Source organism: Pseudomonadota bacterium (assembly GCA_022361155.1).
In the GTDB taxonomy this organism is placed as follows: Bacteria; Myxococcota_A; Polyangia; order Polyangiales; family JAKSBK01; genus JAKSBK01.
The window spans coordinates 1-57,671 of record JAKSBK010000527.1; the positions used below are offsets into that span (position 1 = coordinate 1).

At 65.4% G+C, this 57,671-nt stretch carries 42 protein-coding genes; 23 read left to right on the forward strand and 19 right to left on the reverse strand.

Annotated elements, in window-relative coordinates; genetic code table 11:
* Positions 1 to 46: 46 nt before the first annotated feature.
* On the reverse strand, positions 47 to 1,153 hold the full coding sequence (locus MJD61_19510; GenBank protein ID MCG8557450.1) for a tRNA pseudouridine(13) synthase TruD: 1,107 nt from the start codon (positions 1,151 to 1,153) through the stop codon (positions 47 to 49).
* Between the two features lie 48 nt (positions 1,154 to 1,201).
* Here MJD61_19510 and MJD61_19515 point away from each other — a divergent pair, with 48 nt between their 5' ends.
* Positions 1,202 to 2,311 carry a beta-lactamase family protein gene (locus MJD61_19515; protein ID MCG8557451.1) on the forward strand — a complete coding sequence of 370 codons (1,110 nt, stop codon included), beginning with the start codon at positions 1,202 to 1,204 and terminating at the stop codon, positions 2,309 to 2,311.
* Positions 2,312 to 2,324: 13 nt separating this feature from the next.
* Here the strand turns inward: MJD61_19515 and MJD61_19520 are convergent, their stop codons facing one another.
* On the reverse strand, positions 2,325 to 4,478 hold the full coding sequence (locus MJD61_19520) for an ATP-dependent RecD-like DNA helicase (GenBank protein ID MCG8557452.1): 2,154 nt from the start codon (positions 4,476 to 4,478) through the stop codon (positions 2,325 to 2,327).
* Positions 4,479 to 4,782: 304 nt separating this feature from the next.
* Here MJD61_19520 and MJD61_19525 point away from each other — a divergent pair, with 304 nt between their 5' ends.
* From MJD61_19525 to MJD61_19540, 4 genes are all read left to right on the forward strand, one after another.
* Positions 4,783 to 5,379 (forward strand): HNH endonuclease, encoded by a 597-nt coding sequence (locus tag MJD61_19525; protein MCG8557453.1) that lies wholly within the window; start codon positions 4,783 to 4,785, stop codon positions 5,377 to 5,379.
* Positions 5,380 to 5,470: 91 nt separating this feature from the next.
* Positions 5,471 to 7,036, forward strand: coding sequence for a helix-turn-helix domain-containing protein (locus MJD61_19530; protein MCG8557454.1), 1,566 nt, complete (start codon positions 5,471 to 5,473; stop codon positions 7,034 to 7,036).
* A 16-nt stretch (positions 7,037 to 7,052) separates the two neighbouring features.
* Entirely contained in the window at positions 7,053 to 7,658 is a 606-nt protein-coding gene (locus MJD61_19535) for a Maf family protein (GenBank protein MCG8557455.1), read from the forward strand.
* Complete coding sequence (locus MJD61_19540; protein MCG8557456.1) at positions 7,655 to 8,347, forward strand: YggS family pyridoxal phosphate-dependent enzyme; 693 nt, start codon at positions 7,655 to 7,657, stop codon at positions 8,345 to 8,347. The genes MJD61_19535 and MJD61_19540 overlap by 4 nt, the downstream gene beginning before the upstream one ends.
* On the opposite strand, the gene proC is transcribed toward MJD61_19540, so the two are convergent.
* A complete protein-coding gene (gene proC / locus MJD61_19545) occupies positions 8,344 to 9,204 on the reverse strand; it encodes a pyrroline-5-carboxylate reductase (protein MCG8557457.1) in 861 nt (286 codons plus the stop codon). The two genes, MJD61_19540 and proC, sit on opposite strands and share 4 nt — an antisense overlap.
* A 155-nt stretch (positions 9,205 to 9,359) precedes the next feature.
* On the opposite strand from proC, the gene MJD61_19550 reads away from it, so the two are divergent.
* From MJD61_19550 to MJD61_19560, 3 genes are all read left to right on the forward strand, one after another.
* On the forward strand, positions 9,360 to 10,820 hold the full coding sequence (locus tag MJD61_19550; protein MCG8557458.1) for a hypothetical protein: 1,461 nt from the start codon (positions 9,360 to 9,362) through the stop codon (positions 10,818 to 10,820).
* A 290-nt stretch (positions 10,821 to 11,110) separates the two neighbouring features.
* Complete coding sequence (locus tag MJD61_19555) at positions 11,111 to 12,367, forward strand: aminopeptidase P N-terminal domain-containing protein (GenBank protein MCG8557459.1); 1,257 nt, start codon at positions 11,111 to 11,113, stop codon at positions 12,365 to 12,367.
* A gap of 20 nt (positions 12,368 to 12,387) precedes the next feature.
* Positions 12,388 to 13,278 (forward strand): ROK family protein, encoded by an 891-nt coding sequence (locus tag MJD61_19560; protein MCG8557460.1) that lies wholly within the window; start codon positions 12,388 to 12,390, stop codon positions 13,276 to 13,278.
* A 19-nt stretch (positions 13,279 to 13,297) separates the two neighbouring features.
* Here the strand turns inward: MJD61_19560 and MJD61_19565 are convergent, their stop codons facing one another.
* Genes MJD61_19565 through MJD61_19585 form a run of 5 tightly spaced genes read right to left on the reverse strand, consistent with a single transcriptional unit; the run spans position 13,298 to position 17,838 of the window.
* Entirely contained in the window at positions 13,298 to 14,221 is a 924-nt protein-coding gene (locus tag MJD61_19565) for a nitrilase (protein MCG8557461.1), read from the reverse strand.
* 26 nt (positions 14,222 to 14,247) lie between these two features.
* Complete coding sequence (locus MJD61_19570) at positions 14,248 to 14,724, reverse strand: nucleoside deaminase (protein ID MCG8557462.1); 477 nt, start codon at positions 14,722 to 14,724, stop codon at positions 14,248 to 14,250.
* A gap of 55 nt (positions 14,725 to 14,779) precedes the next feature.
* Positions 14,780 to 16,126: a formimidoylglutamate deiminase gene (locus tag MJD61_19575; GenBank protein MCG8557463.1), complete on the reverse strand. Its 1,347-nt coding sequence runs from the start codon at positions 16,124 to 16,126 to the stop codon at positions 14,780 to 14,782.
* Positions 16,123 to 16,695 (reverse strand): peptide deformylase, encoded by a 573-nt coding sequence (gene def / locus MJD61_19580; protein ID MCG8557464.1) that lies wholly within the window; start codon positions 16,693 to 16,695, stop codon positions 16,123 to 16,125. Before def ends, MJD61_19575 begins: the two co-directional genes overlap by 4 nt.
* A 42-nt stretch (positions 16,696 to 16,737) precedes the next feature.
* Complete coding sequence (locus MJD61_19585; GenBank protein MCG8557465.1) at positions 16,738 to 17,838, reverse strand: FAD:protein FMN transferase; 1,101 nt, start codon at positions 17,836 to 17,838, stop codon at positions 16,738 to 16,740.
* A 361-nt stretch (positions 17,839 to 18,199) separates the two neighbouring features.
* Between MJD61_19585 and MJD61_19590 the strand changes: the two genes are divergently transcribed.
* The 3 genes from MJD61_19590 to MJD61_19600 all read left to right on the forward strand — a co-directional run bounded on the left by MJD61_19590 (position 18,200) and on the right by MJD61_19600 (position 23,161).
* Complete coding sequence (locus MJD61_19590) at positions 18,200 to 18,931, forward strand: DUF4159 domain-containing protein (GenBank protein ID MCG8557466.1); 732 nt, start codon at positions 18,200 to 18,202, stop codon at positions 18,929 to 18,931.
* A 38-nt stretch (positions 18,932 to 18,969) separates the two neighbouring features.
* Positions 18,970 to 21,201 carry a glutamine amidotransferase gene (locus MJD61_19595; GenBank protein MCG8557467.1) on the forward strand — a complete coding sequence of 744 codons (2,232 nt, stop codon included), beginning with the start codon at positions 18,970 to 18,972 and terminating at the stop codon, positions 21,199 to 21,201.
* Between the two features lie 220 nt (positions 21,202 to 21,421).
* Positions 21,422 to 23,161: an arylsulfatase gene (locus MJD61_19600; protein ID MCG8557468.1), complete on the forward strand. Its 1,740-nt coding sequence runs from the start codon at positions 21,422 to 21,424 to the stop codon at positions 23,159 to 23,161.
* A 184-nt stretch (positions 23,162 to 23,345) separates the two neighbouring features.
* Here MJD61_19600 and MJD61_19605 read toward each other — a convergent pair whose 3' ends face one another.
* Positions 23,346 to 24,374 carry a hypothetical protein gene (locus tag MJD61_19605; GenBank protein MCG8557469.1) on the reverse strand — a complete coding sequence of 343 codons (1,029 nt, stop codon included), beginning with the start codon at positions 24,372 to 24,374 and terminating at the stop codon, positions 23,346 to 23,348.
* Positions 24,375 to 25,484: 1,110 nt separating this feature from the next.
* Between MJD61_19605 and MJD61_19610 the strand changes: the two genes are divergently transcribed.
* Positions 25,485 to 27,074, forward strand: a complete 1,590-nt coding sequence (locus MJD61_19610) for a hypothetical protein (GenBank protein MCG8557470.1) — start codon at positions 25,485 to 25,487, stop codon at positions 27,072 to 27,074.
* A 189-nt stretch (positions 27,075 to 27,263) separates the two neighbouring features.
* On the opposite strand, the gene MJD61_19615 is transcribed toward MJD61_19610, so the two are convergent.
* The 6 genes from MJD61_19615 to pilB form a co-directional block, all read right to left on the reverse strand.
* Entirely contained in the window at positions 27,264 to 27,791 is a 528-nt protein-coding gene (locus MJD61_19615; protein ID MCG8557471.1) for a hypothetical protein, read from the reverse strand.
* Positions 27,792 to 27,793: 2 nt separating this feature from the next.
* Positions 27,794 to 28,954, reverse strand: a complete 1,161-nt coding sequence (carA, locus tag MJD61_19620; protein MCG8557472.1) for a glutamine-hydrolyzing carbamoyl-phosphate synthase small subunit — start codon at positions 28,952 to 28,954, stop codon at positions 27,794 to 27,796.
* 68 nt (positions 28,955 to 29,022) lie between these two features.
* A complete protein-coding gene (locus MJD61_19625; GenBank protein MCG8557473.1) occupies positions 29,023 to 30,318 on the reverse strand; it encodes a dihydroorotase in 1,296 nt (431 codons plus the stop codon).
* Positions 30,319 to 30,435: 117 nt separating this feature from the next.
* Positions 30,436 to 30,711, reverse strand: coding sequence for a hypothetical protein (locus MJD61_19630; protein MCG8557474.1), 276 nt, complete (start codon positions 30,709 to 30,711; stop codon positions 30,436 to 30,438).
* Positions 30,712 to 30,842: 131 nt separating this feature from the next.
* A complete protein-coding gene (gene metH, locus MJD61_19635; GenBank protein MCG8557475.1) occupies positions 30,843 to 34,475 on the reverse strand; it encodes a methionine synthase in 3,633 nt (1,210 codons plus the stop codon).
* Positions 34,476 to 34,776: 301 nt separating this feature from the next.
* Entirely contained in the window at positions 34,777 to 36,489 is a 1,713-nt protein-coding gene (gene pilB, locus MJD61_19640) for a type IV-A pilus assembly ATPase PilB (GenBank protein ID MCG8557476.1), read from the reverse strand.
* 203 nt (positions 36,490 to 36,692) lie between these two features.
* On the opposite strand from pilB, the gene MJD61_19645 reads away from it, so the two are divergent.
* The gene (locus tag MJD61_19645; GenBank protein ID MCG8557477.1) at positions 36,693 to 37,682 is read left to right on the forward strand and encodes a hypothetical protein; all 990 of its coding nucleotides are present in this window, start codon (positions 36,693 to 36,695) and stop codon (positions 37,680 to 37,682) included.
* Between the two features lie 117 nt (positions 37,683 to 37,799).
* On the opposite strand, the gene MJD61_19650 is transcribed toward MJD61_19645, so the two are convergent.
* Positions 37,800 to 39,227, reverse strand: coding sequence for a sigma-54 dependent transcriptional regulator (locus tag MJD61_19650; GenBank protein MCG8557478.1), 1,428 nt, complete (start codon positions 39,225 to 39,227; stop codon positions 37,800 to 37,802).
* A gap of 267 nt (positions 39,228 to 39,494) precedes the next feature.
* On the opposite strand from MJD61_19650, the gene MJD61_19655 reads away from it, so the two are divergent.
* The 9 genes from MJD61_19655 (at position 39,495) to MJD61_19695 (ending at position 52,480) form a co-directional block, all read left to right on the forward strand.
* Positions 39,495 to 40,289 carry a hypothetical protein gene (locus tag MJD61_19655; protein MCG8557479.1) on the forward strand — a complete coding sequence of 265 codons (795 nt, stop codon included), beginning with the start codon at positions 39,495 to 39,497 and terminating at the stop codon, positions 40,287 to 40,289.
* On the forward strand, positions 40,286 to 42,766 hold the full coding sequence (locus MJD61_19660; protein ID MCG8557480.1) for a tetratricopeptide repeat protein: 2,481 nt from the start codon (positions 40,286 to 40,288) through the stop codon (positions 42,764 to 42,766). The genes MJD61_19655 and MJD61_19660 overlap by 4 nt, the downstream gene beginning before the upstream one ends.
* Positions 42,766 to 46,728: a tetratricopeptide repeat protein gene (locus MJD61_19665; protein ID MCG8557481.1), complete on the forward strand. Its 3,963-nt coding sequence runs from the start codon at positions 42,766 to 42,768 to the stop codon at positions 46,726 to 46,728. Before MJD61_19660 ends, MJD61_19665 begins: the two co-directional genes overlap by 1 nt.
* Positions 46,725 to 48,290, forward strand: coding sequence for a tetratricopeptide repeat protein (locus tag MJD61_19670; GenBank protein ID MCG8557482.1), 1,566 nt, complete (start codon positions 46,725 to 46,727; stop codon positions 48,288 to 48,290). The genes MJD61_19665 and MJD61_19670 overlap by 4 nt, the downstream gene beginning before the upstream one ends.
* Positions 48,287 to 48,553: a hypothetical protein gene (locus MJD61_19675; GenBank protein MCG8557483.1), complete on the forward strand. Its 267-nt coding sequence runs from the start codon at positions 48,287 to 48,289 to the stop codon at positions 48,551 to 48,553. Before MJD61_19670 ends, MJD61_19675 begins: the two co-directional genes overlap by 4 nt.
* Positions 48,550 to 49,137 carry a MotA/TolQ/ExbB proton channel family protein gene (locus tag MJD61_19680; protein ID MCG8557484.1) on the forward strand — a complete coding sequence of 196 codons (588 nt, stop codon included), beginning with the start codon at positions 48,550 to 48,552 and terminating at the stop codon, positions 49,135 to 49,137. Before MJD61_19675 ends, MJD61_19680 begins: the two co-directional genes overlap by 4 nt.
* A 184-nt stretch (positions 49,138 to 49,321) precedes the next feature.
* On the forward strand, positions 49,322 to 50,767 hold the full coding sequence (locus MJD61_19685) for a TonB family protein (protein ID MCG8557485.1): 1,446 nt from the start codon (positions 49,322 to 49,324) through the stop codon (positions 50,765 to 50,767).
* 273 nt (positions 50,768 to 51,040) lie between these two features.
* Positions 51,041 to 51,622 (forward strand): hypothetical protein, encoded by a 582-nt coding sequence (locus tag MJD61_19690; protein ID MCG8557486.1) that lies wholly within the window; start codon positions 51,041 to 51,043, stop codon positions 51,620 to 51,622.
* A 213-nt stretch (positions 51,623 to 51,835) separates the two neighbouring features.
* Positions 51,836 to 52,480, forward strand: coding sequence for a polysaccharide export protein (locus tag MJD61_19695; GenBank protein MCG8557487.1), 645 nt, complete (start codon positions 51,836 to 51,838; stop codon positions 52,478 to 52,480).
* Positions 52,481 to 52,491: 11 nt separating this feature from the next.
* Here the strand turns inward: MJD61_19695 and xth are convergent, their stop codons facing one another.
* The 3 genes from xth to MJD61_19710 form a co-directional block, all read right to left on the reverse strand.
* Entirely contained in the window at positions 52,492 to 53,262 is a 771-nt protein-coding gene (gene xth / locus MJD61_19700; GenBank protein ID MCG8557488.1) for an exodeoxyribonuclease III, read from the reverse strand.
* A 6-nt stretch (positions 53,263 to 53,268) separates the two neighbouring features.
* A complete protein-coding gene (locus tag MJD61_19705; GenBank protein MCG8557489.1) occupies positions 53,269 to 54,546 on the reverse strand; it encodes an adenylosuccinate synthase in 1,278 nt (425 codons plus the stop codon).
* Between the two features lie 72 nt (positions 54,547 to 54,618).
* Positions 54,619 to 56,508, reverse strand: coding sequence for a protein kinase (locus tag MJD61_19710; protein MCG8557490.1), 1,890 nt, complete (start codon positions 56,506 to 56,508; stop codon positions 54,619 to 54,621).
* A gap of 319 nt (positions 56,509 to 56,827) precedes the next feature.
* On the opposite strand from MJD61_19710, the gene MJD61_19715 reads away from it, so the two are divergent.
* Positions 56,828 to 57,484, forward strand: a complete 657-nt coding sequence (locus MJD61_19715) for an O-methyltransferase (protein MCG8557491.1) — start codon at positions 56,828 to 56,830, stop codon at positions 57,482 to 57,484.
* The last annotated feature ends 187 nt before the right edge of the window (positions 57,485 to 57,671 follow it).

Here is a 57,671-nt window from a genome sequence, read left to right on the forward strand (position 1 = left end):
CCACCATTATTCGCTGGCACCGCATATTCGCCGGCACCGCATGTCATTACGGGAGGGCCGGGCAGCCGGCAAGGCCAAACTCGCCAGGGCTCCGGACGCCGCGCCCTTGCTCCTCGCATGGCTTGAGCAGCTCACGCAACAACACACTGGCATAGGAACCTGCCGGCAGCTGGAATGTGAGCAGCCCGTCACGTCCATCGTGTTTCCACACGCAGTCGCCGACTCGGACCCGCATCCGGCGACGGCTTCCGGTTCCCCAGCGGCGCAGGGCCAGGAGCCGCTCTGGGTCCAGTCCCCAGCCTGCCAGAATCGACTCTTCCGACGCGCGTGCTTCCGCCTTCGCGGCCAGCATCTTGCATCCGTGGATGGGGCCGGTGGGACTGATTTCCCACGTTCGCATTCGCTCGCCGGCCTCTGCGAGGTCCTGCGCCACGAACAGCCCTCCACTGTCCTCCTTTCGCATCAGGTCACCTTGAACGGGGTCCGTGAAGCAACCCCGGTCGATGCGCTGAGCAAGCCAATCGTTGAACATCGCGGCCTGCAGCACGGACATGAGTAGCTTGCGCTCGAAGGGACGACGAGGCGCCCGGCCCCGGTGCACCAGCCACCTGAATGCCCTATCGACGTTCTTGCCGTCCCTGCCAAAGCGCTGTTCCCCGAAGTAGTTGGGCAAACCGCATACTGACAATTTGGCGAGTATGACCTCGGCCAAGATGCTGTCCTGCGAGGGTACCCGGCGGAGCCTGAGGCTGAAGCGGTTGCCCCGAAGCTGTCCAGTCCTGAGCTTGTGGGGATGGGCTCTGGCCTCGAGGATTTGGATGCTGTCCAGCCGAACCGCGAGCGCTGCTTTGCGTTCCGCACGATGAAAGCTCGCCCACTGCGTGGTGACCCCGTCCAGGTCCTTGAGGCCCGCCCACGACGCGCTGGCAGGGTCGCAGTCCATGGCGTGGGCGAGCTTGCGAACGGCCGACGGTGTGCTGAGACCGCGCTTCGTGAAGCGCACGAATAGGTGTTCTCCATGCCCGGACGGGAGGTAGGCAGGGATCTCATCGACTCGGAAGTCGTCCGGATGTTGACGCGCAAGTCCCCGAATCCGCAGGTCCAACGGCGTGGTGTAGGGTAGGGCTTCACGCGGGGGCATCGCTCGCAGCATGACGTTTATCGTGGACCCAAGGCCATAGCTTGGGTAAGGACAGGCGTGGTGTCCAAGCGTAGCGAACGGGTCGGCTCCGAGGTCGCCCGCCTGATGGAGGCTGGCGTTTCTGGACAGGTATTCCCGGGAGGGGTGGCCTGCATCAGCTGGCGCGAAGAAGTCGGGGGGCCAGCCTACGCGGACGTCGCGGCGGGTCGCCTGCAGCAAGGTGACAGGCCCGTGCAGGTGAGCACGACCTACGATCTCGCGTCCGTAACGAAGCCCTTCGTGGCGGTGTCGGCGCTGCGAATGGTCGCCCAAGGACGTCTTTCGCTTGCTGTCAGGACCGACAGTGTGGTGCCGGACACTCGCGGAGGCATTGGTGGCGCTGCGAGTCTGGAGGCACTGCTGACCCATCGATCTGGTCTAGCAGGGTGGGGCGGCCTGTACCTGGACGTTCCCCACGATCCTGGAACGCCGGCGGCACGACGTTGGATTCTGAGCGAGGCGTCGCGCCGTTCCGCGGGAGAAGGCGAAAAGCCGCCCGTGTACAGCGACCTGGGCTACATCATCGCCGGCGAGGTGGTGGCTCGCAGTGCCGGAGAGCGCCTCGAGCGGGTAGTTTCCAAAGAAGTGCTGGAGCCGCTCGGGCTCGAGCAGGACGTGTTTTATCCACCTGCGTTGGCGCCCGACAGGCGGGTGCAGCTGCTCAGGGAAGCACCACCCACGGAATGGTGCGACTGGCGTCAGCGCATTATTCGCGGCGAGGCTCATGACGAAAACTGCGCCGCCTTCGGCGGAGTCGCCGGCAACGCAGGGCTTTTTGGCACGGCGCGAGGGGTCGCGATCTTCGGCAGGGCTGTATTGGATGCCCACCGCGGTGTCTCCGGATTCCTTCCCCAGCAACTGCTACGCCAGGCTCTGGCGCCTAGGCCGGGATCAACCCTAAGGCTCGGCTGGGATGGTAAGGCGGCGGAGGGCAGTGCCAGTGGACGTCGGATGAGCGATCAGAGCTTTGGCCACCTGGGCTTCACCGGCACCTCGTTGTGGTGCGATCCCGACAAGGACCTGGTGGTCGTGCTGCTCACGAACCGTGTGCACCCGAGCCGCGCTAACGAACGCATCAAGGGGTTCCGCCCGGGCTTCCACGACGGCGTGGTCGCCGCGCTCGGGCGCTAGGGGTCCAGCGTACTCAGTCGAGGGCAGCCGACAATCGCTGCAGGAGCCGCGAGTTGCTCTGGTAGACGACGTCGTTGCCGATCGCCCGAGCCAGGGCGCGTTCGTCGCCGATCAACACGACGAGCCGGCGGGCACGGGTGATGGCCGTGTAGAGCAGCGCTCGCGAGAGCAACACGAAGTGAGTCGCGTGCAAGACGACGATGACCGCTGGGAATTCACTGCCCTGCACCTTGTGGATCGTGCTCGCGTACGCCAAGGTGAGCGAGTCGAGTGCCTCTCGGTCAAAGGCCACCCGGCGCCCAGCCATATCCACGAACGTCACCCCGCTCTTGACCTCGACGACCTTTCCGAGGTCGCCATTGAATACCTCCCGTTCGTAGTCGTTGCGCAGCTGCATTACCTTGTCGCCAGCTCTGAAAGCCGCCTGCGCCCCACCGCTAGACGCCGTATCGGAAGCTGTCGGGTTGAGCGTCCGCTGCAGGACCGCGTTGAGGCGCTCGGTGCCAACCGGACCCTTGCGCATGGGTGCCAGCACCTGTACGTCCCGCACGGGGTCCAGCTGGTAAGCGTCTTGTGCACGACGCAGGGAGGCGAGCAGCCGTCGCTGCACGTGCTCGGGATCGTGTGCCGGCACCCAAAAGAGGTCGCCGCTGGTGCGGGCACCGACGGGTGTGAAGCGAGGCGTCCGGCCCGCCAGCATGGCGTGAGCCCCGATCACGATCGCACTCTCGCGCGCTTGACGAAACACCTCGGTCAAGCGCACGACCCTGCATACCTCGCTTGCGATCAGATCCCGCAACACCTGTCCTGCGCCAACCGGTGGCAGCTGGTCTACGTCACCTACCAGTACCAGGCAGCAGCGGCGTGGCAGCGCTGCCAGTAGCTGCTGACAGAGAAGCAAGTCCAGCATGGATGCTTCGTCCACCAGCAGCAGGTCGGCCTCGACAGGTGCATGCTTGTTGCGCTGGAAGGTACCGTTGGCCGGATTGAATTCGAGCAGCCTGTGCACCGTCATGGCCTCGGTGCCGGTCGTCTCGCTGAGGCGTTTCGCAGCCCGGCCGGTTGGTGCGCACAACCGGACCCTGCGCTCGAGTGAAGCGTGCACACGCACAATGGCCCTGACCGTGGTCGTCTTGCCCGTGCCCGGACCGCCCGTGAGCACGAGCAGCTGATGGCCGAGCGTGGCGTCGACCGCCTCGCGCTGAGCGGCGGCCAGGTCCTGGTCGTCGAGACGCAGGGACTTCTCCGCGTCCCCCATGCGCGGCCGCCGGCTGGCAAGCTGCCTCAGCTTTCTCGCCACCTGCACTTCGGCACGATGAAGCGGCGTCGCATAAACGGCTTCGCCTTCGAGCATTACCATCTCACGTGAGGCGAGCGTTTGCAGTGCGTTGCGGATCGCCTGTGCCGTGACCTGAAGCTCGCGGCCGTCCGCTTCGAGCTGCGCCGCATTCGAAAACACGTGACCCTGGTCGATGGCACGCCCCACGAGGTGCAGCACCGCCGCTTCCGCGCGCCGCGGGTCATCGAGCGTGTAGCCCGCGGCCAGGCCGAGCTGGTCGGCAGTCTTGAAACCGATTCCGGGAACCTGCTCGGCCGCAAGGTAGGGATCGTCGCGCAACACGCGCACGGTGTCCCTGCCGTAGCGGCGATGCACCCGGTTCGCGAGGCCCGGCCCGAGTCCCAGACCATGCAAGAAGGAAAAGACCTCGGCTTCTCGCTGCCGGCTTCGCACTGCTTTCGCGATGGCCGCTGCCCGGCGCTGTCCAATGCCCGGGACTTCGCAAAGCCGCTCGGAGTGTTGGGCGATGACGTCGAAGGTTTGGTCGCCGAAGTGCTCGACCAGTCGCTGGGCGAGGGCCGGCCCGATGTTGGGCACCAGACCGGAACCCAGATAACGCGCTACGCCCTTCTTATTGCTGGGCTGTACGGGGGTAAAGGACGCCGCGACGAATCGCCGGCCGTACGTGGCGTGCTGCTGCCAGCGACCCCGCAGCCGAAGCGTCTCTCCGGGCGTGATCTGCCCCAAGCTGCCCACGACGACGGCCTCGGCTCCATCGGGCTCCCTGCGCACCCGGGTCACACTGTAGGTGCCGTCTGGCCGCTGGTAGAGTACGGATTCGACCGTGGCCGTGATGATGTCATCCTCGCTGCGCGCATGCAGGGTCATGGATCCGGTGGGTCGGCGGAATAATCCCCACCGCATCGTAGCCGAACCCGCATGAGGCGCCCGCATACGGACGTTATCGGCCGCCTTGCCTGCGTCGGTGACCAACTTGGAGCCGCTCCATCGATCCATAACCGCATGCACGAGGCCACGGGCAGTTAGGGCACCGGGGCAAGTAGCTCACCCTGGATGGAGCCGGTTTGGAGGCTTTTGGGGGCCATTGAGCTATAGTTTTGTGGTTGGGATTTCGAGGATACTCCCTCGTCCTGACCGCTCTTATGTGTGGTTCTTGCCTACAAGAGGTCACATGAGCTGCCAGCTTGGGGCGCCTGTGCTGGTGCTCAACCGCAACTACCAGCCCGTGCGAATCACAACTGCCCGCCGCGCTTTCACGATGCTGTTTGGCGGTACGGCTTGGGCTCTCGACGCCCAGTACGAGCCCTACGATTTCGATGCCTGGTCGGCCCGACCTCCGCGGGGTGACTCTGCCGTGGTCGGGACCTCATCGGGTCCGCTGTGCGTGCCGCGGCTGTTGCTGCTGCTTCGCTACAGCCGCCTGCCGGTGGGGCGAGTTCGGCTCTCCCGCCGCAACGTGTTCTTGCGCGACGACCACACCTGCCAATACTGCGGACGCCGACTTGTCGCCGCGAGCCTGAACCTCGACCACGTGACGCCCCGTTCGCGAGGTGGTCTATCGAGTTGGGAGAACCTGGTCACTTCGTGTAGACCCTGCAATCTGCGCAAGGGTTGCGCGTTACCCGAGGAAGCGGGCATGCGCCTGCGGGACAAACCCACGCGACCTCGCTGGACCGCAGCCGTACAGGTTGCGGCCTTGGCGCGCGGTTTCGTCGAATGGGAGCCGTTCCTGCAGGCGCTCCCCGCCAGATCGGCCCGCGGCGACTGATTTGCCACCGGCAGAGCTGCTTGGTAGGTAGCTTTGCCAGGTAGCACGGTGGAGCTTCGACGCGAGCCGGACACAACCGGTGAGGCAGCGGGTGGCTGAAGTCCCAGTCGGCTCAGCGGCCGGTCAACGCCCGCGCCTGTTCTGCGTCAGCGGAGCCAAGGGTGGCGTGGGCGTGACGTTCGTGAGCGCGAATCTCGCGCTGTACCTGGCCAGCCTGGGCAGGCGAGTCGTTCTGGTGGATGCGGATCCAGGCGGGGCGAATCTCCACACGTGGCTCGGAGCAGCGCCTCCGACACCACTGCAGATCGTCAAACGCTCTGGCCGAGCCGAGTCGCCGCTCGAGTGGCTGCCCATGGCGTTGTGCCCCACACCGCATGCGGGTCTCAGGCTGCTGCACCTGGGCTTCGACGAACCCGGGGCAAGCGCGGCTCGCCTCATGCGGCGTGCCGGCGCCCTGCAGCACCTGAGGGAGGTCGATGGGGAGTGTGTGGTCCTGGATCTGGGAGCGAACCGCAACGACTTCACCCTCGACGCGTACCTCGGGGCGGACGTCGGACTCTTTGTGACGGTGCCCGAGCCGACCGCAATCGAGAACACCCACCGGTTCGTGCGTGGCCTTTTCGCCCGCGACCTCGCACGCGCGGTCGGCACGGACGAGGAACGCAAGGAGCTCGCGCGCAGGCTGCGCGCTTTCGAGGAAGCGCCTCCGCCCTTGGATCTCGTGGAACAGCTCGAGGCCGAGCGTCACCCGCTTGCGCGCCAATGCCGCGCGGCTTTGGATGGCTTTCGCCCGCGCCTTCTCATCAATCAGGCACGACTGCGAGCGGACCTCGAACTGGGTCGGTCGCTCACGAGCGCGGTCCGGCGCCGCTATGGAGTACGCATCGACTGCCTCGGCCACGTGGACCACGACGACACGGTATGGACCTGCCTTCGCAAGCGTCGTCCGGTGTTGGTCGAGACCCCGGGAGCCAAGTCCAGCAGACGGCTTGAAAAGGTCGCCCGGCGCCTGTTGGCCATCGATGTCGGCAAGACGAAAGGCTCCCCCGCAAGCACCGGCTCCCCCGCAAGCAGTGTGCCATGGGGGAGCCATCACGACGTGTTGGAGGTCGAGCGAGGCGCGACCGACGAGGAGCTGCGACGGGCCTACAAGCGCAGCCGGGAAGTGTACTCCGATGACGCGCTTTGCTGCTACGGGCTGTTCCAACCGGCCGAGTTGAGATCCATGCGCACGCGCCTGGACGAGGCGTTCGACGTCTTGCTCGACAGCGCTCGTCGCCGCCCCTACGAGCTTTCTGTCTTTCCTCCCGAGGCCGAGCCCACGCCGAGGGCGCGACCGAGCCGCGCGCTTCCGGAGTCGTCGACTCCAGCGCCCGAAATCACCCCTGATACCCATTTCACGGGTCCACTACTTCGGGCGGTACGCGAGTCCAAGCAAATCGAGCTCAGCGATATCGGTAAGGTAACGAAAATAAGCGTGACGCATTTGCAGTCCGTGGAGGACGACGCGTTTGGGCTGCTGCCGGCCCCGGTGTACGTGCATGGCTACGTATCGGAGATGGCCAAGTGCTTGGGGTTGGATCCGCTCCAAGTTAGCCGCACCTACCTGCGTCGCTACCGCCAGTACCTGCACCAGCGAGACGCCGACCAAAGGTAGCGGAGAGGACGTCGCCTTGAGCCAACAGGCCCAACCCCTGATCCTGGCGTCCGGCTCGCCCCGCCGGCGGGCCATCCTGAAGCAGCTCGGCCTGCACTTCGAGGTTAGCCCGGCCCAAGTTTCGGAGAAGCGCCTGCAGTCGGAGACTCCCACGGCCACGGTCCTACGCCTGGCTCGGCTCAAGGCCGAACAGGTGGCAGCCTGCCACGCGCGCTCCAAGCCCGCACCTTTTGTATTGGGAGCCGATACGTTGGTCGTGCTCGGGCGAACCGTGCTGACGAAGCCACAGGACGACGGCGATGCAAACCGCATGCTGGAGCTGCTGAGCGGATCCACGCACGAGGTAGTCACCGGGCTGGCTCTTTCGAGGGCAGGCTCGGGGAGCATCGAACAGCGTGCCCTGGTGAGTCGAGTACGCTTCCGAGAGCTCAGTCCGGACTGTTTGCGCAGCTATGTCGCGTCCGGCGAGGGTCGCGACAAGGCCGGCGCCTACGGCATTCAGGGGCTCGGAGCGGGCTTCGTGCTCGAGCTTCATGGGTCGTACACCAACGTGGTGGGGCTGCCGGCGGCGCAGACCCTCGAGATGCTCGAGCGTCATGGGGTCGTGGCGGCGTGGCCATGACCACTTCGCCCGCGCAAGCCACCGGCACGCCGGCCCGTCTCGAGGCCGTGCGTGAACGCGTGCGCGCAGCTTGCGAACGGGCCGGTCGCGATCCGGAGTCGGTACGCATCGTCGCCGTGGGCAAGCGCCACCCCGCTTCTGCCATGCGCCCGGCGTACGCCGCGGGCCAGACCCTTTTTGGTGAGAACTACGTGCAGGAACTGGCCGACAAGCGTGCCGCGCTGGCTGACCTGCCAGCGTTGCGCTGGCGGCTCGTGGGCCGGCTCCAGCGCAACAAGGCGGCGCAGGTGGTTCGGCTGGGCTGTGCGGTCGATACGGTGGATTCGGTGCGCCTGGCAGAAGCGTTACAGCGTCGGGCGGACGGGGAGGGCTCTCGGATCGAGGTCTTGGTTCAGGTCAACGTGGCTGAGGAACCTCAGAAGGCAGGCTGCGCCCCCAAGGACCTGGGCGGGCTCGTCGCTACGTTGCGACGGCTCGACGCACTCGATCTGCGGGGTTTGATGGCGCTGCCCTTGCAGGCTGCACAACCCGAGGACTCGCGCCGCTGGTTTCGTATCTTGAGGCAGCTCGCGGCGGAACATGGTCTACACGAGCTTTCCATGGGCATGAGCGCGGACCTGGAAGTAGCCATCGAGGAAGGTGCCACGATGGTGCGCGTGGGCACCGCCATCTTCGGCGCCAGACGCTAACCCTTTCCTAGCGAGATCGTCGCCCGCCTGCCAAGCTCGTTGGCGCGTTGGCTCGCGCACTGCACGGCCTCGATAAAGGCGGAGCGGACCGCGCCGCGCTCCAGCATGCGCAGGCCTGCCATGGTGGTACCCGCCGGGCTGGCGACCATGTCGCGCAGCGCAGCCGGGTGCTCATCGCTTTGGTCGAGCAGTCTCGCCGTGCCAAGCACCGTCTGCACACTGAGGGTGCGAGCCACCGAGGGCGGCAGCCCGGCCTGTACACCGGCGTTCATGAGCGCCTCCAGCACCAGCAGGATGTAGGCCGGTCCCGAGCCGCTCAGGCCGGTCACCGCATCCATGAGCGCTTCCTCCACTCGCACGGTAACGCCGACGCTCTGAAAAATCTGCTCGGCTTGTCTCAGATCCGCGTCGGTGCTGGACGTGCCCAGCGCCAGGGCCGTTGCACCGGAGCCAACCAGCGCTGGGGTGTTGGGCATCGCGCGCAGAACGCGCGTGCCGTGAGGCAGCTTCGCCTCCACCAGTGCCGTGCTGATCCCAGCGGCCAGTGAGATCACCAGGGTGTCGGGAGCAAGCGCGCTCGCGACTGCGGGCAAGACGCTCGGCAAAACTTGAGGCTTTACGCTGAGGACGACGATAGCCGCTCGCGACGCACCCTGCTCGTTGTCCTTGCTCGTGCGAATGCCGTGGTACTGACCAAGCTCCTGGAGGCGATCGGCTCGGAGGTCCGTCGCCATGATATCGTTGGCCTCGTAGGTGCCGGCAGAAAGGAGCCCTCGGATGAGTGCGCCCGCCAAGCTGCCGGCACCGATGAAGCTGATATTGCCTTCGATACGCATGCGTTCGAGCGTAGCTCGCATCCGCCACCAACTTCGAGCCGAATCGTCCCGGGCCGGACCCGCGACGGAGCTCCGGGCCGGGTCTCTTCGGGCGTCGGGCGGCCTCTGTGCTACAGACAGCGTGCGCATTGGGGCTCGCGGGTGCCGCGACCACCTCTCCCATAGAGCCATCTGGATTGCACGACGCGCTCATCGAACTGCGGAAGGAGCTCCTGCGGCTGACCGGGGCGCGGGCGCAGGCACGCCTGTGGCGCTGGCGTGGCCAACCGGATGCCGCGTGTCAGGAGCTCGGAGAGCGACTTCTAGCGTGGCTGGCCTCCGATGCGACATGGCAGAGCATCCGCGGCGCGGAAGCGCTGGCCGGCCGAGATAGCGCCGACGCACTACGGCTGCACTTGGCCTCCTCCCGTGCAAAGCTGCCTCTTGCTGGTGCGGCTGCGGCGCTGGCGTCATGGCAGTCGGGAGCGGTTGCGCCGGAGGGGAGCGTGGTTCCCGCCACTCGCGCCATCGATCGCCTCGCCACATGCGAGTCTGCAAGGCAACGCGCGGCATTTGCAGCGGCGTTGGAACCGAGCCTGGCGGGTGTCGCAGACCGCTGGCTTGACGCGTGCATCAGCTCGGAGCTGGCGTGGAGCCAGCGCCTGCCGGGCGGACACTCCCGAAAGCTGCGTGAGCTCGCCGAGCGCGTGCTCGAGAACACGCGACCGGAGCACGAGGAGCACCTGGCACGCCTGAAACATGCGGCGGCGCAACGCGGGGAGCTCGCGGAAGCAGGGGACCCAGCGGCACCGACGGCCTGGCAGGACCTGGTGTTCATGCTGCGCGCGCCTCACCTCGACGAGATCGTGCCGAACAAGCAGCGCTGGCGCCGGGTCGCACAGCCCTTGCTCGGTTTGGGTTTCGGATCGGAAGTGGACGCCCACCTGCGCGCCGAGCCGTCGCACGGGGGCCTCTGTCCGGTGGTCGCCCTGGCCGGCCAGGACGCTCCGCGCGAGGTTCGCGTCGCCCCGGGGGCCGTGGAGTGCGGGGCGCTCAGCGAGATGCTCGCGTGCGAAGGGCTCGCCCGGGCCCTGGGGCTGGCCCTGGTGAGTGTAGCCTTGCCGCCCGAGCTGAGGTGTCCCGCGCAGGGCTCGGTGGCGCGAGCGTTCGGCTCGCTGCTCGGCCAGCTCCACGCGGATGCGGGCTATCAGGCGAGGCGTGTCGGGCTGCACCGGCGGGCAGCAGACGAGCTCAGCCTGCACACCGGGGTGCTGTGTCTTGCGCGTATTCGGATGGCAGCGGCTAGGGTCCTGGCAACAGCCGGGCCCGAACGCTCGCAGAGCGCGCGCCTCGAGCGAGGCACGGGCCTCGTGTCCACGGCGATGGGCTCGCGCCTGCCGCCTTCGGTGGTCGCCATGCTGCTAGGCACCCAGCAGCGTGCCGCTTTGGAGCTGCGCGTCCAGCTTGCCGGGCTGGCTCTTCACACCGGGCTTCGTGAGCGGCTGGACGAAGACTGGTACCGCAATCCGCGCGCGCAAGAACCGCTGCGGGCGGCCTGTCAGCGGGGCGCGACGCTGTGCGCGGAGCGCTGGTGCAGCGAGTGGAACGTGACGCTTGAGGCGGGAATCGGCCGCGTGCGCGAGCTGCTGAAAGGCTAGTACCCTTTGCCGCATCTTCGATCCGGGTTTCTCCGCCGACCCCAGGAGGGGGTGAGGGTCGGCTCCGAAACCCGGCCTCCACCGCGCCTGCTCGGGCACCTTGTTGTTGATCCCGCGCTGCGCGCGGTCGTGCCCGCGGCCTACCCGGACGAAAGCCGGATCGGATTCCCGGCCGCGAGCACTGGGCCCGCTTGACTGCGGGCAGCACCCGCCTACAGACTGCGCTGGCAGTGAATGGGCCGGACTACGAAGCACGTCGGGCGGCTTTTCTTGCAGCCATGGGGCCTGGCGTGGCCATCCTTCCTGCTGCACCCGTCGCTATCCGTAATCACGACGTGGAGCACAGCTACCGCCAGGACAGCGATCTCTATTACCTGACGGGTCTGGAGGAGCCGGACAGCCTGCTGATCTTGACCAACACCCACGCGGAGCACCGCTGCGTGCTGTTCGTTCGGCCCAGAGACCCCGAGCGAGAGACCTGGGATGGACCACGCGTGGGTGTGGAGGGCGCAAAACAGCTGCTTGGAGCCGATGAGGCCTATCCCATCGACGCGCTCTCTCAGCGACTGCCGGAGTACCTGGCCGGCAACACGCGGGCTCATTACCGGTTCGGCCCGCGTGCTGACCTGGACCGTTTGATCATCGACACGGCAAGCGCATTGCGCAGGCGGGTCCGTACCGGTGTTGTCGCGCCGCGCCAGTTCCTGGACCCGGGGCTGATCCTGCACGAAACCCGGCTGCGCAAGAGCGAGCAGGAACTGCGGAGCATTCGCAAGGCCGTAAGCATCACGCGCGAAGCTCATGGGTGCGCCATGGCGGTCGCCCTGCCGGGTCGCTACGAGTACGAAGTGGAGGCCGAGCTGCTGCGCGTGTTTCGCGGCAACGGCAGCGAACGCCCAGCCTACGATCCCATCGTCGGCTCGGGTCCCAACGCCACCATACTGCACTATCGCAAGAACAACCGGCGACTCGAAGACGGCGACCTCTTGTTGATCGACGCGGGCGCCGAGTACGAGTACTACGCGAGCGACATCACGCGCACGTTTCCCGTGTCTGGACGCTTCTCCGACGCCCAGCGCAGGCTCTACGAGGTCGTGCTCGAGGCGCAGCAGGCCGCGATCGACGCGGTTGCTCCAGGCCGTACGCTGCAGCAGGTTCATGAAGCTGGCCTGCGCGTCATGGTGCAGGGGCTGCTGGGCCTCGGACTCTTGCACGGATCCGCCGATCAGGTGATCGAAGAGGAGCGCTACAAGCCCTTGTTCATGCACCGAACTTCGCATTGGTTGGGCATGGACGTGCACGATGTGGGCGACTACTTCATCGACGGCGAGCATCGTGAGCTCGAGCCTGGTTTCGTCCTGACCGTGGAGCCCGGCGTTTACGTGGCTGAGGCTGCCGAGGTTGATCCACAGTGGCGTGGGACCGGGATCCGCATCGAGGACGATGTCCTGGTCACCACCGAAGGAAATACGAACCTCAGCGCGGAGATCCCCAAGCATCCGGACGAGCTCGAACGCTTGCTCGCTAAACGGGCGCCGGTGAGGTAGCGTTTCCCTTGGTTCCGGTGATGCACATCGGAATCGATCTCGGCGGCACAAAGACCGAGATCGCGGCCTTCGATCCCAAGGGAGGCGAGCGCCTTCGGCGGCGAGCGCCAACCCCCGCCAGCGACTACAGCGCGATCGTGGATCTCGTTGCTCGGCTGGTCGACGAGGCGGAACGCGAGCTCGGGGAGGTGGCGAGCGTCGGCGTCGCCACTCCCGGTACCGTTTCACCGGCCACCGGGGTGATGAAGAACGCCAACACCCAGTGCCTGAACGGCAAGCCGCTCAAGCAAGACCTGGAGCGCGTGCTGTCGCGCCCGATCAGATTGGCCAACGATGCCAATTGCTTTGCGCTCTCCGAAGCGGTCGACGGTGCCGGTGCGGGCGCACGCGTGGTTTTCGGCGTAATTCTCGGGACGGGCGTAGGGGGCGGCATCGTGGTGAACGGCAAGCTTGTAGTCGGGATCAACGCCATCTGTGGCGAGTGGGGGCATAACGCGCTGCCGTGGCCACGCGCCGGCGAATCTGCAGGCGAGGCCTGCTACTGCGGCTTGTCGGGCTGCATCGAGACCTTCCTCTCCGGCCCCGGAATGAGCCGGGACCATTACTCGAAAACGCAGCAGCAGCGCTCCGCCGCAGAGATCGCCGAGCTCGCGAGACGCGGGGACGCGCACGCCAAGGCCACGCTCGGCCGCTACGAAGACCGGCTGGCGCGCGCTCTTGCGCTCGTGGTCAACATCCTGGACCCGGACGCCATCGTGCTGGGCGGTGGCCTGTCGAACATCCAGCGCCTCTATCGCGAGGTACCGCTGCTATTGCCTCGCCATGTGTTTTCGGATCGCGTGCATACCCCCTTGCTGCCAGCCGTGCACGGCGACTCGGGCGGCGTCCGCGGCGCCGCGTGGTTGTGGTAGAGATGCTCGCTTGCAATGCTCACTTGCGCAGGACGGGCGGCGCCGGCCTCTCGTTTACGTGCAGCTGGAACACATCCGGCCGGGCGTAGTGCCCCACCACATCGAAGTCGTATTTTGCGCGTGTGATCTCCTCGAGGTCGATCGTGGCCGTGACAATGCCCTTCTTGTCGTAGAGGGGTCCGGCGAGAACCTGTCCGAGCGGGCCGATAATCGCGCTTCCACCTCGCATCAGTACCGTGTGCGGGTCGCTGCCCTGAACGGCCGGGTAGTCGTCGGGGCAGTCTCCGCGCGTGAGGTGCTGGCAACACGAGAACACAAAACAGCGACCCTCCAGGGCGATGTGGATCATGGACGAATGCCAGCTGCTGCGGTCGTCGGCGGTCGGCGCGCAGTAGAGCTCGATGCCCTTGCCGTACATGGCCATTCGCATGAGCGGCATGTAGTTTTCCCAACAAATGACTGCGCCGAGCCGGCCCAGCGGCGTGTCGTGCACCGGCAGGGTGGAACCGTCGCCGAAACCCCAGATGATGCGCTCCATGGCGGTCGGCATCAGCTTGCGGTGCTTGCCAAGGTAGCTCCCGTCGGGGCCACAGAATACGACGGTGCAGTAAAGCGTGCCGCGCTCGCGTTCGATCACACCCACGACCAGGTGGACTGCATGATCAGCGGCGATGGCCCCAAGCCGGTCGATGTCCGGCCCGGGAATGTCGACGGCGCTCGCGTGGTAGCGCTGGAAGCAGCGCCGGCCCTCGGTGGTTCGTCCGCCTACCCGGGCACCGAAATCGAGTCCCTTCGGGTACGAGGAAACGAACGCCTCGGGGAAGATCACCAGGCTCGCCCCAAGGCGAGCGGCGCCGGCGGTGAGCTCGGCGACCTTGTCCAGTGTCCGCTCCCGGTCGAAAACGACCGGGCTGTCTTGAATCAGGGCGGCGGTGAAGGTCACGGTCGGGCTCCTGGCTGGCCGTTGTACTAGTATGGTTGCTTATCGTCCTTGGCCCGCCAGGCCTCAAACGGTTCGAGACTGCCGGCCACGCTCAATTGCACCAGCTTGAGGCGTCGCTCTTCGGGTTGCCTGTCGAGCTCCTGGTAGATCAGACCGTCGTCGAAGCCTGCATCTGCGGCATCCAGTCGCGAGCTCGCGTAGTACACCCGGTCGACGCGGGCCCAGTACATGGCGCTCAGGCACATGGGACACGGCTCGCAGCTAGCGTAGACGCTGCATCCGTCCAGCCGGAAGCTGCCGAGCAGGGCGCAGGCCTCGCGCAGCGCCATGATCTCTGCGTGAGCGGTGGGGTCGCTACGCTGCGTGACCTGATTGTGCGCCGAGGCCAACAAGCGATCGCCACGCACCACCAACGCGCCAAAGGGCCCGCCTCCATGCTCAACCGCTCCGCAGGCTAGCACGACCGCTTGTTTCAGCCGTTCATGATGCTGTGACGCGTCCATGAGGCTACGAGTATCGGGGATCCACCGGCCCTCGGCAAAACCGATCGGACCGAGCTCACTCTCGGTACAGCTCCGGTATCGCTGCCCCTAGCTCGCTTGCTGCGTCGATCCGGCAGTGAAGCGAGTCTCTGACCACGAGCTTGCCAGCCACGACGACGTGGGTAACGTCGGCAGCCCTCGCTGCGAATACGGTGCTCGCCAACGCGTTGTCCGGCGTGATTCCAGCAAGACGGGTCGACTCCAATGAAATGGTCACGAAATCGGCCAGTCCGCCCGCTGCCAACTGGCCACCTTCGGGCCAGCCAAGGCAAGCGTAGCCAGCTCGGGTCGCCGCGGCCAGCAAGGCGGACGGCGTGTGGTGTCCGCGCGTCAGGCTGGCCAGTCGCTGGTCGAGCTCGACAGCCCTGGCTTCTTCGAACGGATCCACGACCGCATGCGAATCGGTTCCGAGCGCAAGCCTTGCGCCCGCCGTGGTGAGCGCTGCCGAGGGGCCGACCCCATCGGCCAGATCGCGCTCCGTGGTAGGGCAAAAGCAGCAGGTGGCCCCGGCCGCGCCCAGCGCCTGGATATCGGCGGCATCCAGGTGGGTGGCGTGGACCGCCGTGAACCGCTCGCCCACCACATCGAGGTCAGCGAGCACGCGTACCGGAGTGCGTCCGTGCCGGGCTACGCACTGCTGGTTCTCGGCCGGTTGCTCCGAGACGTGCGCATGCAGGGGCGCGTCCCGCTGCCGGCACCAGGCCCGAATCTCCTGGATAGCGTGGGGGTCGACGGCACGCAGCGAGTGAATCGCAGCCGCTGTTCGGGCCTCTGGAGCGTTCTTGAGCGCGCTGGCGCGTTCAACCCAGGCAGGCGCGTCGCGATCGGCGAAGCGTCGCTGCACACCTTCGACGGGCCGGTATCCGGAGGGGTCGAGGCCACCGTGCAGATAGCAGGTGTCCAGCAGCGTCAACCGGACCCCAGCCTCTCTCGCCCCGGCCAGCACGGCTTCGCCCATGACATTCGGCTGCGCATACGGGGCCCCGCTCGGCTGATGGTGCAGATAGTGAAACTCGCCGACCAGTGTGAAGCCCGCGAGCGCCATCTCGGCAAACGTGGCCCTGGCGAGCTTGTGGTAGCTCTCCGGATCCAGCCGAGCCGCAACCCGGTACATCTGCTTGCGCCAGGTCCAAAACGAGCCCGTTCCCGCGTGGGTGCGGCCGCGCAGCGCACGCTGAAAGACATGGCTGTGGCTGTTGGCGAGCCCCGGCAGCGTCAGGCCGGGCAGGCGAAGCGCCTGTACAGGCGGCTCAGGTATGCCAGCGCTGACGGCCTCGATGCGTTCGCCCGCCAGCGAAAGCAGCACGCCGGATTCGACCTTGTCGGAGCCCAACCACGCCAGCTCACACCAGAAGTCGCTCACGAACCGATCCGCGAGACGAAGCGTTCGATCCGCGAGACGAATTCCGCGCGCTGATGACGCTCGTACTGCTCCCACGTAGCCAGGGTAGTGGGGTCGCGCACGCGGTCGACGAACAGCACGCCGTCCAGGTGATCGCACTCGTGCTGAAAGGTCGTGGCCGTCAAGCCGCGTTTGATCTCGTCGTGTTGCCGGCCGTGCCGATCCTGGTAGCGCACCCGGATATGGACGTGGCGGGTGAGAAAGCCGCGCAGCGGAACGGACAGGCAGCCTTCGTTGACCTCCACGACCTCGTCGTCCAAGGGCTCGATCGAAGGGTTCACGATCACCGTAAGGGGAATGGGAGGTTTGTACGGGTAGCGCGGGTTCTTCGTCACCTCGATCACCGCGATTCGTACAGGAACGTGCACCTGATTGGCTGCGATGCCAGCGCCGCTGGCCGCGTGCATGGTGTCGATCATGTCGTCGATCAGGCGCTGGGTCTCGGCTCGGGCCAGCTCCGGCTGGCTGAGCTCGCGAGCCCTCCGGCGCAACACCGGAGCTCCGATCATCGCGATGTCTCGCACTGCCATCCACCTAGCGTAGCCCGGACCCCGCCGCTGGCCAGCGAGTGCCTAGCGAACCATCGGCAGCTTGCCATCCTCGAGCGTGACCTTGAGCACCAACCTCGAAGCTGAGTTCGCGCTTTCCCACAGACGCATTTCACGGTCCAGCACTACCGCATCGAAACCCACCGGTGCCGAAGAACGTCTCTCGAACGCCCGCTCGGGGCCAAGCACGAAGACCGCGGTCGAGAGCGCGTCCGCGTAGAGACCCGAAGCCGCCACGACCGTGACCGAGCTCGTGTGAGGCACCGGCAAACCGTCGCGAGGATCGATGATGTGATGCCAGCGCTCGCCGTCGACAACAAATGCGTGTTCGTAATCGCCCGAAGTGGACAGCGAGCCGGCCGACAGCTCCAAGAAACCAATGTAGTCGGTCGCTCGCGGATGTTGGATCCCCACGCGCCAAGGTCGCTCGTCACGTCTGCCGCGCACCTGTACTTGACCGCCGCCAAAGAGCATGTAGTTGTCGATGCCCGCTGCCGTCAGGATTCGGCCGGCTCGATCCAACGCATAGCCCTTGGCAATGCCGCCCGTTCCGATCTTCATCCCCCTTCGTCTCAGAAACACGGTGCCCTTGCCCTTGTCGAGAACGATGTCTCTGTAGTTCACTAGCGGCAAGCGGCCACGTATCTCGGACGCTCGCGGGATACGACGTGCGCCGGGCTGAAACAGATACAGCCCGCGCAAGGCGGCCCACGATAGGTCGAATGCGCCTTCGCTCCAGGCTGACACACGCACCCCGGCTTCCACTACCGCGAACGTATCGCTGCCTACCTCGACCGGATGGCGGCCGGCAGCGCGATTGATGCGCGAGATCTCACTATCCTCCAACCATTCCGAAAGCAGGGTCTCGAGACGCGCAATCTCTTGCAGCCCGGCCAGGAGCGCTGGCTGAGCCTTCGCCTCGCTGACATGGGCTGCGCTCAGTGTGAATACGGTTCCCATCAGCTTGCGACTGCGGCTGACCAGCGGCGTCTTGTCGGTCGCCGCGCGGACCGCCCTCGCGGCCCGCTTCGTTTCCGGGCCGCCAGCAGACTCCTTGGAGCCTGCCTCCGTGCACGCGAACACAAGCAGCAGTGCTGCGGCTGCTGCAACCGTCGGGAGGTTCACGAGTCTGTCCAGACCTTTCAGCGCGAGATCAAAGGCTCGACTATAGTCTTCCGGAGCCGCGGAGCCACGCAAGACGGCCCTTAGGGCCCGCGAAAGAACAACTTACGCGGTTGGGTGAGGACCGGGCGCCGCTGGCAAGGCGCAACGACCAGGCATATTGGGAATATTTCGAGGAGGAGCAACACAGCCAGCGGTGGTCGGGAGCCGGCGAAACGCATGAGTTGTTCTTTCGCGGGCCCTTAGCCTTTGGACTGGACCGCGCGGGATCTGCAGGCTACCCACAGAGCCCATGCGCGCCGGCCCGCCTCGTCATCCTCATCGGTCACCGTCGTGCGCCGGCGCAGGCGCGGCGCTGGTACTTGTGGCGTGGATCGCGCTTGCCCGGAGTGCGGGCGCCGCAGAGTGGGGCCAGCGTTTCGATTTCAGGCAGCTACAATACACGATCCGCGGGTCCGTGCCCCCTTCAACGGCCGCAAAACGTATCGCCTGGGAGCTTCGCAAGCGCACCAGCATCGAAGTGCTCCTGGAACCCACCAGGGTCCGGCTCCGCGACGCGGAGCTCTTCAACAGCCCGTTCCTGTACTGGAGAGGCGGGGAGGCCTTCCCTCCTCTCGATCAAGCCGAGGTCGGCGCCTTGCGTCGTTTCGTAGACTTCGGGGGGTTCGTGCTGATAGACGACTCCTCGCGCCCAGCTGGCAAGGCGGACGGAGGATTCGACGCTTCCATACGCCGGGATCTAGCGCGTGCCTTCGGCCCTGCACAGCTGCAGCGCCTGCCCTCCACGCACACTGTCTATCGATCGTTCTATCTACTGCGCCGCCCGGTGGGCCGCATCGAGGGGCCGGCTTACCTGGAAGCCATCCAACGTGCGGGCCGCGCCGCCGTGATCTACAGCCGCCACGACCTGGGTGGCGCTTGGGAGCGCGACAACCTGGGCAACTGGACCTATGCGGTCGTGCCCGCAGGAGAGGATCAGCGCGAGCAGGCGCTTAGGTTGGGGGTCAACCTCGTGATGTACGCCCTGTGCCTCGACTACAAAGACGATCGGGTTCACGCACCCTTCATCATGCGCCGCTACGGAACCGTGCGGTAGGACCGCTCGTGAAGCTCGGCGCCTCGCGGTGACACTGCATGGCTGAAACATCCAACTGGAGCCTGCAGTTCGGGATACCGGGGGGTCTGCCGGCCGGCCTTGCGATGGCCGTCGTGATAGGGGCGGTGGTAGTGCTGGGTTGGATCGAGCTGACCCAGGTCGTGCCCAGCGCTCGCCGCCGGCTGCTGCGCGGGATGCGCGTGCTCAGCGGCTCGGTGGCGCTGTTGCTGGCGCTGCAACCCAGGCTTGTCGAAGAACGAGTTCATCGTCGCGCTGGCTCGCTGGCCGTGCTCGCGGACACGTCCCGGAGCATGATGCTGCGGCATGGTGATCGAACTCGCGCAGAGGCCGCCCGTGCGCTGCTGCAGCGTTGGCTCGACGCCGGCATCGCCCGTGAAGTGCGTGTGTTTCAGATGGGCGACAAGGCCGAGGAGGTGCGTCATGCGGAGCTCGCCAAGAGCTATCCCACGACGCGGGACGACACCCGAATCGCCGCGGCCGTCGAAGCGGTGTTGCGCGCCGATCCGAACAACGGCCTGGGTGCCATCGTGCTTGTCTCGGACGGTCGCAATCTCGAGAAGCAACCGGCCGTGGAGCGGCTGAGGGACCTTGGCCTGCGCGTGCACACGGTCGCGCTCGGCGCCTCCACCGAGCTGCGCGACGACGCAATTACCCAGGTGCTGGCGGACCGAGTTGCCTTTTTGAGGCAGCCGGCCCGAGTCGACGTGAACGTGCGCTCGGTTGGAGGCAAGCAGCGGCAGCTATCGCTTCAGCTGCGCCGCAACGGCGAGTTGATCCGGACGGCAGCCATCGATCTGTCGCCCGGCGGCGAGGGTCACACCCAGCTGGTGTTCGCGCCAAGCACGCTGCGGCGTGCCGTGTACGAGTTGAGCATACCGGTTGCCTCCGACGATGCCGTTCCGCAAAACAACAAGCGGGCGTTTCTATTGCATGTGAAACGCAACCGACTGCGCGCCCTGCTGATTTGCGGCGCGCCAAGCTGGGATGCGCGCTTCATGCGAGCCTTCCTCAAGGCGGATCCTTCGAACGATCTCATTACGTTCTTCATTCTGCGCACGGCCAACGACCTGATCATGGCCGCTCCAGGCGAGCTGTCGTTGATCCGCTTCCCGGCGGATGAGCTGTTCAGCCAACACCTTGCGAGCTTCGATGTAGTGCTCTTCGCGGACTTCGAATACGGACCATACCGGATGGCGCGCTATCTGATGCCTCTCAGGGACTACGTGCTGGCCGGAGGCGCGCTGGCCATGCTGGGAGGCCGGCGCAGCTTCGTGGAAGGTGGCTACCGAGATACACCGCTCGCCGAAGTGCTGCCTGTGCGACTGGATACTGCCAACACGGCGCCCCTCATCGCACCCTTCCGCCCGCGCCCCGCGCAGGGAGCGGAGAACCATCCCCTGGTGGCCCTGGCGTCCGATCGCGTCATGAGTCAACGCCTGTGGGCCGGCTTGGCGCCGCTCCAAGGCGCGAATCGCGTGGGCGACGTGGCCGACGGCGCTCTGGCGCTGCTGGTGCATCCCCGGGAGCGCACGCGCAGCGGCCGGGCCTTTCCAGTCCTCTCCGTGCGCAAGGTCGGATCGGGTCGGACCCTGGCGCTCGCAACCGACACCTCGTGGCGCTGGGGCTTCGCAACGGCAGGCCACCAGGGTGATGCATCGGCCTATGGCCGTTTCTGGGATCGCGCGCTGCGCTGGCTGGTTGCCGACCCTGCCCTAGAACCGTCGCGCCTGCGGACACACCGAGACAGCTACGTGCCCTCGGCTAGGCTGCGCGTTGACCTCACGCTGCGCGACGAGCTTCACCGGCCCGAAGCCGCCGAGGTCGTGGTCGAGCTGCTGCGTCCAGGTTCCGCACCGCTTGCCCGCCACCGGTTGCAGACCGACGGGCAGGGCAAGGGACGACTGGAGATCGACGCACCGGCAACCCCCGGGGGCTACCGATTGCGCGTCCCCTCCGCGCACGCCGATCGAGCGCGCGCCGACGTCGATTTTGTGGTCGAGAGCGGGGGTAGGGAGCTCGCCGATCCACGTGCCGATCCCCGCCTGCTGCGGGACATCGCGCGGGCAACGGGCGGTGCTTCCTATGCCGATCCAGATGCTGCTCCCAATCTCGATGGATTCGAGGCGACCCGCACACGTGCGCTCAGAACGCTGGCCTGGGCCCCGTTCGGGAGCCTGTGGTTCTTCGCGATTTGTGTCGTGGTGTTTTGCGGAGAGTGGGCTATGCGCCGCCGTTTCGGACGCCCCTAGTTCCTGTCCAGCATGGCGCCAGAGCGGCTTTCGTCCTCGTCCCTGCCCTGCGAAATAGCGCTGCTATTCCTCGGTCCGGGCCTCCGGGCGCGCTCGCTCCGGCATCCATCCTGGACAGGAACGGCTAATCCAGCATGGCGCCAGAGCGGCTTTCGTCCTCGTCCCGGCGTGCGGTGCCGTCTTTCGGCCCCAAGCGGCTGCGATGCTACGATCGCCTGTCATGAAGAAGCTCGCGCTCTTGTTCTTGTTGGCCTCGTGCTCGGGAACGACCGCAAACGCTCCGGCGGCGAAGGGCGATCCGCCCCCGTCCATCGTCTTGATCGTGACTGACGATCAGGGATACGGCGACCTTGGAGCTACGGGCAATCGGGTGATCGACACGCCCCACATGGACGCTCTGGCCCGGGACGGTGCGGGGATAGAGACTTTCTACGTGAGCCCGGTTTGTGCGCCGACCCGCGCCTCGCTCATGACCGGACGCTACAACTATCGCACGCGGGTCGTCGACACCTGGGTTGGCCGGGCGATGATGGAGCCGGACGAAACCACTGTGGCCGAAGTGCTGCGCGACGCCGGCTTCGCCACCGGCATCTTCGGAAAGTGGCATCTCGGCGACAGCCATCCCATGAGGCCGATGGATCAGGGCTTTGAGGAGTCACTGGTTCATCTCGGAGGCGGACTCGCGCAGCCGTCGGAACCTCCTGAGAACGGTCGGCGGTACACGAATCCCATCTTGTTTCAAAACGGAGCGCCGGTTCACACGCACGGGTATTGCACCGACGTCTACTTCGACGCGGCATTGAAATGGATCAGCGAGGTCCACAAGGCCGGGCGTCCGTTCTTCGTCTACTTGCCCACCAACGCTCCCCACGGCCCGTTTCACGACGTGCCCCAAGCGCTGTATGAGAAGTACCTGGGTAGGGACCTTGGACCGGTGCTGCTGGGCGGCGCTGGAGATCGCGACCGGGTCGCCCGGGTGTTCGCTATGATCGAGAACATCGATCAAAATGTCGGGCGTTTGATCGACAAGCTCGACACGCTGGGCATCGGCGACGACACCCTTGTCGTTTTCATGGTGGACAACGGCCCCAACTCGGTCCGCTACGTGGGAAACATGCGCGGGAAAAAGGGAGAGGTGTACGAGGGTGGAATCCGTTCGCCCTTTTTCTTGCGCTGGCCCGCGCGCCTGAAAGCCGGGAGGAAGAGCGATCGGATTGCGGCTCATGTCGATGTGATGCCCACACTCTTGGAGGCCGCGGGCGTCGCGCTCCCTAAGGGCCTGAAGCTCGACGGGCGTAGCCTCCTGCCCCTTGTGGAGGGGAAGAAGGTGGCCTGGCCCGACCGAACGATCTTCATCCAAGCACACCGGGGGGACCGTCCGTTGCCCTACCACCACTTCGCGGCCCGGAGTCAGCGCTGGAAACTGATCCGGCCGACTGGCTTCAGCAACGAGCGCCCCTCGAAGGACGCACCGTTCGAGCTTTACGACATGGCGAACGATCCCCGGGAGGAACACGACCTTGCGGCTCAGCGTCCGGAAGTCACGGCCGCGCTCAGGGAGCGGTACGATGCCTGGTTTAGGGACGTGTCGAGCACGCGACCTCACAACTACGAGCCTCCCCGCATCGTCATTGGCACGGACCACGAAACCACCACGCTCCTGACCAAGCAGAACTGGAGAAGGAGCGAGGGTCCGGGCTGGGGCGTGCGCGGACGTTGGCTTGTGCATGTCGCGCGCGCGGCCCGCTTCGACGCGACAGTTCGACTCAAGGAGGCGCTCAGAGGCCGGGCGGAGTTACGGATCGGTTCGGCGAGGGCGGCGGTGGAGGCGACAGGTCTCGAACAATCTCTCACCTTTCGCAATCTCCGGGTGCCTGCAGGGGACGCGGAAGTTGAGTTCACGCTCACGCACCAAGGCAAAACCTCAGGCCCACATCAAGTCGTCTTGACCCGGCAATGATTGCCGGCCTGCTGACCATCACACTCCGGCGCCTCCGACAATCCGGCACTGCGGCTGCGAGAACAGGATCGATGCGACAAGCGGCGTCTCTTGGTCGCCGACGCTAGGGTTCGGTCGCTCCTCAGGCGAACCGCATGCTCCCTCGGTCATTGAAAACCTCCCCTACTTCTGCACCGGCATGGTGCTACATGTGCCAGCTCAGGCCGAGCGCAGCTCCGCCTGGGAGCAGTCCGATCCGGGGCTTCGGCAGCAGGCTCGCGTGCCGCTGCGGCCGGGCCTGGCTGGAGCGTCGCTCCGAGGCCAGACGGCGGCGCAGCTCCGAGTAAACGTTCCAGCGCCGCTCCGCGTCGGAAGGCGTGGTCAAGCTGATCACACCGCTGATCACGGATATACCGGCACCGATCATCACGAAGTAGCCCATGGTGTCGATGCTGGGCTCACCGTCGCGGCGGGCCAGATAGACCGGCACGAAGGCTACACCAGCGAGCGTACTGACCGCTGCGTCCAGTATGCGAGTCAATCGGCTGCGGTAGGCCAGACGCTCCAGTGCGGCCTCGCCGAACGCCAAACGTTCTTTGGCCTCCTGCACGTTGCGCATGGGCATGTGAGAGAACTCGAGTGCCGGTGTATGGGGATCCGGGGTCACCAGCAGATCGATGATGCCACGCGCCACGTTCGCACCTCCGAAGAGGTAGAGGTAGGATCCCAACACCGGCTGGTGATCGTCCAAGAAGACGCCGAGCGTGATGGATAGTCCCCCCGTCACGATCGAAAGCACGCCGTCGGCGACCCGGGAGCCCCCCTTGGCGGCCAGCTCGTCCAGATCATGCGTCAGCACGCGGAACCGGGTCCGGACGTCGGCTGGCAGGCGCAGCGTGGGGGCGCTGATTTCGGAGACGTCCAGTTCGAGGTTGCCGAAATCTGTCGCCTGCGGAGTGGCTGGATAGCGCGCACCCAAAGGTGCTCGCCCCCCCGCTTGCGGCGGGGGCGGGGGCATGACGCCCGGAGCCACAACCTGGCCGGGAGGCGCGACCACCGCCGGAGCAACACCGTAGTTGGCCGGAGGGATGCCGTAGTTTGGCGGTGCCTGAACGGGAGGCACCGCGCCCGCCGGCGGCGCAACGCCGGCGGGCGCGCCCCCGGGTCTGGGCGGCGTGAGTTGACCGGCTGTCGGCGCGTGCGCGTCCGGCGTGCTCGCGGGCCCTTGCGCCATAGCGGATGCAACGAGCACCGGCCAGCAGGGACCGCACACAACGGCCAGCGCAACGGCGTGGCGGGAAAAGACCGAGGAGCTCAAAGGTCGCACAACGTTAGCTTAGCCTAACGAGACCGTTCCGGCGACGGGTGGGCTGCCATGGGTCTGGCCCGGTACGCAAGATCCGGCGAAGCCGTGCAACCCGCATCTCACACTCGATCGTTGCGATCAGCTTCGCGAGCACGTAAGATTAAAGGTTTTCTTGGCGAGTGCGCCTGCAGGAGTCGCCCGAGGAGTATCAAGGTACTTCGCAAGTCAGCGACGAGGACGTAAACCGCCCAGAACGGCGCCTGGGAAGCCGCCGCGGAAGCGAAGATCCCGGTGAACGGTTACGCTGGCTCGGTGCCGCGTTGCCACGAGTGCGGGTTGCCAGTGGAGGTTTCTTGCTCGAATCAGTGCGGGTTTTCGTGGCGCTGGGCGCGGTTTCGTGTTGCGAGCGCCGTTTTTGTGTCGACAAGACGTCTCGAAGTCGGCTACGCATGCTTGCATCGCGTTGCGGTCCCGCAGCGTATCCACGACATTTGTGTCGCGCCGCGCGCGTTTGTTGCACACCCATGTCTGTACCGTTTGTTACACAACGTGATTTGTCGATTGGGCCGGCTTTGCAGCAAGCGCAAAAGAGCGGTATGCTCCGTGTTTCTTATCCCGTTTTCCCCTGGGGTGAACATCATGCGTAATGGATTCAGGATCGTTCTCTTGTGTATGTGCGGGCTGACTGCAGCTTGCAGCAGCTCGAATGCACGCCCTGGCCCAGCTGGCTTCGGCGGCGGTGTTGCCACTGGCTTCGGCGGCGCGGTTCGCCCTGGCTTCGGCGGCGCGGTTCGCCCTGGCTTCGGCGGCGGTGTTGCCACTGGCTTCGGCGGCACGGTTGGCTTCGGCGGCGGTGTTGGCCCCGGCTTCGGCGGCGGGCCCGGCGGCTTCGCCGGCAGACCGGCACAGGTTGGACCGGCGCCTGTGACCTGCCCGCCTGGACTTTCCCATTGTTACAACCAGTGCGTGCCGACGTTGACCGCTCAGTTCAACTGCGGAGCTTGCGGTGTCGTCTGCAAACCTGGGTCTTCCTGCATAATGGGCAGCTGCTTATGCCCGCCCCCGTTCGTCGACTGCGGAAGCGGATGCTCCGACCAGCTGAGCGATGCATTCAACTGTGGCGCCTGCGGGATCGAATGCGGCACCGGCGGAATCTGCGTCGCGGGCGTGTGCCAATGCCCGCCCGGAACCATTCAATGCCAGATAGGTGAGGGCGGCCTGGGCGGCACGGGCTGCGTCCTTGGTGACATGCAGAGCGACGTGAACAACTGCGGCCAGTGTGGCAACCAATGTGCGGTAGGCGCGGCCTGCATTGGGGGCAACTGCCAGTGCCCCGACGGTATGGTCGACTGCGATCGGCTCTGTGTGGACACGAGCACGAACCCGGCGCACTGCGGTGGCTGCACCGATCCTACTGCCCAGCAGACCAGGGCCTGCGCTCCGGGTGCCCTGTGTCTTAATGGCCAGTGCGAGTGCGGTCCCAATTTGACCCTGTGCGGCAACGCCTGTGTCGACATCAACATCGACCCGAGCGACTGCGGCGGCTGCGGCAACTTCTGCGAAGGGCAATCGGTTTGCCTGAATGGGCTGTGCCAGTGCCCGCCTGGAACCGTGGAGTGCGGCGGCGGCGGCGGCATCGGCTTCCCGGGTGGCGGTGAAGGCGGAAATTGCCTGCTCGGCAGCCTGCAGACCGACCCCAACAACTGCGGCGAGTGCGGCATCCGCTGCCCGCTCGGAGGCCTGTGCCTGAACGGGCTGTGCCAGTGCCCGCCCGGCACCCAGGTATGCGCAGCCAATCCGGGGCGTAACATCCCCGGCGAGTGCGCGCTCACCGTCGCCGATCCGGAGCACTGCGGGCCGGACTGCAAGCCGTGTGTGCCCGGCGCCACGTGTGCGAACGGCATATGCCTGTGTCCGCCTGGCCTCACCGAGTGCCATCCGGACGGCTGCGTGGACCTGCTCACGAGCTCCTTGGACTGCGGTCAGTGCGGCGTCCGCTGCTCCGGCGGCGCGCAATGCATGGGCGGCCAATGCCTGTGCCCACCTGGTCGCGAGCCATGCGGCACCCCTGGACCCGGCGAGCTGTCCGGTTGCAGGCTGCCGGGCCAGGACGCATTCCAGAACGACTCCCTGAACTGCGGGGGCTGCGGTCGAACGTGTGCGGTGGGCGCCATCTGCCGGATGGGCGAGTGCCTGTGCCCGCCAGGAGAGGTCGATTGTGGCGGTCACTGCAGCCTGCCAGGCCGCTGCCCGATCTACGAGCAGTGCGACCGGAATTTCGATCCAGGCGGCATAGGAGGCATAGGGGTGGATCCGGTAGGCGGGTCGGGGAACAACGACCCGTGTGTTCGTCCAGGGGGAGAAGGCCAGCAGAGCGGCCTGTTGAACTGCGGGCCAACCGAGGCCTGCTGCGTGGCGCGGCGTAACGGCGGTGGCACCTGGTGCGGCCAGTTCTGCGACCGAAACCGCGACTGCCCATTTCCTCCTCCTCCTTCCAATGCAATGCCCATGTGTGCTCAGAATGAGAATCACTGCTTCCTCGATTGCTCACTCGGGCAGCTGTGTCCGCTCGGCATGACTTGCGTCGCGAGCGACATCTTTGGGCAGCGGATCTGCGCCTGGAACTAAGCGGAACCGCAACTCAGTAGCTGTAACTGAAGAACGTCCGGGGGGCTCGTCGCGGCCAGCTGGTACCTCGTTGCCGAGGATGCCGGCTGGCCGGTCGTGATCTCGGGCGCCGCGCGGGGACATACCTGGCATACCCGAGAGGGGTGTCCCTGCGCGGCCGGTCTCGACCAACTATTCTGTCACGGGCCCTTACCGGGCCGGGCCGATCTCGGTCAGACTGGGCTCTGCCAGCAAGGTCGCGCCGCTTGCTTGCTGCACCTCACGCGCGCTGATCCCGGGAGCGAGCTCTCGGACTACCAGGCCGTGTTCGGTCACGTCGATGACCGCGAGGGCGCTAATGATGCGATCGGCGTGCGGGCCTGTTGATCCGCGCCGGGCGGCTGGTTCGGCCGGCACGATGCCCAGCCGGCGAGTCCTTGACGGGCAGGTCAAAAGTACGACCAGTCTCCCGGCGCAATAACCCGCTGGTAGCACGTCGCTACCGTTGGCGTGGCCGTTAGCGCTTGAGGGCGCTACGAGCTGGCCACGGCTGTCGATCTGGTCGGCCGTGATCAAGGCTAGATCCACAGGCGACCCGTTGCTGCCGCGTTCGGTAACGTGAACACCCGGGGGTAGGAAACGGTGAATGTCCCTGGACACGCCTGCTCCCAGCAGGACGCGCTCACCCACCCGCGCCTCGGCCGAGGCCCTCATCAGCAGTTGTTGCGAGCTTAACAACGTCAGGTCTCGTAGCTGCGTTGCTGTGCGTCCCAGTGTCTCGTGTCGCCCTCGATCTGCTGCACAAAGCGACGAAACAGGTAGCGGGCGTCGTGGGGTCCCGCGCTGGCTTCGGGATGGTACTGAACGCCGAAGGCTCCGGATTCCACATGCCGGATTCCCTCGCAGGTGCCATCGTTCAGGTGCCGGTGGGTAACCTCGCAGCGACCTCTGAGCGATTCCATGTCAACGCAGAAGCCATGGTTCTGGCTCGTGATCTCTACCCGGCCGGTCCCCAGGTCCTTGACTGGCTGGTTCAAGCCATGATGGCCGAACTTCAGCTTGTAACTGGAGGCTCCCAGCGCCAGGCACATGATCTGATGGCCAAGACAGATGCCAAACACCGGCCACCGCCCCAGCAGCTCGCGCACGGTGTCCGTCCCCCCGGAAACAGCGGCCGGATCGCCGGGACCGTTCGACAGGAAGATCGCATCCGGCCCCAGGTTCGCAATGGCCTCGACTCCCGTGGCGGCCGGCACGACCGTGACCCTGCAGCCGGCATCGACGAGGCAGCGCAGGATGTTGTGCTTGACGCCAAAGTCCATGGCGACCACGTGCCAGCGAGCCCCGGGTGTCGTGGCGAGGGAAGTGCTCGCCTCCCGGGTCCACGCGAGGCTGCCGCGATCCCACTCGTAGACCACGTTCGTGGTGACCGCTTGGGTGAGGTCGCGCCCCTCCATGGGCGGCGCCGCCCGGGCAAGATCTACCAGCTCGTCGCTTGGATCAGTGCCGAGCGCGGCCATCTGAGCTCCCCGATCGCGGATGTGCCGCGTGAGACTACGCGTGTCCACGTCACGCAGCGCCACGATGCGATGCCGCTTGAGGTAGCAGTCGAGCGTCTCGCGCGCACGCCAGCTGCTCGGCTCGCTGGCGAGCTCGTGTACAACGAAACCGGAAAGCGCAGGTGCCGCCGCCTCTTCGTCGTCGAGGTTTACGCCCGTGTTGCCGATTTGGGGCGCGGTCATTACCACGATTTGGCCGCAGTAGGATGGATCGGTGACGACCTCCTGATAGCCGGTCATGCCGGTGGTGAACACCGCCTCGCCCGTGGCAGTGCCCGAGGCACCCGCGGCCGTGCCGGTGAAGATCGTACCGTCCGCCAATGCGAGTCGCGCTGCAGTCATGCTGGGGATATTTCGAGGAGGAGCAACACAGCCAGCGGCGTTTGGAGCCTGCGAGGTGGGCAGGCGCCCTAGCTAGACGGGATCGCGAGGCGGTGCACTACATGGCCACCGACAAGGGTCAGGACAACAGCACCCTGCAGTTGCTGGCCCAGAAAAGGGGTGTTCGACGAGCGGGAGCGTAGCGCGGCTGCCTCGAGAGTCCAGCGGTGCTCCGGGTCGATTACGGCGATATCGGCCACGCCCCCCACGCGCAGGCTGCCACCTGGAAGCCGACCGATTCGGGCCGGTGCAACGGAGAGCGCCTCGATCAGCCTGCGTTCTGAAAGGTGCCCTTGCCGTACCAGGTCGAGCAACACGGCCAGCGCCGGCTCGAGCCCGAGGATGCCAAAAGAGGCCGCCTCGAACTCGCAGTCCTTTTCGAGGCAGCTGTGCGGGGCGTGGTCCGTTGCGATGCAGTCGATCGTGCCGTCCCTGAGTGCCTCCCGCAGCGCGTCGCGGTCTGCTTCCGAGCGCAGGGGCGGGTTTACCTTGCAGGCAGTGTCGTAGCCCACGACCGCATCCTCGCTCAGCAATAGATGGTGGGGCGTGACCTCTGCACTCACGTGCAGGCCCCGGGCCTTCGCCTCGCGCAGCAGCCGGACGGTACCCAACGAGCTAGCGTGTGCAACGTGGTAGCGGGCCCCCGTCATCTCGGCGAGAATCAGGTCGCGTGCCACGATGATGTCCTCCGCCTCGCGAGGCCAGCCCCGCATCCCCAGTTGCGTCGAGCGCCGGCCTTCGTGCATCTGGGCGCCTCGAGTCAGGCCGTGATCCTCGCAGTGCTGCGACAGGAGCAGGTCGAAGGTCTTGGCGTATTCGAGCGCCCGGCGCATGACGCCTGAGTCCATGACGCATACCCCGTCGTCGCTCACCCCGATCGCCCCCGCATCCTTCAAGTCAGCCATCTCGGTGAGCTCGACTCCCTTCGATCCCACCGTGATGGCACCGAACGGATGCAGTCGGGGTCCACTGCAACTAGAGGCCTTCGACACCATCAACTCGGTGACGGCCCGTGTGTCGTTGACAGGCTTGGTGTTTGGCATGGCACATACGGCTGTGAATCCGCCTGCCGCCGACGCCGCCAGCCCGGACTCGATGTCCTCCTTGTACTCGTGGCCGGGCTCACGCAGATGCACGTGCAGGTCGACGAAGCCAGGTACGACCCAGCAGCCCGCCGCCTCGATGACCTGAACCCCGTGCCCGGTCAGCCCAGCTGCCGCGTTAGGCCCGACGCGGACAATCCGGGCTGCATCGACAACCACGTCCGCTGGCTCGTCCCGATCTTGGGAAGGATCGATGACCCGGCCGCCGCGCAGTACCAGCATCCCGACAAGCCCCTACGAAACACTGCCTTGCATGTCAATGGCGAACGGGATACACCACGGCCGGTCGCAGCGGGGATCGCCGAGACTGGCCGAGGGCAAGGGTAGGGTGTCCAGGCTTCAGACGGCCGTGCGCAGGGCCGAATCGACGGGTGGGCGTCGCACTGGACCGACGGCCGTTTCCTCTACGGAGCCCTGGGCGGGAACCGCGTTGACCGTTGTCCGGGCACTGCGCTTGTCGACCACCTTCTGTTTCATCGCCATGACCTTGCGGCACAGGGAGGCAAACTCCTTGTGCCGAGTTGCCATGGTGGGTGAGCCCCCGCGCAATAGGGTCTGCACGATGAACTCCAGTACCTGGACTTCCCCTTCGGAGAAACTGTTGCTAATCCGCATAGACGCGAGTCTACCACCTCCCCTGCCATGCGACAACATCTGACTTGCCATGTAGGGTCACTAAATGTCACGCATCGGCTTTTTCGGACCCGATCAAGTGCCTTCGTTGAGGGCGCGATTTGGAGGGGCCGCTACTCGGCCGCGCGGGCGGCCCCCGACTCGTAGCCCAGGTTGGGAGCAAGCCAGCGCTCGACCTCCGCCAGGCTCAGACCCTTTCGTCTCGCGTAGTCCATCACCTGGTCGCGCCCCAGCTTGCCCACCGAGAAGTACCGGCTTTGCTCGTGAGCAAGGTAGATGCCGCTGACGCTGGCCGCCGGCGTCAGCGCAAAGTGCTCGGTCAGCCCCATCCCCAGCGCCTGCGCGTCCAGCAGCTCGAATAGTTTAGGATTCTCGCTGTGGTCGGGGCAGGCCGGGTACCCGAACGCTGGCCGTATGCCGCGGAATTTCTCCGCCAGGAGCTCATCTAGCGCGAGCTCTTCCCCGGCCGCATAGCCCCACTCCTTGCGCACACGCGCGTGCAGCGCCTCCGCAAGCGCCTCCGCTAATCGGTCGGCGAGCGCCTTTGCCATGATCGCGCTGTAGTCGTCGTGCTCCCGCTCGAACCTGGCGACGAGCGCGTCCACGCCAAGGCCCGAGGTCACGGCGAACGCGCCGATATGGTCCTCGATGCCGCTACCGATCGGCGCGACGAAATCGGCCAGGCAGCGCTGGGGTTCACCCTCGCGCTTGGACCGCTGCTGGCGCAGCATGGTGAAGCGGAGCAATTCTCGGCTCCGGCTGCTGTCGGACCAGACGACGATGTCGTTCAAATCGCTGTTGGCGGGCCAAAAGCCGTAGGCAGCGCGCGCTTGCAGCAGGCGTTCTTGCACGATTCGGTCGAGCAGCGCCTGGGCGTGCGCATGAAGCTCGCGCGCGGCAGCACCGTGCCTCGGATGATCCAAGATCTGGGGAAAGCGACCCTTGAGCTCCCACGCTGTAAAGAAAAACGTCCAGTCGATGTAGCGCCGGATCTCGGTTAGGGGGAATGCCGATAGCACCCTGGACCCCAGGAAGCTCGGGCGCACCGCGTCCTGCGGTCGCCACGCCAGCTTGGGACGGCATGCGTTGGCTTGCTCGTACGGAAGCAGCGCTCCGGTGCCGCCCTCTTGGTGCAGCCGCCGCAGCGCTTGCTGCGCTCGCTCGTTGCTCAGGGCGAAATCCTGCCTGCGCTCCTTGTCGAGGAGGCTGCCCACGACATTCACGGCTCGCGACGCGTCCAGAACGTGAAGGGTGGGAAGGGGGTACTCGGGCGCAATCTTGACGGCCGTGTGCTGGCGGCTGGTCGTGGCGCCTCCGATGAGCAAAGGAATATCGAACCTCCGCCGCTTCATCTCGGCTGCGACGTGGACCATTTCGTCGAGCGAGGGCGTGATCAGCCCGCTCAAGCCGATTAGGTCGACTCGGCGCTCTCGCGCAGTACCCAGGATCCTATCTGCCGGAACCATGACTCCGAGATCGATAACCTCGTAGCCATTGCAGGCGAGCACCACCCCCACGATGTTCTTCCCGATGTCATGCACATCGCCCTTGACGGTTGCGAGCAGAATCCGCCCCAGGCTGTGGCTTGCAGCGGCGTCCTGCTGGTCCTCTTCCATGAAGGGCTGCAGGTAGGCCACCGCCTTCTTCATGACGCGTGCGCTCTTGACGACCTGCGGCAGAAACATCTTGCCCGCACCGAACAGGTCCCCGACCACGCTCATGGCGTCCATCAGCGGTCCCTCGATCACCGCAAGCGGCCGCCGATAGTGCCGGCGCGCGAGCTCGGTGTCCTCCTCTACGAAGTCGCTGATACCGTGGATGAGAGCGTACTTGAGCCTTTCCGCAACATCGGTCTCACGCCAGGATAGATCCCGCTCGCGCTTCTTGCCGCCGCCCTTCACCGTTTCCGCGAACGCGACCAGCCGCTCGGTGGCGTCGGGGCGTCGATCCAGGATGACGTCCTCGACGAGCTCCAGCAGGGGGGCGGGGATGTCCTCGTAGACCACAAGCTGGCCCGCATTCACGATGCCCATGTCCATGCCGGCCCGTATCGCGTGCAAGAGGAAGGCCGAGTGCATCGCTTCTCGTACAGCGTCGTTGCCACGAAAGGAAAACGAGAGGTTGGATACACCCCCGCTCACCTTGGCACCGGGGCAGGCCTCCTTGATGCGTCGCGTGGCCTCGATGAATGCGAGCGCGTACGAGGCATGTTCGGGCATGCCTGTGGCCACGGCGAAGATATTGGGATCGAATACGATGTCGGTCGGGTCCATGCCCACGCGTTCGGTGAGCAAACGATACGCCCGGCGGCAGATCTCGAGCTTGTGGCCGGCAGTTTCGGCTTGGCCGGCCTCGTCGAAGGCCATGACGACCACACCGGCCCCGTGGGCACGCACCACCTCGGCCCTGCTCAAGAACTCTGCCTCACCCTCCTTCAGGCTCAGGGAGTTGACGATGCCTTTGCCCTGCAAGCACTTGAGGCCTGCCTCGAGCACACTCCAGCGCGAGCTGTCGATCATGACGGGCAGACGGGCAATCTCCGGCTCGCTGGCCAGCAGGTTGAGAAACGTGGTCATGGCTTGCTCGGAAGCGAGCATGCCCTCGTCCATATTGACGTCCAGGATGTTGGCGCCTCCGCGCACCTGGTCGAGCGCTACGTCGAGCGCTTTCTGATAGTCGCCGGCCTTGACCAGACGCAGGAACTTGCGCGAGCCGGTCACGTTCGTGCGCTCCCCGATCACGGTGAAGTTGGAGTCGGGGCGAATCACCAGCGGCTCGAGCCCGGCGAACCGGGTCAGCCCGTCGGGTTCGGGCACGCGCCTGGGCGCGACGCCGGCAACGGCTCGAGCGATGGCGCGGACATGCTCGGGCGTGGTGCCACAGCAGCCTCCCACGAGATTGACAAGCCCGGCGCGCGCGAACTCGCCGATCAGCCGTGCAGTGGTCGCTGCTGGCTCATCGTACTGGCCAAAGGCGTTGGGCAGCCCGGCGTTAGGATAGCAGCTAACGTACGTGGTGGCGACATCGGACAGCTCTTTCAGGAACGGCCGCATCTCGCCGGCGCCGAGTGCGCAGTTGATACCCACGGTCATGGGCTTGGCGTGTGCGATCGAGATCCAGAAGGCCTCCACCGTTTGACCGGAGAGCGTGCGCCCGCTCTTGTCCGTGATCGTCACGGAAACCATGAGCGGCAGCCTGCGGCCGAGCGCAGCGGCCACTTCGTCGATCGCCAGCAATGCGGCCTTGGCATTCAGGGTATCGGTGATGGTCTCCACAAGCAGCAAGTCGGCACCGCCCTCGATCAAGCCCTGCACTTGTTCGGCGTAGGCGCTCTTCATGTCGTCGAAGCCGAGCGCGCGAAATCCCGGATCGTTGACGTCCGGCGACATCGAAAGCACCCGGTTGGTGGGACCGATGGCACCTGCAACGAAGCGTGGTTTGCTCGGGTTGTTGCCGGTCCAACGGACGGTGGCCTCTTTCGCGATCCGTGCGGCTTCGCGGTTCATTTCCCGCACCACCGGCTGGGTCCGATAGTCGGCCTGAGCTATCCGCGTGGCGCTGAAGGTATTGGTCTCCACGATGTCGGCGCCTGCCTGTAGGTAGGCATCGTGCATGGAGCCCACAAGCTCTGGACGCGTCAGGCACAACAGGTCGTTGTTGCCCTTGAGATCGACCGGATGCCCGGCGAAACGGCTACCGCGGAAGTCATCCTCGCCGAGATCGGCGGCCTGGATGAGCGTTCCCATGGCGCCATCGAGCAGAACGATGCGTTGCGCCAGGAGCGACTCGAGGGGGTGCGGGGATCGGTTCTCCAAGGCTCTTGATCCAAAGGGGGAGCGACACAAATCAAGCATGTGTGTCTCCGGCGTCAAGCTCCGATCCGCGCAGTCCGAGATTGCCGGCCCGCGCTCCCGTCGACGACCGCCGTACAAACGACCGCCCCACAGCGGACCGCAGGCACCTGACCGAGGCCGAAAACAGCGGGAATCTCCAACCTGTGTAAGGGCATGGCCACGATCGCAGCCACGATCACGGACTTATTCGGTTCTACTGAACGTCGGCGCTGGTGACGCGCAGCACCTCGTCGATGGAGGTGACACCGTCAAGCACCTTCTTGATGCCGGCCAGGCGCAGCGAGTCGGCTCCAGCTCGGATCATTTCATCCTTCAGCTCCGCGGTCGAACAGCCCTGCAGCACCATCTCTTTGAGTCGGTCGGTCATGGGCATGACCTCGTAGAGTGCCACCCGGCCCTTGTAGCCCGTGTCGTTACAGGTGCGGCAACCGGTCCCCTTGACCGGCTGCGCCTTCGCTATCTGCTCCGGGCTAAAACCGACCTCCTCGAGCACACTCTTGTCGACGTCGATGGGAGCCTTGCAGTCGGCACAGATGCGACGCGCGAGACGCTGGGCGAGCACCAAGTTGACCGCCGCAGTCACCAAGAAGGGCTCGATGCCCATGTTCAGCAGCCGCGATACCGTGCTGGGGGCGTCGTTCGTATGCAACGTCGAAAGGACCAGATGGCCGGTGAGCGCGGCCTTCACGGCGATTTCCGCGGTCTCGAAGTCTCGAACCTCGCCGACCATGATGATGTCGGGATCCTGGCGCAGGAAGCTCCGCAGAGCAGCCGCGAAGTTGAGCCCAATATCGTCGTGCATCTGGACCTGATTGATACCCATGAGATTGTACTCGACTGGGTCCTCGGCGGTGCTGATGTTGGTGCTCTCTTTGTTCAGCTCCGACAGCGCAGAGTACAGGGTGGTCGTTTTCCCGGAGCCCGTGGGGCCCGTAACGAGGACCATGCCGTAGGGCTGGTTGATCGCCCCCTTGAAGTCCGACAGGGCTCTTTGTGCGAAACCGAGCTTGGCCATGTCCAACTGAAGGTTGGACTTGTCGAGCAACCTCATACATATTTTTTCGCCCCAGATCGTCGGGAGGACCGAGACACGGAAGTCCATTTCCTTGCCCTTGCCCAGCTTGAGCTTGATGCGGCCATCTTGCGGGAGGCGCCGCTCGGCGATGTCGAGCGAGCTCATGATCTTCAGGCGCGAAGCGATGGCGTTCTTGAGCTTGAGGGGGGGGCGCATCTCATCGTTGAGGACGCCATCAATGCGATAGCGCACCCGCAGGCTCTTCTCGTAGGGCTCGACGTGAATATCGGACGCCCCCTTCTTGATGGCGCTGAGCAGAATGGCATTGCACAAGCGCACGACAGGCGCGTCTTCGGCATCTTTCTCCAGGTCCAGCGATGAGGGGCCGTCCTCTTCAGCTGTGAAATCGATCTCCTCTTCGTCAAAACCATCCATGATCTCGTCGAAGGAGATCTCGTCGACGCCCCCGTAGTAACGCTCGATCGCCTCGGCGATGGCAGGCTCTGCGGCGACCACCGGCTCGACATTGAAGCCGGTCAAGAACTTGACGTCGTCGACCGCGTGCAGGTTGGACGGATCGGCCATGGCCACCACCAGGGAAGAGCCGTTCCGGGACACTGGGACAATTCGGTGGCGCTCGCAGACGTCCTGCGAGATGAGCTTCAAGACGGCCTTGTCGACCTCGCACTCCCTGAGGTCGATGGCTTTGACACGGTACTGCTGGCTCAGAAAGTCGGTGATCTGATGATCGGATACGAAGCCCATCTTGGACAGCGCGTAGCCCAGGCTCGTGTTGCCCTTGCGCTGTTCGTCCTGCGCGGTCCGAAGTTGCTGCAGGCTGATGAGCTTCTCCCGCACAAGCAGCTCGCCCATGCGTTTATCGGTGGTCATCTATTCCCTCCCATAAGGACACCGCGCGCGCAGCGGCGAGGGGGGACAGCCCGTCGCATGGCCCGCAAACAGCTCCAAGTTATCCCGCCATCCGTCATCCAGGGAGCGCGCCCGGCGTCGCCCGAGCTCCATTCGAGCCGCGAAGCCACCCCGACTCCGTTGACTTGGAACGGAGAACCCTCGCAGCTCTGAAGGGAACCCGCGTGAACATGTGTGGGACGCTGGGATGCATCGGCAGCGACCTGCCGAAAGCAGGCCCTGTTGCTGTCCCCTTGCGGACACGCTACTGGTCACTGCGCCAGGTGCTGCCAGTGGCAAAGCGCAAGCCCCCCAAGTCCTCTATCGCCAACCCCGCCGAAGCGCTCGCTCAGCTCGAGACCCCGCGAGTCAAGTGGAAGGTCATCGCTCAGATTGGGGCCGGTTTCGGGGTGCTTTGGGTAACCGCCCTGATGACCCTTCCGTACATCGGCTACTGGGGCGTTGGCGTGGTCGGCGTGCTCACGGTGCTTGCGGCCGGCTTCGCCATCTATGCGGGCGCCCTGGCCCGCCGCTCACGTTCCATCGTCAACATCATGAAGACGGCCACCGACGACCAGGGCCGCGAGCAGGCCCTGAAACAGCTGGCCGAAGGTAGCTCCAAGGACGCGATGAAGGCTCTTGCCCGCGCCCAGCTGCTTGCGGCCACCGATGCGTCGCAGGCCATCGCGATTCTGGAAGGTATCGACCTCGACAAGGCGCCCGCGGCCGTGAGGGACGACGGTCGGACCCAACTTGCCATGCTCTACCTCAGGGCGAATCGGGTGCGGGACGCCAGGACACTAGCCGACGCGATCCGTCTGGATCGCGTACCGACCACGAAGGGTAAGGCCATGAGTGCCGCCATCGTCGCCGAAGCGTTCTCCAGAACGGGCAAGGGCCAGGAAGCCCTGAAGCTACTGCAAACCTACAGTGCGGATGATTCGGAGTACGGAGAGGCGAGGCTGCTGCTGTTGCGCGCTCAGGTGTTCACCTACTTCTCCAACAAGAAGCGGGGGCTGGCGCGCAAATCCATGGCCGCCATGGGGCGCATGGAGCCGCAGATGCTCGGGAGCTTCATGCAAAAAGGCGTCCCGCCCGAGCTCACGCGGATGGCCAAACAGGCTCTGGCTGAATCGGGCCTGGCGCCGAAGGTACGCGTCAAGCGCGCACGCTAGGTACTGTTTCAATAACCCTACAGGATCACGGATGAGGTCCATCAATCTGGCTGCGGTGCCTGACCAGACCACGACCACGCGAAAGCAGTACCTAGCCCCCCAACTTGCCTACCGGCCCTAGCGACCCGGATTCGCCCCTCCAGGTGGGCCGGTGTCACGGCGAATGCCGTAGGCTCTCATCTTCTTGTGGAGGTTGGTGCGCTCGATACCCAGCTCGGTGGCCGCCTTGGAGATGTTCCATTCGAGGCCCCGGAGCATCGCCAGTATGTAGTGTTTTTCCATATTTTCCCGAAACTTGCGGAGCGTGAGCCGCTGACCGGACGCTGCCACCAGGCGAGCCAGCTCTTGGGCGTCGGGTCGCGGCTCGTGCGTGCTTTGGCCAAGGCGGCCCTGGTCAGGGAGATCGGCGAGGGTGATCCGATCTCCGCTCAGGATGACCATACGCTCGACCACGTTCTTGAGCTCGCGCACGTTGCCGGGCCACGAACGGGAGGTGAGGGCCTGCAGAACCGCTGGATCGATCGGCTTGGCGCGCAACCCATTTTCCGCGCAGAACGAGCTCAAGAAAGCCTGTGTCAACAGCGGTATATCCTCCTTGCGCTCGCGAAGCGCCGGGCTACGCACGGGCACCACGTTGAGCCGAAAGTACAAGTCCTCGCGGAACTCGCCTGCCTCGACAGCAGCCTCCACGTCCTTATTGGTAGCGGCAACGACACGCACATCGACCGAAATCGCCCGCTCGCTCCCCACGCGGGAGATCTCCCCGCTTTGAAGTGCCCGGAGCACCTTGGCCTGCGCCTCCAGGCTCATGTCCCCGATCTCGTCGAGCAGCAACGTGCCACCGTCCGCTGCCTCGAAGAGGCCTTTCTTTCGTGCCTGCGCTCCGGTGAAGGCGCCGCGCTCGTAGCCGAAGAGCTCGCTTTCGAGCAAGCTGCCTGGCAGGGCAGCGCAGTTCACCTTCACGAACGGGTTGGAGCGCCGGGGACTCAGTCTGTGGATGGCTCGTGCGATCAGCTCCTTGCCTGTCCCGCTCTCGCCGGTGATGAGCACCCGTCCCCGGGTGGGCGCTACCTTCTCGATGGCAGCATAGAGCTTGAGCATGATGGAGCTCTTGCCGATCATGTCGTAGCGCTTGTTGACCTCGGCACGCAGGGAGTCCACCTCGGACTGCAGACGCGCCGACTTCAGCGCGTTGTTGACGCTTACGAGGATGCGATCGCGGTCGAGCGGCTTCTCGAAGAAATCGGTGGCGCCCTGCTGGATGGCGTGTACCGCCTCCGAAAGCGACGCATGGCCCGAGATCATCAGCACCGGCAGCGCACTTCGGTGGGGACTAGCCCGCAAGGACTGCAGCGCATCGAGGCCGCTCATGCCGGGCAGTCGCACATCGAGGATCACTAGGTCGGGCTCGTTTTCGTCAACGAGACGCAGGCCCTGTTCGCCGCTCGGTGCCTCCAATACCTCCAGGCCGGCGCCCTCCAGTACCATCCGCAAGCTCCGGCGGATGTTCTTCTCGTCGTCGATGATCAGGACGCTTGGGGACACTGTTTCGCTATAACACACAGGTGAGCCGATGCCGGATGCCGCCCCCCTCGAAGGGACCGCACCTGCGGTGAACGAAGGCGTCGCGTCTTGCCAGCGGTGCCCGGCTCCCGCCGATCCGGAAAAGTTATTCTGTGACGGGGCCTTACGCTGCCCGGAGGATGCCAATCAAGGTTGACCCTGTCGGTCCGTGCCTGGTATAAATGAAGCTCAATTGTTTCACTTTTTTCCGGGCGGGCAGCATCGACCCCGCAGGAACGAGGATATCCCATGCGCAGGCTGGTGGCACCGTCCGCGTCTGTAGCGTTGTTCTTCGTAGGGACGCTGTTCTTTGTCGGCGTCGGAATAGCCGCGGGTCAAGACACCGCGCCAAGCACCGAGCAGGCGCAAGCGCAAGCTGCGGCATCGACCGAGGCCGCCGCCAAGGCTGGCGCAACCTCGGAAAAGGCGGCTCCGGCGCCCGGGGCGACGGGACCGCAGCTACCGGGCGGCTCGCCGGCTCGGGCAGCACCGACCGTGGACGCCTCCAAGTATTCGGTGAGGCTGCGCGATCTCGAGCAGCGGGTGAACGAGCTCAAGGAGCAGATTTTTCGATCGAAGGCACGTTTGTCGCTGCTTGCCGAGACAGTGCTGCAAGGTGTCGTCGCCGGTGCCCAGGCGAAGATCATCCACGAAAACAAGATGGGATCCTCCTACAAGCTCGTGCGCGTGGTCTACGCGCTCGACGGCGCCCCGATCTTCAACAAGGCCGATGAGTCGGGCGCGCTCGGGGATCGCGACGCATTTGACGTCTACAACGGCAGCATCGTGCCGGGCGAGCACACGCTGACAGTGAAACTCGAGTATCGAGGCCATGGCTATGGCATTTTCTCGTACCTCAAGGGCTATACCTTCAAGGCGCGGGCATCGTTTTCCTTCAACGCGCCCGAGGGCAAGCTGGCCACCCTCAGGGTCGTCGGCTACGAACGTGGAGGACCTACTGCACCGCTAGAGGAGCGACCCGCGGTTACCTTCCACAAGCGCTTTCAATCGAATCAGGCAGGTCCGGGAGAGGTAGCGCAGTGAGCTCCGCGCTAGCCGTCCGGGATCCGATTCGGAATCCGGGCGGGCGCACGACGGCGCAGTCCGCTAGACAGCAACCGGGGCCTGCGGTGGCCCGGCGGCGATCGGATGCCCGTCCGGCGGGGCTCTGCCGCCGGACAGGTTTGGCCCCGTGGCTCGCGTGTCTGTTGGTCGTCTTGGATTGGACTGCAGCCGCCCGGGCCCAACAAGTCGCAAGAGCCGGTGCCCAGCTGGCAGACATCGAAGCCAAGGTAGCCCAGCTGCGCCGCGAACCGATAAGGCGTTCGCAGCTTCGCAGCCCTACCTATGTCGAGGAACGCCTGGCCGAGGGAGAGCTGCTCTACCGCCTGAGGGACTACGTCCGCGCGAGCGTCTTGTTCACGGATCTGGTGCAGAACCATGGCGGCCATGCGGCCTACGCGGACGCGTTGTTCCTTCTCGGCGACTCCCTGTTCCTGGCCGGAGATTTGCTCGGCGCCCGACGCCGTTTCACCCAGCTGCTGGGAAGAAGCGATCAGGCTCCGTTCCGTCCCCATGTGCAGAAGAGCCTGGGGCGATTGATCGAGATAGCGATCCACACCAACGACTTCCGGGGAGTGGACGAGTATTTCCGGCGCCTGGCACAGATTCCGCCTTCCCAGGTGGAAGCAGCCACTCACTACTTCCGCGGCAAGCTGCTGTACAGCAGGGCCGTCGCCGGCGATTTCGACCCCGAGGCCGCAGGCAAGGGTGGTGTGGTCGACCAGCCAACACTGGAGCAGGCGCGGCTCGCCTTTGCAGCGGTGGCCCCAAGGACCCCGTACGTGGCGCAGGCGCGCTATTTCGTCGGCGTCGTCTACACGCTGCGAGGGCAGTATGCCGCTGCGCTTCGAGCGTTCGGGCAAGTCGTGCGCGCACCTTCGGAGCGCGATGAAAGACAGGCCAAGATCGAAGAGCTCGCCCAGCTCGCCCTGGGCAGGCTCCACTACGAAACCGGGCAGCTGGACCAGGCGATCACAGCCTACCAGCGGGTGAAGCGCACCTCCGATCACTTTGGAACGGCGCTCTTCGAAGTTGCGTGGGTACACATCAAGCGCGGCGACTCGACCGAGGCCGAGAGGGCGCTCGAGCTGCTGCAGGTGGCGCGTCCGGACAGTCATTACATCCCGGACGCCAAAGTGCTGCGCGGCAATCTGCTGTTGCGGGAAGGACGCTACGATGCCGCGACCAAGGCGTTCACCAAGGTCGCCTCCGACTTCGGCCAGGTTCGCAACGAGCTCGATGCGGTGCTGGCACGCCATGCGGATCCGGCCAGCTACTTCCGCGAGCTCGTGCGGCGCAACATGCGTGCCTTCGATGCGGACGCCTTCCTGCCCCCCATGGCCAGTCGCTGGATGATCGCCGGTCCCGAGATGAGCCAGGCGCTCGAGGTCCTTACTGATCTCTCGGCCACACGGCAGCTCGCCACGGAAACGAGGCAGATCGCGCTTCGCCTCGACGCGGCGCTCAGGGCGCCCAATCCCGTCACCATGTTCACCGATCTGCGTCTCTCTCGAGAGCGCTCCGTGGGCCTGCGCAACCGCCTCGCGGCCGTGCGAGCAGTGCTTATCGAACAGGAGGCTGCGGCCGCGCCGAGCGCCGGGGGCGAGGAGCTAGGCAGGCTGAGGACGCGGCGGCGCGAGCTCGAGCGGCTCCTTGCCGGCTTGCCCAGGCAGGCCACAGACTTCCGCCGTCGAAACAACCGCGTGCTGCATGGCTACGACGGCCTCGAGCACTCCTTGAGCGAACTCGACGTGGAGTTGCTGGGTCTCAACGCGCGCGTGACAGCGACCGAACGATTCATCCAAACGGGAGGAGTGCCGGCAGGTGCCGGCGTCGACGCACTTCGCGCCGAGCTCGAACGTCACGCCGACGCGATCAAGGCGCACCAGGAGCGGGTCAAAGCGCTGCGTGCGCAGGTCGAAGCAGGCAGGCTGCGCGTGGGCGTGGGCGATGAGAGCTACCGCCGGGATGTGGCCTTGCGTCGCGAGTACCGAGAGTTGGTGGGCCGGGAGCGTGCCTTGCTGGCGCAACACTCTCCCGTGCATCGTGAAATGGACGGGCTGTTCCGGCGGGTGACGTCCGTGGAGCAGATGCTGGACGCCCACGACGAGATGCTGCGTGTAGTGGTGCAGGAACGCATCGGGGAGATGAGCTCCGTCCTCAACGAGGAGAGCCAGAATCTGGTGGGCTACCAGGGCCGCATGACCCTGCTCGAGGGAGAAGCCGAGGGGACGGTCGGGGGCGTCGCGCACGCGAGCTTCCACGGTGCGCGCAAGCGTTTCCACGATCTCGTGCTGCGCGCCGATGTCGGCAAGGTCGACGTCGCCTGGGCTCAGCGGGAGGAACACCGAACCCGCATCGAGATGCTGACGCGCGAGCGCGCTCGAGAAATCAAAGTGCTGGACGACGAGTTTCGTGAGATCATGGATGAAACCACCGGTAAGGGAGAGGGCTCCTGATGCTGGTCCCGAGCATGCGTTGGATAGGGTTGCTGGTGCCGGTCTTGGCCGTGCCATGGCAGCTCGAGGCGCAGGTCCCGGCGGCGCCGGCCCCACCGGTCTCCTCCGGCAGCCGGACACCAGCGCGACCGGGTACGGTGGCACCGTCCGCGGCACGGCCGGCCGCTTCGGCGGCTGCGCCGGCCGCGAGAGCCCAGGACGTGCCGTGGGCCGGAACGAGCGATGTAACCGGGTTGGGAACGCTGCCGACCTTTCTTCAGACGGCAGCAAAGGAAAAGAGCCTCGACCAGCGACCCGATCCCACCCCACAACAACTGGCGGCCCTCGAGGAGCTGCAGGCCGAGGTCAAGCACTTCGGGATGGTAGGGAGCGCTTTTCGCGACACCATGGGCACGCTGCTGCGGCGCGATTACATGAGGCAGCGGCGCAACCGAGACCTGTCCTTCAAGCGCCAGATCGAACACGAAGAGCACCTTGAAGACGGGGCGCGAGCCAACGCCATCGAGCTGTTCGAGCGTTTTCTCGGCAGCTACCCGCGGGACCCGAAGTACTCCCCGGACGCCATGTTCAGGCTCGGCGAGTTGTACTTCGAGCGCAGCGCGATTCGCTTCCAACGCGAGATGGACGCGTACCTCACCGAACGCGAGCGACTGCAGGAACATGAGCTCAGCGACTCGCATCTGCAAGAGCCGGCCAAGAGCTTCCTGCCGACCATCGATCTCTACACCCAGCTGGTCAAGACCTTCCCAGACTACAAGCGTCTGGACGGCGTCTACTATTTGATCGGTTACTGCCTAAACGAAATGGGCAAGCCCGAGGCTGCGCGCCTGGCCTGGCTTAGCCTGGTATGCAGCAACGAGTTCACTTACAGGGGCGAGCCGGTTGCGGCCAAGCCGGAGCAGCCCGACGACCCCAGCGCCAAGCAGCATCCCGCACTGACTATGGATGAACCCGAGCCGAAACCGAAGGCTCCCTTCGTCGATCCCTATGCCAAGTGCAATCCAATCGGAAAGGGCTCGCGATTTTTTGCCGAGTCGTGGCTGCGCATCGGAGAGTACCATTTCGATTACGATTTCTCCGAGCGTGGTCTCGAGCAGGCGATCAGCGCCTACAAGAAGGTGCTGTCCAGGCCCGAGGACCGCAACTACAATCTGGCGCTGTACAAGGTGGCTTGGGCGCACTACCGCGCCAGTCACTATCCGGAGGCGATCAGTCACTTCGCGAAGCTCGTACAGTGGTCCGACGATGAACGAAAACGCACTGGAAAGGCGGGCACCGAACTGCGTGCAGAGGCCATTCAGTATCTGGGCATAGCGTTCGCCTACGACGACTGGAACGAAAACCAAATCGGCGATCCCGCCGAAGGCCTTCCCAGGGGCATCGACCGAGTACAGAATGCCAACTTGCTGGCGCAGGATCGCCCCTGGACGGCAGAGGTGTACTTTCAGCTTGGGAACATCTACTTCGACGAGGCCAAGTACGCCGATGCGATCGACGTCTGGCGATTGGCACTGGGACGCTGGCCGCTCCATTATCGAGCCCCCGAAATCCAGAACATGGTTGCGAGGGCCTTCACGCGCGACAACCAAATGGACAAGGCGGTCGACGCGCGGTCGAAGCTGGCAAGCTATGCCCAAGGCGGTGCCTGGTGGGACGCCAATATGGATCATCCGCGCGAGCAGCGCCAGGCCGAAGAGCTGGCCGAGGACTCGCTCATCAACACGGCGGTCTACCAACACCAAAAAGCGCAGCGCCTGCGAAGACGCTGCGTCGAACAGAAGGAACCCGACCTGTGCCGGCGCGCGCAGGCCGAGTACGGGATTGCCGCTCGGGCCTATCGCCAATACATCAAGAACTATCCCAATAACCCGCAGGCGTACGAACTGCAGTACAACCTCGCCGACGCGCTCTACTGGTCCGAAAACTACGAGTCGGCGGCCCGGGAGTACGCGGCAGTACGTGATTCGAATCTGGACGACACGTACCTATCGGTTTCGGCTCGATTGGTGGTCGAAGCGAACAAGCGGCTGATCGAGCAGGCAGAGCGAGCAGGTCAGCTGCAGCTTCGTTCGAAGCCGCCCGATCCCCAGGGTGCTCCACCTTCCATGCGCCCCGCGCCGATGCCCCAATTGATCCAGCGACTGGCACAAGCGCGAGAAATCTACCGCGCTCGCGTCCAGCCAGCGCAAGACAAGGAGGGCGTGCGCGAGTCCTATCGGTACAACAACGCCCTGCTTCTTTACCAGTACGGCTACTGGACGCACGCCAAGCAGCGCCTGCGCACGATCTTCGACGAGCGCTGTGTTGGCCCCGACGCAAACGAAACCGGACGAGTCGCGTGGCTCAATCTGCGCAACATGGCCGTGGCGCTGCAGGACAACAACGAGGTGCGGCGTCTGGGTCAGGAGCTGAGCCAGCGGCAATGCACGTTTGCGGCCAGCGGGATGCGCCGGCAGATCAACTGCGCGGATCCTGCAAACCAAGAGGAGCCGCAGTGTCTTGCCGGCGCTGACCTGACGAACCTCCGCTACCAGGATGCGGTACGCATCTTTGCGCAGGCCGAACAGACCGCTGGCGACGAACAGCGACACCTTTACGAAAAAGCGGCCACCGAGCTGGTCAAGGCGGTGAACGCTGAGCCGAATCACCCGCAGGCTCCTTTGGCCCTGGAGAAGGCGGCGATCGCTTTGGAGCGCACGAGCCGCTTCGAGTCCGCAGGGAGGCTGTACCAGCGCATTATCGACGAGGTAGGTCCCCGCAAGGGCAAGGACGGCCAGGAGCAGGCCTCGCTCGACGCCATCCTGGGCAACGCCTACTTTCGAATGGCATTCAATGCAAACCGGTTCTTCGACTACGAGCGAGCCGTCGACAACTACCGATTGCTCGCAGACTCGCCACGTTTCGCCAGCTCCCAGGTGCCGGAAACGCTGGAGCGTCGCGAGGGAGCCCTGATCAACGCTGCGAAGATCCTGGAGTACCAACAACAGTATTCACGCGCAGCGGAGTACTACCGTCGTGCAGCCGAGATGCTACGGGACCCGAAAGAGCAACGCGTGGCGCGGTATCGCGTCGCAGAGATGTCGTACAAGCAGCAGCGTTACGGCTATGTGATACGCAACATGCGAGCCTTCATCGAACGCTATCGGCGGGATAGGGACGCTGGTGAGCTCGTGGTGCAGGCCTATTGGCGCATCGCGGAAGCTCGCAAGGCACTCGCGCAGAAAGTGAAAGACCAGCGGCGCGCCCTGGAAGATGTCGCGGCCTTTTTCGCGCAGTCGGGCCAGGCTCCAGGCTCCTTCGCGGCCGAGTACGCTGCGCAGGCCAGGTTTCTTCTCGTCGATCGCGGCAGCGTCGAGTTCGAGCAGTTCGCGATCAAGCCTGGAGCTCCCCGAACGCTCGAGCGCTACGTCAAGAGTGTCATGGCACAGATAAAATCCGGGGGCGAAGAAGCCAAGCGCCGGGCGGAAGCCTACAACACCGTTCCCGGCTATCGCCGGCCGCTCTGGACCATCGCCGCCTTCGTTCGTCAGGGAAGGATCTACGAGGTGTTGGCTCGGGGTGTGCTCAACACGCCGTTCGTCATGCCCCAGGATCTCAAGAAGAAGATCCGACGCGCTCCCGCAGACCTCAAGGACGAGGTACGTGCACAGGTGGAAGACCGCATTCGCCAGGTCCTGGATGCGCAGGTGCGCCCCATCGAATGCCTCGCCGTAGCACGCTACGCCCTGGCTGCTCGAGCTGCACGCGCCGGAAATATCGACAACAAATACACCCGCTCGGCCATCGATCGCATCAATGCCTACGGTGATGAGCGCATTGCCGAATGCGTGGCGGAGGCTGCTGCGCGCGATCCTTCGTTTGCCCAGTACGCGCCTGGAGAGTTTTCTCGAGCGCCACGCGGTCGCAACCTCGGGATCCGGGTTGGTGTCTCGCCGCCAGCGTTTGCACGAGGCCAACGATGAGATGCCGCGCTGCCGGAACCGCCGCACACCTGCGCCACGACGATCACGCGGGCGGGTTCGGCCGGCGGGGGGCTTGTGGGCGCTGGAGCAGCCTCGGCTCGGCCGGCTTGAGCGTGTGGCTGGTCCTGGGCTGCGGGGGCGGCAGCGCGGATCGGCCTCGCGTTGCCAGGGCCCCAACCAGTGCGCCGCGGCCTGCGGTGGCGCGCGCAACGCAGGTGCCAATGCCTGCCCCGCACCCACCGCCGGAGCCGGTCGCGGTCTCGCCATCGCCAAAGACCCCTGCTCCGGCGGAGGCGAGCAGCAAGCCGAGCCCGTGGGGGGACCCGGAGCAGGAAACTGGCCGGCCGCTGCCGCCGCGACGGGCTCTTACCACCGCAGGAGGACAGCTGCTCGACCAGGCGATGGCCGCGGCCGATGCCGGCGACGTCAACACCGCGCGCCTGACGCTGGAGCGGGCGCTGCAAGCCGATCCGAACTCACCAAAGCTCGCCTACAACCTGGGCGTGCTGGCTGACCGGTCCGGTCAAGAAAACCAGGCGCTACAGTACTACCGGCGTGCCCTGCAGGTACAACCCGACTACGAGAAGGCAGCAGAGGGCATCGTGCGGTTCTATCTCAGGCGCGGCGCGGTGAGAGAGGCGGTCGCCTTCATGGCGCCGCTCGCAAGCTCCTGGGTGCGCAACCTGTATCTGCAAGCACTCTACTCCTCGCTGCTCACGCGTGCCGGCCGACTCGACGAAGCGGAAGCGGCCGCACGCAAGGCCCTGAGGCGTGACGAGCGCTTCGTGCCTGCCATGATCGCGCTGTTGAAGGCTGCCCGCGCTCGCGGCCGCGCCGAGCTGGCCGACTCGATGCTGCAGCAGGCCATGGGCGTAACCGACCAGGACGCGGAGCTGCACTTCCTGCTGGGCGCGAAGTACAAGAAGGACGGGCGGCTTGCGGATGCACTGAAAGCGTTTCGCAAGGCCGTGGAGCTGCGACCCGACTACCCCGAGGCCCGCATGGAGCTTGGCCTCCAGTACATGGCGGGTGGCAACTACTCGCAAGCACTCGCGGAGTTCGAGCACTTGGTTAGGCTGACCCCAGGCGTTGCAGCCGTTCATCTCAACCTGGGAGACGCGTACCGGTCCACGAAGCAGTGGCAATTGGCGAAGGCCTCTTTCGATGAAGCGCTCCGCCTGCAGCCCAATCTGCCGGAGGTGCATTTCAATCTGGCGCTCATGTACATGTCGGCCGGAGCAGACTATCCAGGCCTCGATCAGCTGACCGCACTGCGCCAGGCCGTGAGCGAATTCACGAACTACCGGCACATGAAGGGGCCAAGTTTGAGTCGAGACGACCCGTCCGAGGGTTATCTGCAGGATCTTCAACGAGGTATCGAGCGGGAGCAGCGCAGGATCGAACGGGAAAAGAAGCGCAAACAGCGCGAGACCGAGCGCGCCGCGCGCCGGGCGCCGAGTGGGCAGCCCACGCAGGGGGCCGCCGCCGACCAAGAGCCGACCCCGGCATCCGTGCCCGCGCCGACGCAACAAGCTCCGACGCAACAAGGAGGCCAGCAGTGAGCATCCGTGGCGCCGTGTTTTTGCTGCTTTGCGCGCTTTGGCTCGGCTCGCTCGTGGTAGCGACGACGGGGCAGGCCCAGCGCAAGCGTCGCCAGGCGGCTCCCAAGGTGATTCAGCTGGAGGAGATTCGCATCGAGGGACGCGTTCAAAAGCCCAATGCGTTCTACATCCTCAACCGCTCTAGCCTGGGCTACGAGGTGGTCGATCTGAGCGCGTCGTTCCTCAAAGATGTGGTGCGCGCAGTGAAGCGCGATCCGTTTTGACGCCCTACAACGTCGCGCAGCTGGTCGTGGCGGCCGTCGTGTGCGGCACGGTGGTCCAGCGTTTGCTCGTGATTCTGTATCGGGCGCCGATCGAGCTTGAGCCCTACCTGAACCGCCTCGGCGGGCGGCTGGGCGAGGGGGATCTCGAGGGCGCCAAGACGCTGGCCGAGGCAGGGGGAAGCAGCTGGGTGGCACTGTTGGCGGGCGCGATGGTCAGGGCCAAGATGGCCGGAGAGGACCCAGGGGCAGCGCGCGACTCCGTCTGGGCCGAGCTGCGCGACGAGGGAGGCAAGGGCCTGCACGCCATCCGAGGCCTAAGCAGCATTGCGTCCGCAATCGGCCTTCTTGGAGTCATCGTCGAGTTCAGGCATGTGTATTCCGCCGACGGCGACTCCGCGCTGCCGGCAAGCGGCCTGCAGGCACAAGCTCTTCAGCACGCAGCCGTGACGATGGCACTAGGGCTCGTGACCTCTCTGGTCGGTTACAGCGCGTTGCGCGTTCTGCGACGTCACCTGAGGCGCCTGGCCCAGGACTTGAAGCGCGCGGCACGCAGTCTCGACGAGCAACTCGTGCTCGAGCGGTGAGAAAATGTCGGGCGATCTCGGGATTCGTAGGCACGACCGAGAGGGTTGGGGTGCGACGCCTGCGTGAAGATTGTGGACCCGCTTTTTCAGGACGTGTACTGTTGGTCGAGCCCGGTGCGACTCGCGTTCGGCCTCGGCGGCGCCGTGGCGTCCTCAGCTGGGGGCCGATACGGGGAGCGACCCGATGAACAGCAACCAGACGCAGCAGACACGGCGTGGCCGTCCGGGTGCCATGACCATGGCCATGCAGGCGGTTCAGCTTCGCCCTTCGGGCCCGAAGGTGCTGCGCATCGGCCTGATTCAAGGCGGGCGGATCGTCGAGGAGCGCATCGTCCGCAAACGCGAGACGGTCCTGGTGGGCACCTCGGAGAAGAACCACTTCGTGGTCCAGGCCAAGGGGCTGCCGTCGCGTTTCGAGCTGTTTCAGCTGGTCGGACAGGACTACATCCTGAACTTCCGTGACGACATGAAGGGGCGGGTTGGGTTGCCGGGGGGGGTGCAAGACCTGCAGCAGCTGCGCTCCAGCGGCTCGGCCCGCAACGCGGGCTCCCATTGGCAGGTCAAGCTGTCCGATAACTCGCGCGGCAAGGTCGTTATCGGCAACGTGACGCTGCTGTTCCAGTTTGTCGTGCCGCCACCGGTCCAGCCCAGACCGCAGCTGCCTGCGGCCGCACGTGCGGGGTTCGTGCGCGCCCTGGATTGGCTCTTCACAGCGCACGTTACGTTCGCGTTCATGGCGATGTTTTCCCTGATCGTCTACATGGAGAACGCAGACTGGCCGATCGAACAAGGCATCGCCGCGGTTCCGGACGCGGTCGCGAGAATGATCTTCGAGGAACCGCCACCGCCCCCGGAGGAAGAACCCCTGGAGGAAGAACCTACGGAGGCAGAAGAAGCCACGGAAGAGGCCAAGCCGGAGCCCAAGGAGACGCCCAAGAAGGACGAGCCCGCACCCAAGGAAACCAAGGAAGAGGTGGCCGAGAAGACGGCCCGGATCGCCGAGGAGGCCGCGCAGGCGGCTGAAGCCCTGATCGTCGGAGCCTTGAGCGCCGAGGCTGGCGGCGTTCTGGCCGATGTGCTGGCAGGTGGAGCGGTCACGGGCATGGCTGAGGACGTCCTCGCGCAAGCGGCGGGTGTCGGCGTGGCGCAGTCCTCGGCGGGTGGCGCGCTTCGTACCCGGACCGGCGGGGGCCGGGGCAGCGGCGTGGGCGGGCTGGGTGCACTTGCACGTCGTGGCGGGGGCAAGGCCGTCGCCGAGGGCAAGGCGGTGGCAGAGCGCAGGATCCGTGGCCGGGCCAAGCTCAGCACCGGCGGCGGAGACATCGGGGGCACCGGAGATTTCGACGACAAAGTGGTGATCCGCACCATCAAGACGCGGCTGCGGGCGATCCAGGCCTGCTACGAGCGAGAGCTGCGGCGCAATCCTACACTGGCGGGCAAAGTCGTAGTCCAGTTCACGATCGAGGAGCGGGGCAACGTGACCGGGTCGAAGGCAACCGAGAACACCACCGGATCCGATGCCGTGGCTTCGTGCGTGGTCAACACAATAAGGCGCTTTCGCTTCAACCCAGGGCCAGAGGGTGGAAGCGTGACCTATTCGTATCCCTTCGTGTTCGCCCCCCAGAACTAAGGGCCCGCGGAAGAATAACTCATCCATTTCGCCGGTTCTGACCACCGCTGGCTATGCTGCTCCTGCTCGAAGTATCCCCAATACTCCTCGTCGTTACGCCTCGCCAGCGGCGCCCAGTCCTCACCGAAACACACGAGTTATTCTTCCGCGGGCCCTAAGCTCAAGTCGCCAGGATCGCTCGACATTGACAGCTAGGACGCCCCTGGCAATACTATACGGCGGTACTCATCGAGGCGGTGTGGTAGTGGTGTTTGCGGGCAACGGGATGGCGCAATGACTGGGAAACGTCTGAGTGGTAGCGTGCTGCTAGCGGCCTTCGCTCTGACGACCGGCGTGCTTGCACAGGCCGGCGGGACCGAAGGGAGCGCAAATGAGCAGCGCGAGCTTGACGTGCGTCAGCGAGCCTCGCTCAGCGGCGCGGAGCAAGTCAAAGAGGCGGGGCGCTTGTTGCAGCGGGCCGATCGCATAGCTCGTCGAGTCGCCTCGATGCTCGACGAGGCACGGCGCGAGCGTGACATCATTCGAGTTACGTGCCTGAACGACAAGCTGAATCAGATCAACGCGGGCATGCGAGCCACTGAACGCCGGCTCGAATCGCTGCGGGATGCCGTGAAGCTCAACGACGATGCGCGCCGCAATCACGAGTACACCGTGGTCACGGTGCTGGGCCAGAAGTTCACCACGCTGGAGCAAGAGGCCAACCAGTGCGTCGGCGAGGATTTGTTCGAGACCGGAACGACCCAGGTCACGACCGTGGTGGATCCTGCGACCCCAAGCGGAGAAAGCACAGCCGCACCGGCCAGCCCGACGGTTCAGGTGCCGTTCTTGCCGCAGCCTGCCAGCCCGTTCATGTAGCTCCCAAGGCCTTGGACCGACCCTCGAAGGCGTTGCTCGCCGACTTCGTGCTCGATCGGTCGATGCGTCTGCGATAGTGGTCGATCCGGAGTCGAGCCACCGGAGGCATGAAAGACACTATGTTGAGGATGGCGAGACGGGGCCGCGGCCGCTTGCGGGGGCGGATCGGCCACGCGGTTCCGAATCGATGCGGCGGCCGGAGGCTGGTGACCGATGCGGGCTAGACCCCACGATTTCGAGGGCCTCGGGATCGACGGGAGTGTTTTGAAGACACTCCCTAGGGTGGTCTGGCTGATCACGCTTGCCTTGTCGGGTTGTGGCTCGTCTGCCCGTGCTCCGGTGGTGGTTCCTCCGGTGGAAGCCAGCGAGACCGCGCTGGGGTCAGGCGATGTCTTCGACGTACGGGTGTACGGGGAAGAGGCCCTGTCCGGCACCCACCAGGTGGCCAGTGACGGAAGCATCGACTTCCCCCTTGTAGGACGCGTGCAGGTGCGGGGCCGAGAACCGACCGAGGTCGCTGATATGCTCTCGGCGAAGTTGAGAGCGGGACACTTCCTAAAGCACCCTCAAGTGTCCGTGTTGGTGCAAGAGTACGCATCCAAGCGCGTGACTGTAATGGGCGCCGTCAACCGTGCCGGGACCTTTCCCCTAACGTCAGGCCTCACGGTGGTCCAGGCTATCAGCCTCGCTGGCGGCTTTACCCCGCTCGCCAACCGCAACGGGACCCTCGTCATTCGGAGAGTGGGTGGTGAGCGGCGCCGTATCAGGGTACCGGCCGCTCAGGTCGCCGAAGGCCGTGTGGACGATTTCCCAGTCCAGGCGGGCGACACTATCCAGGTGCCGGAGAGGCTCTTCTAGACCTTTCACCGCTAGAGATCGAATTCGGCCCATACCGGCGCGTGATCCGACGGTCGCTTGCCCTTGCGTTGATCGCGGTCGATCCAAGCTTTGCTGCAGTGCTGCGCGGCCGGGGGCGTGGCCAGGATGTGATCGATGCGCAGGCCGTTGTTCTTGGCGAAACCAAGCATGCGGTAATCCCACCAGGAAAACAGGCCTGGCTCGGCATGATGCTTGCGCAGCGTATCCACGAGTCCCCAGCGTTGGAGCTGGGCGAACTCGTCGCGCACCTGCGGCGCACACAACACCGAATGGTCCCACTGCTCGGGGCGTGCCACGTCGCGGGTATCTGGAGCGATGTTGAAGTCACCGCAGACAAGCAGGCGGGCCGAGGGAGAGAAACGTCGGGTCAGAAAGCGCCTAAGCCGTGCAAGCCACGCTAGCTTGTACTCAAACGCGGGAGCGTCGACGTGTGATCCGTTGGGCACGTAGAGCGACATCACGTCGAGCTCATCGAACTTGGCGCAAACGATCCGTGCCTGCGGATCGTCCACACCATCATCGAATCCAAGCTTCACCTCTTTGGGGCTGGCGCGACTCAAGATCGCAACCCCGTTGTAGCTCTTCTGAGCGTGAACCGCGCAGTGGTAGCCCAATTCCTTGAGCTCGAGGTGCGGGAAGCGGTCCTCGCTGACCTTGAGCTCCTGCAGGCAGGCGAAGTCCGGTTGCTCGGAACGGAGCCATCGGGTCAGGCGCTCCAGTCGCGCGCGCACCGAGTTGACGTTCCAGGTGGCGACCTTCATGGTCGCTCACGCGGCGAACGGGTTGTGGCGGCTGATGGTTTGCTCCCTGTCCGGACCCACGCTCACGAGCCATACGGGGCAACCGACGCTCCGCTCCACGTACTCCACATAGTACCGCGCCGCGGCCGGCAGGTCCCCGAAGCTTGTGCACTCCTGCAGCGGCTCACTCCAGCCCGGCAGTGTTTCGTAAAGCGGTCGCAGCTCATCCAGACCGTCGTAAGGGAGACCTTCCGTTGCTGCTCCTGCGAGCTCGTGCGCTTTGCAGACCTGAATCTCCTCGAGCCCGGTCAGGACGTCGAGCTTGGTCAACGCGAGCGCGGTCATGCCGTTCAACTGAACGGCGTAGCGAAGCGCGGGCAGGTCGAGCCATCCGCAGCGCCGCGGCCGCCCGGTCGTGGCCCCAAACTCCTCACCAACCTGCCGAAAACGCTCCCCCAGCTCGCCGGCGAGCTCCGTGGGAAAGGGCCCGAGACCGACACGCGTCGTGTACGCCTTTGATATCCCGACGACGTGATCCAGCGCGGTTGGCCCCAGCCCGCTACCGCTGCACGCGCCGGCGGCGGTCGTACAGGAACTGGTTACAAAGGGATAGGTGCCGCTGTCGATGTCCAACAGCGTACCCTGTGCTCCTTCCAGCAAGACGTGCTTGCCAGCCCTCATAGCCTCGTGAACTCGACGCGAATCGTCACCAACGAATGACGACAGGCGTGGCGCGTAGGCCAGGTAGCGCTCGAGCATGGGCTCGATGCTGGGTTGCGTTCCACCCAGGCGTTCGATGGTGTGTTGCCACCCTTTGAGGTTGTCGCAGAGTTTCTGTCTGAAGCGCCCCGGGTTCAGCAGGTCACCCACCCGGACGCCTCGGCGGCCTACCTTGTCCTCGTAGGCAGGACCAATGCCGCGCTTGGTGGTTCCGATGCCTCCGCTGCCACGCTCCCGGAGCTCGTCAACCAATAGATGCTGCGGCAGGACGAGGTGCGCCCGCTCGGAGACAAGCAGCCCGGAGGGTTGGAGCGGGACTGCACGTTCGAGCTCGGCGAGCTCCTCGACCAGCACCTCAGGGTCGATGACCATTCCGCGCCCCAGCACGCAGTCCACGTTTTCCCGCAACGCCCCGGAAGGCAGCAGGTGAAACACCCGCTTGCGACCGGATACGACCAGCGTGTGACCCGCGTTCGCACCACCCCCGAAGCGAACAACCTGATCGACGAAACGCGAGTAAATGTCGACGACCTTCCCCTTGCCCTCGTCACCCCACTGGGCGCCTGTGATCACGACCACCGACATGCGCTTGCTCCAATCGGGACTGTGTGTTCGCTCCCGAGACTTTCGCGACCAGCGACGACCCGCGTCCTACTACTACCAGCGGACGGCGTCCAGGCAGCAAAGCAGCCAGATGGCTCTCAGGGGCCTCGTGGCGTCGCGGCCGGTTGGATCGGCAAGAATCTCGCGGATCGTCCCAACACGGGTCGGCTTCTCCAGCAACGTGAGCAGCAGCCGGACGTCTTGTGGCAGCTTCGCCGCCAGCAGCTGTGCACGGACGGGTTCGATACGCACCAGCTCGCGTTGATTCTCAGAGCCTTCGATCAGGGGATGGGGCAGCCCGTGGCTCAGGCGATGCTCCAAGCCGTCGTTCAACGCGTCCCAGGGGTCCACACCCAGCGGAAACGCGCTCGCCGGTGGAGCCACGTCGGGATAGAAGGTCGCACTGCCCCCCGTCCAAGCGAAGAGATCGAGAAGCTTGGCGCGAACCTGCCTGGCGATATGCCGAAACACCTCGAGCGGATCCAGAAGCCCAAGCGCGACCAGTGTGTCTCCCAGATGACCGTGGTAGCGCGGCAAGACTGCCAGGGCCATATCGAGCTCGGCTCGGCTGATCACCTTCCGCGTTACCAGGTACTCCCCAAACAGCTCGCTCGAGAGATTGGACGTGACGAATTGCGGTGCCCCAGCCCTGAAGTAAACCTCTTTGCGAACGCTGCCCAGCTCGCAGAGCAACAGCCCGTCCGACCCCTGGATCGCGTTCCAAGCGAACACGCGGGGGATTCCTTCGTCCGCAATGGAATGTTCCGCTAGCGGCTCGAAAGGGGCGCCTCGAAGCTGTGTCGACGAGGGCAGATGCCGTGCCAGCTCGTCCACCTCTTCTACTCTGCGAAAGGCCTCGCCGTCGACGCTGACTCTATCGCCGCCGTCAACGGCCCCCGTCCTGACGGCAGCGACGATCTGGGAGAGCCCACCCTGCAGCTGCCCACCCTTGGCGCAGACCTGGTAGTCGCTGAGCCGTTGCCGCTCGCTCTGGCCCGATCCCGGCGACGCTGGCGCTGGCCTTGGGGCCTCGGAGTCGGCTGCCTGGTAGGCCTCGCCCGCTACTCGCACCAATTCGGCGCGCGCTTCATCGCTGCACATCGTGAACGGCGCAAGCTCCTGCGCCAGGTGCTGAGCCGTGCCGGTTCGCTCGCGCGGATCTCGGGCCAGCGCCCTGCCGAGCACATCATGGAGACCTTCCGGCCATCCGGTTGCTTCGTCGCCCAGCGGATCCAGGCTGGCGTCGCGCACCGCCAGCAATACACCCAGGTCGTCTGCGGCTTCGAACAAAGACCGTCCCAGGAGCAGCTCCGCAAGCACCGCCGCCGCAGAGAACACCTCTGCCTGTTCACCACGCGGAGGATGCTCGTGCAGGATCTCCTCAGGCGCCAGGTACGCGAGCTCGCTTGCCACGTTGGCCGGATGCGCGCCAGGCTGCACAGCGTCCAGGTCGTCACGCAATCCCGAAATCCCGAGCTTCGCACTGCCATCCAGGCCAATCAGCACGTTCCAAGGTCGGATACCATGGTGAGCCAACGCGGGGCTCCGGCGTTGACCGCCAGCCTTCTTTCGCACGGCCTGAATGGCGAGCAGCAGCTGTCCACCGATCCACAGCGCAGCCTGGAGCGAAAGCCGGCGACCTTGCGCCCGCAGGCATCGGTTCAACCGCTCTAGATCGAGCCCGTCCATGGCCTCCAGCACCACATACGGCAGGTCGCCTTGCAGTCCATGATCGAGCACACGCATGAGATTGGGGTGCCTCAGCCCGGCCGCCAGCTGCGCTTCCCGCGCGAACTGCTCCCGCGCACGCTCTTCTGCGGCCGAGGCCAGCAGCAGCCTGCTCAATACCACCGTCTGGCCGTGGCCCTCGCCATCCCGGACCGCACGAAAAAGCTCGCAGCGACCGCGCACGGCCACCCGTTCAAGGAGCGTGTACGGCCCCATGCGTGCACGTTTGGATGACCGGCTGCGGGCTGACGTGGGACGGGTGGGGCGAGTCACAAACGCACTCGGCAACAGACCCTCATCATCGCCCGAGAATCCCGCGACGCCAAGAAGAGGGTGTCTCCTCGCTCTCAATGCAGTGCTCGCTCCCAATGTGGTGCTCGCTCTCAATGCAGTGCAGCGCTGCTACGACTCGTTCGGACCGGTTCAAACCGATCGGCGTTCCAGGTGAACGTATGTCTCGTCCTGCGGCATCCCGGCAGCGCGCCCGAGCCTGGGCTGGCACCTGACTGGCGCTTGAGTTATCACGAGCGTGCCCATGGCGGACCCAGACTCCAGGTCGGGCCGGCGTTATGCCGACCGCGAGCTGTTGCGCTATGTAGAGCGCGTCCACTGCACGAGCGAAAGCGAGCTGGATCGCGCGTTCGAGGCTCCGGAGCTGCACGCAATCCCTGCGATCCAGCTTGGCAAGTCCGAAGCTGCCATGGTGGGCTTGTTGATACGCCTCCTGCGTGGCCCTCGGGTGGTGGAGATCGGCACCCTTGCGGGTTACTCCGCGCTGCACATCGCCCGGGCGCTACCCGACGAGGGCAGGCTGTGGACGCTGGAGTCGGATCCCCGGCATGCGCGAATCGCACGCGAAAACCTGCAAGAGGCAGGCATGGGTGCCAAGGTCGACGTGGTGTTGGGACCAGCGCTGGAGACCCTGCCTGGGCTAGCTGCGCGCGCGGGGCCCTTTGATGCGGTCTTGATCGATGCGGACAAGGAAGCCTATCCGGATTATGGACGCTGGGCCTCGGCCAACCTGCGATCCGGCGGGCTGCTGATCGCCGACAACGTCTACTACTTCGGAGAGCTGCTTGCGGACACGCCGGGCGCGGCGGCCATGCGCCGCTTTCACGAAGAGGCCGCACGCAACTTCGACACCGTCTGCGTTCCGACTCCGGACGGCATGCTCCTGGGCCTGAAGCGCTGAAAGGCCAACCATGAAGGCCGGACACAGCCGGCGCCTGCAGCCCCTCCCATGGTATGGAACCTGACCTGGAGCGTGGGATGCCGCGGGCGCGCACGGGGCATCGCGCAAAACCTGGACGACTCACGCCGCAATACCAAAAAAAGGCGGCGGGCTGGCCCGGACAGCCCGAACACGCTTGACGCACTAC

What these genes read in the sequence shown, in the direction of transcription:
- MJD61_19715 (MCG8557491.1), top strand. Translation starts at nt 56,828, where the DNA reads ATGGCGGACCCAGACTCCAGGTCGGGCCGGCGTTATGCCGACCGCGAG.
- MJD61_19710 (MCG8557490.1), bottom strand. Translation starts at nt 56,508, where the DNA reads ATGGGGCCGTACACGCTCCTTGAACGGGTGGCCGTGCGCGGTCGCTGC.
- MJD61_19625 (MCG8557473.1), bottom strand. Translation starts at nt 30,318, where the DNA reads ATGCTGGTACTGCGCGGCGGCCGGGTCATCGATCCTTCCCAAGATCGG.
- MJD61_19665 (MCG8557481.1), top strand. Translation starts at nt 42,766, where the DNA reads ATGCTGGTCCCGAGCATGCGTTGGATAGGGTTGCTGGTGCCGGTCTTG.
- MJD61_19670 (MCG8557482.1), top strand. Translation starts at nt 46,725, where the DNA reads ATGAGATGCCGCGCTGCCGGAACCGCCGCACACCTGCGCCACGACGAT.
- MJD61_19655 (MCG8557479.1), top strand. Translation starts at nt 39,495, where the DNA reads ATGCGCAGGCTGGTGGCACCGTCCGCGTCTGTAGCGTTGTTCTTCGTA.
- MJD61_19630 (MCG8557474.1), bottom strand. Translation starts at nt 30,711, where the DNA reads ATGCGGATTAGCAACAGTTTCTCCGAAGGGGAAGTCCAGGTACTGGAG.
- MJD61_19540 (MCG8557456.1), top strand. Translation starts at nt 7,655, where the DNA reads ATGACCACTTCGCCCGCGCAAGCCACCGGCACGCCGGCCCGTCTCGAG.
- MJD61_19695 (MCG8557487.1), top strand. Translation starts at nt 51,836, where the DNA reads ATGCGGGCTAGACCCCACGATTTCGAGGGCCTCGGGATCGACGGGAGT.
- proC (MCG8557457.1), bottom strand. Translation starts at nt 9,204, where the DNA reads ATGCGAGCTACGCTCGAACGCATGCGTATCGAAGGCAATATCAGCTTC.
- MJD61_19690 (MCG8557486.1), top strand. Translation starts at nt 51,041, where the DNA reads ATGACTGGGAAACGTCTGAGTGGTAGCGTGCTGCTAGCGGCCTTCGCT.
- MJD61_19595 (MCG8557467.1), top strand. Translation starts at nt 18,970, where the DNA reads ATGGCTGAAACATCCAACTGGAGCCTGCAGTTCGGGATACCGGGGGGT.
- MJD61_19600 (MCG8557468.1), top strand. Translation starts at nt 21,422, where the DNA reads ATGAAGAAGCTCGCGCTCTTGTTCTTGTTGGCCTCGTGCTCGGGAACG.
- MJD61_19610 (MCG8557470.1), top strand. Translation starts at nt 25,485, where the DNA reads ATGGGCAGCTGCTTATGCCCGCCCCCGTTCGTCGACTGCGGAAGCGGA.
- MJD61_19560 (MCG8557460.1), top strand. Translation starts at nt 12,388, where the DNA reads ATGCACATCGGAATCGATCTCGGCGGCACAAAGACCGAGATCGCGGCC.
- pilB (MCG8557476.1), bottom strand. Translation starts at nt 36,489, where the DNA reads ATGACCACCGATAAACGCATGGGCGAGCTGCTTGTGCGGGAGAAGCTC.
- MJD61_19510 (MCG8557450.1), bottom strand. Translation starts at nt 1,153, where the DNA reads ATGCTGCGAGCGATGCCCCCGCGTGAAGCCCTACCCTACACCACGCCG.
- MJD61_19685 (MCG8557485.1), top strand. Translation starts at nt 49,322, where the DNA reads ATGAACAGCAACCAGACGCAGCAGACACGGCGTGGCCGTCCGGGTGCC.
- metH (MCG8557475.1), bottom strand. Translation starts at nt 34,475, where the DNA reads ATGGGAACGCTCATCCAGGCCGCCGATCTCGGCGAGGATGACTTCCGC.
- MJD61_19525 (MCG8557453.1), top strand. Translation starts at nt 4,783, where the DNA reads ATGAGCTGCCAGCTTGGGGCGCCTGTGCTGGTGCTCAACCGCAACTAC.
- def (MCG8557464.1), bottom strand. Translation starts at nt 16,695, where the DNA reads ATGGCAGTGCGAGACATCGCGATGATCGGAGCTCCGGTGTTGCGCCGG.
- carA (MCG8557472.1), bottom strand. Translation starts at nt 28,954, where the DNA reads ATGACTGCAGCGCGACTCGCATTGGCGGACGGTACGATCTTCACCGGC.
- MJD61_19605 (MCG8557469.1), bottom strand. Translation starts at nt 24,374, where the DNA reads ATGGCGCAAGGGCCCGCGAGCACGCCGGACGCGCACGCGCCGACAGCC.
- MJD61_19520 (MCG8557452.1), bottom strand. Translation starts at nt 4,478, where the DNA reads ATGACCCTGCATGCGCGCAGCGAGGATGACATCATCACGGCCACGGTC.
- MJD61_19705 (MCG8557489.1), bottom strand. Translation starts at nt 54,546, where the DNA reads ATGTCGGTGGTCGTGATCACAGGCGCCCAGTGGGGTGACGAGGGCAAG.
- xth (MCG8557488.1), bottom strand. Translation starts at nt 53,262, where the DNA reads ATGAAGGTCGCCACCTGGAACGTCAACTCGGTGCGCGCGCGACTGGAG.
- MJD61_19570 (MCG8557462.1), bottom strand. Translation starts at nt 14,724, where the DNA reads ATGGACGCGTCACAGCATCATGAACGGCTGAAACAAGCGGTCGTGCTA.